Below are 57,671 nucleotides of genomic sequence, written 5' to 3'. Positions count from 1 at the left end.
TACCAGGACTTATTATCGGTGGTGTTTCATATCAAACTGCCAAAATAAATTTTGAACAACAAATTACAGGTAAAGCAAAGGAAAATATTTCAGTTTTAAATACTGTTATTTCTCAAAATATAGAAGAGAAATTTGTTGATGCGGCGTACTTTGCAGACATTTTAACAGAGGATACATATCCAAACGGACAAGAAGAAATAGTAAGAACGAAGTTAGCGCAATATATAAAACTTCATCCAGAAGTAGAAGGTATTTATATTGGAACACAGGCAGGAAAGTTTATAAGAGAACCATTTATCCAAATGGCTGATGGGTATAATCCAACAGATAGATCTTGGTATAAAGAAGCACATGAAAATAAAGGGAAAGTAATTGTTACTGCACCATATCAATCAGCATCTACTAAAAATATGGTAGTGACAATTGCTAAAGAAGTAAAAGATGGTAAAGGTGTTATAGGAATTAACTTAAATTTAGATAACATCTTAAAAATTTCCAAAATGATTAACATTGGTGAAAAAGGTTATGCAGTTATTCTAGATCAAAATAAGCAAATTGTTAGTCATCCCTCTAGAAAACCAGGTACAAAAGTTACTGATCCGTGGATTAAACCAATTTATGAAGAAAAACAAGGAAATGTGTCTTATACAGAACAAGGTGATAAAAAGAATTTAATCTTTGCAACAAATGAGAAAACAGGATGGAAAGTAGTCGGGGTTATGTTCGACGAAGAAATTACCCAAGCTGCGAATCCAGTGTTTTATAAGACTTTGATTGTCATTGCTATAGCTATTGTATTTGGTAGTGTATTAATTTATTTCATTACAAAGTCTATTACAAGACCATTAAGAAAAATAGCTGACTCGGCACATAAAATTAGTAAGGGAGATTTGACAGAGAAAATTACAATCCATTCCAAGGATGATATAGGGAAATTAGGGAATTCATTTAATGAAATGTCTGCCTCTTTACAAGATGTGATTACTCAAATTAGTTTTTCAGCAGAACATGTCGCTGCATCGGCTGAAGAGTTAACAGCGAGCGTACAGCAAGCAAATGATGCGACAGATCAAATTACAATTGCAATGGAACAAGTATCAGGTGGGGCTGAGTCACAAAGTCAAGGTGTTGAAGAAGGTGCGGCTACATTACAACAGGTAAATACAGCAATTCAAGATGTAACTGGAAGCGCGGAATCAATTTCTATCTCCTCATTACATGCGAGAGAAAGAGCTGAAGAAGGGGAAGAATTGGTTGAACAAACAGCAAAACAAATGCAGTCTATTTCTAGATCGGTATCCGAGTCAGATGCCATTATTAAACTTCTTGATGAGAAATCAAAGCAGGTAGGAGCTATTTCTGAAGCGATTCAAAACATCGCTACTCAAACGAACTTATTAGCTTTAAATGCGGCTATTGAAGCGGCAAGAGCAGGTGAACAGGGCCGAGGGTTTGCTATTGTAGCTGATGAGGTTAGAAAATTAGCGGAGCAATCAGGAGAATCATCTGGAGAGATTGCAAATTTAATTGCAGAAATTAAGGCGGATATTGAACATACTGTTAAGGCGATGGATAATGTGAATGGAGAAGTTCAACAAGGCCTTGATGTTGTAACAAAAACGAAAGCAAGTTTTACGGAAATTTTAATTTCTACTACACATATTGTTTCTCAAGTTAATCAAATGGTAGAAACAACGAAGAGAATTGCTGGAGATGCAAATGAAGTGACAAATGCTATTGATGAAATTGCAGCGGCTGCAGAAGAAAATACAGCTAGTATGCAAAGTGTTGCTGCTTCAACAGAAGAACAAGTGAATTCAATGGAAGAAATTAGTTCAGCTTCGCAAAACTTAGCTGGGATGGCCGAAGAACTACAAGTGATGACTAGTAAATTTAAAGTATAATAACAGCAGATAAGTAAGGTGATATTATTTTCACCTTACTTATTTTTCTATTCAGCAATTAGGGGAGTCATTAACGGGATGAAAAAAAGAAGAAGACTATGGAATTTATGGAAAACGATTACATTGTTAGTTTGTACAGTTGTAATTTTTTCTTTACTTGTGACAGATATATTAATTAGTCATAATGTAGAACGGACGACGGAGGATAGCCAAGCAGAGAAAGCAAAAACAATTGCACACATTGTGGCGAATGATTCAATTGTAATCGATGGTTTGATTGGAAAGGCAGATACTTCTGCAATCCAAACGTATACAAATAGAATATTAAAAAACACAGGTGTTCAATTTATTGTAGTTATGGACATGAATGGAATAAGAAAATCACATCCAAATCCTCAAAAAATAGGCCATCATTTTATTGGGGGAGATGAAGGGCCTGCATTGAAAGGAAAGGAACATGTATCGCTGGCAGAAGGAACTTTAGGTATTTCAATGCGAGTGTTTGTACCTGTATTTTCTGAAACAGGTGAACAACTTGGAGCGGTGGCCGTTGGTATTTCAGCAGATAATGTAAAAGAGAGAGTTAAGGAAAGTAGACATATCATTTACATTGGTGTCGGAGTTGGAGTACTAGTCGGAATCATAGGAGCAATATTGCTAGCTAGACATATAAAGAAAAGTTTATTTGGTCTTGAACCTCACAGGATAGCGAAAATTCTTGAAGAAAGAAATACGATGCTACAATCTGTAAAGGAAGGTATTATTGCTGTAGATAAAGAAGCCAATGTAACTTTAATAAATAATGAGGCAAAACGATTGTTTAAGAAAAGTGGACTTGAAGAAGATTTTATCGGTAAAGATGTTGAGTTGTATATGCCTAATTCACGTATAAAAGAAGTATTACAAACGGGAGAGATACAATTAAACGAAGAACAAAATATTTATGGAATTACGATTGTGACGAATCGTGTCCCTTTATATGTAAAAGGAGAAATAGTTGGTGCAATTGCAACATTTCGTGATAAAACAGAGATTAGAAAATTAGCAGAAGAATTAACTGGTATTAGGCTATATGCGGAAGCATTACGGGCACAATCGCATGAATTTATGAATAAAATGCATGTCGTATTAGGGCTTACACACATGAAGCAGTATGAAGAATTACAGAAGTATATAAGCGGTATGGTATCAGAGCATCAATATGAAATTGGTGGGGTTATGAAAAGAATAAAAAGTCCAGTATTTGCTGGCTTTTTACTTGGAAAGCTTAGCTATGCTAGAGAGAAAAATATAAAATTAATCATAAGTGAAGATTCTTACATGCCGGAAATGGATGATGAAAGTATTACTCATGAACTGATTACGATTGTCGGAAATTTAATTGATAATGCATTAGAGGCAGTGACGAATTGTGAAAAGAAGCAAGTTGAAGTTGAGATACAATATGGGGATACATTAACCATTACAGTACAAGATACGGGAAAAGGTATACAAGAAGAAATAGGGGTATTATTTACGAAAGGTTATTCCACAAAGGGAGATAACCGCGGTTATGGTTTGTATCTTGTAAAAGAAAGTATACAGCGAATAAATGGGGAAATTCATATGCATTCATTAGTAGGAAAGGGAACAACGATAACAATTGAAATACCTAAAGGTAGGGATGAGAGGCAAATATGATTAAAGTTTTAATTGTAGAAGATGACCCGATGGTAGCGATGTTAAATACGCATTATTTAGAGCAAGTAGGAGGGTTTGAACTTGTTCAAGCAGTTAACTCCGTTAAAGAAGCGATAGAAGTATTAGAGGAATCACGAGTAGATTTAGTATTACTTGATATTTTTATGCCTGAAGAAACTGGATTTGAGCTTTTAATGTATATTCGCAACCAAGAAAAAGAAATCGATATTATGATGATTTCAGCTGTACATGATATGGGGAGTATTAAAAAAGCATTACAATATGGTGTAGTAGATTATTTAATTAAACCATTTACATTTGAACGATTTAAAAAGGCGTTAACTATATATCGAGAAAAACTTACTTTCATGAAAGAACAACAAAAAATTAGTCAATCGGAATTAGATTCGTTAATTTTGCCAAAAGAAAAAAGAGAGCCTACTGTCACTAAAGAGCTTCCGAAAGGATTAACGAAGCAAACGATGCAATTAATTTGGCAGAAGATCGAGTCGCTGAATGGACGAGCGTTTACAACAGATGAAATGGCGCAATTAGTTGGAGTTTCAAGAGTTTCTATTCGAAAGTATGTAATGTTTTTGACTGAAATTGGAGTATTAGAAAACGAAATGGTGTATCAACACGTAGGAAGACCAGTGAGTAAATTAAGATGTATTGACAAAAATAAAATAGAGTTTTACGTATAAGCGACTTATTATAAGTCGCTTATACTTTTTTTAATTACAAAATCAATTACAAAACTTACAAAAACTATTTTTACTATTGAAAGCGTTTTAATATTGTTATTAAGAAAACAAGGGGGTGCCATATGGGAATTCAAAAGAATGTGGAAGCGGTATCATTTTCTGAAGGAAATGAAGTACAAAGAGAATCTTTAGCTTCTAAAATTATGAATGTAAAAATCGGTGTTATACCTTTACCGTTATATGTAGTATTGGCTGCTATTATTTATGGGGCATCTGTATATAATAAATTGCCAGCAGATATGATTGGTGGATTTGCAGTTATTATGATCATGGGTATTTTCTTAGGCGACATTGGAATGAGAATTCCAATTTTAAAAAATATCGGCGGTCCGGCAATACTTTCGTTATTTATTCCATCATTACTTGTATTTTTTAACTGGATGAATCCAGCTTCAATGGAAGCTGCGACTATGTTAATGAAAAAATCGAACTTTTTATATTTATATATTTCTTGTTTAGTAGTCGGAAGTATTTTAGGAATGAATCGTAAAGTATTAGTACAAGGTTTCGTTCGTATGTTTATACCTTTAGTAGTAGGGACGTTAGCTTCTGTAGCAGTAGGATTATTGGTCGGTTCACTATTTGGGTTTGAAATGAAGCAAACATTTTTCTTTATCATCGTACCAATTGTGAGTGGTGGTATTGGGGAAGGGATTTTACCATTGTCGCTAGCTTATAGTGATATTTTAAATGAATCATCAGCAACGTTTGTATCACAGCTTATTCCAGCGGCTATTATTGGAAATATGTTCGCAATCGTGAGTGCAGGGTATATGAAGCGTTTAGGTGAGAAGAAACCGGAACTTAGTGGTAACGGTGTATTAGTGAAAACAGACAATCAAGCCGAGTTATTAAAAGAACAAAATACAGAGAAGCCAATTGACTTCTCATTAATGGGAGCAGGTTTATTAATTGCGTGTACGTTCTTCATCTTCGGAGGATTTGCTTCTAAGTTCATCGGTATTCCTGGGGCAATCATTATGATTTTCTCAGCAGCACTTGTGAAATACTTTAAATTAATGCCAGCAAAAATGGAGCAAGGAGCATTCCATTTATATAAATTTATTTCAAAGAATTTAACTTGGCCGTTAATGGTTGGATTAGGATTGCTATATATTCCGCTAAAAGACGTAGCAGCAGTTCTTTCAGTAGGATATGTTGTTGTGTGCGCATCAGTTGTTCTTACAATGGTAGCATCAGGTTTTCTTGTAGGGAAAGTGATGAAAATGTATCCAGTTGAATCAGCAATTGTAACGGGATGTCATAGTGGTTTAGGTGGAACTGGAGATGTTGCTATTTTATCAGCTTCAAATCGTATGGAATTAATGCCGTTTGCGCAAATTTCAACACGTTTAGGCGGGGCAGCAATGGTTGTAACAGCGACAATTTTATTAAAAATGTTTTCATGATCAAACAAGCTAGCTATATTCATATAGCTAGCTTGTCAAATTAAGGGGAGAATATAAGTATGTTAGAAAATCAAATTAATGAAAGATCATTGTTATTGCATAAAGAATTAGTAGGGAAAATTGAAATTACAAGTAAAGTAGAAGTGAATTCAGCGGATGATTTAAGCCTGACATATACACCAGGTGTAGCGGAGTCTTGCAAAGCAATTGCAGCAGATGAAGAAACAGTGTATGACTATACAGCACGTGGTAATATGGTGGCAGTTGTCTCAGATGGAACAGCAGTACTTGGTTTAGGGAACATTGGACCGAAAGCAGCTATGCCTGTTATGGAAGGAAAGAGTATTTTATTTAAGAAATTTGCGAATGTAGATGCTTTCCCATTATGTTTAGGTACGACTGATGTGGATGAAATCGTTACCCTTGTGAAAAATTTAGAGCCTACGTTTGCAGGAATTAACTTAGAAGACATTGCGGCACCACGCTGTTTTGAAATTGAAAAGCGATTAAAAGCAGAAACGAATATTCCTGTATTCCATGATGATCAACATGGAACAGCTATTGTCGTCTTAGCAGCTGTTATTAATGCATTAAAAGTTGTTAGCAAACAAATGGATAATGTGAAAATTGTTATTAACGGTGCGGGTTCGGCAGGAATTGCAATTGGAAAATTATTATTAAAAGCTGGTGCAAAGCGCATTACGTTAGTTAGCTTAGAAGGTATTGTTTGTGAAGGTGAATCATGGATGAACGAAGCACAAATTGAAGTTTCCAAAAAGACAAATCGAGAATATGTGCGTGGAACGTTAAAAGAAGCGATTCATCAAGCTGATATTTTTATTGGCGTATCTGCTCCTAACGTATTAACGAAAGAACTTGTACAAACGATGAATGAGAAAGCAATTGTGTTTGCTATGGCGAATCCAATTCCAGAAATCTTCCCAGAGGATGCATTAAAGGCTGGGGCAGCTGTAGTAGGAACCGGGCGCTCAGATTATGCGAATCAAGTAAATAATGTATTGGCGTTCCCAGGGATATTCCGTGGTGCGTTAGATGTGCGCGCGACTGATATTACAGAAGAGATGAAATTAGCGGCAGCATATGGGATCGCTAACATCATTACGGACGAAGAACGTAATGCGAATTATGTAATCCCGAATCCGTTAGATAAAAGAGTTGTTCCAAGTGTTGCGGAAGCTGTAGCGAAAGCAGCCATTGATTCAGGTGTGGCGCAAATTATGAAAATACCAAGTTATTAATAGCTAAAAGCAGTGCCTAAAAAGGCACTGCTTTTTTGAGATAAGAAATCAAAATAATGAAGAAGTGTAAAATTATTTATTTGTGTTTCTTCACTATTTATTTAATTCCATTGCAACTTGTTTACCATTTACTAAAACCTCAGTTACTGCTACAATCACTTCTATCATTTTTTTCATCTCTCATCTCTCCTCGTGTCATTTCTTATTTTAAGTATAAGAGAAGAGAGATACTTCAACTATCGAAGTACATGACGTAGAAATTACATTGTTGTAAGAAAGTGTTTTAGTTTTGTCACTTTACTCAGCAGTAATTACAAACTGATCATAATATTTTTCATTCACATATATATTTAATACCCATAATCCAGGTGAAGGTAGTGACATAGTGAGAGGAAGTTCGTTTGTAGTGGAATCAATTGTATTTGAAGTAGTCCAAGTTGGTTTGGAAGTTTCTTGTTGAAAGAGTACTGGTGTTGGAGTTACTGATCCTTGTTTTAGTGCAATAATAGATAGTTTTCCAGTTGGCATTTCAGGATCTAAAAAGTACCACATTATTTCATTTTTTTTATTTACGATAATAGGGCTATCAGCCATTGCAATTTTTTCTTCGATGCCTTTTAAAGGTATTTTTTCTTGTATGAAGGAGGGGGTTTCTTCCCAATTTACATCTTTTAAAACGCTAAGATGAAAGAAGGAAGGTGCATTAACTTGAGTGGATGACGTGGCGATGGCTTCTTTTTTAGGTGCTTCTGAATCAGGTTGCACTTGTGTGCATCCAGCGATGAGAAAAGAGAAAAGTAGCATAGTTCCAATTTTTTTCATGGTGTCACACTCCTAATTTTTATTGTTAGTGTAATTGTATTTGCTAGAAAGCGGGACAATTCCTTTAAAACGTCAAAAGAGGTCGTAAGTTTTGTACGACCTCTTTTGACATTTTTTATATTTGTTCAGTTGAAAAGGTAGGTTCATTCTCTTTTTGCGGCATCGTTAAGAAAATAACAGAAAGAACGATACATACGCCGCCTAATAATTGATAGGCTCCAAAGGATTCATTCAGCCAAGCGATTGAAACGATGGCAGCTACAAGTGGTTCAATGCTAGATAAAATGCTTGTTTCTGTTGCTGCTAAATATTTCAGACTACCGATATAAAGGAGGAAAGAAAGAGTGCCACTTATGATGATAAGAATAAGCATAGAAAAAGTTTTTTGTGTAAAAGTTTGTGAAAGCTGATTCCATTCAAACGAGCGATTACAAATAAGCAGGGCAATGCCACCGATTAACATCCCCCAGCCAATTACTACAGTTGTTCCGCATTCTTTAATAAGAGAAGCTGGATGAAGGGTATAAAATGCAAAGCCAATTGCTGTTAATAGGCCGAAAATAATGGCTTCTTTCGATAAAACAATATTTTCAATTGAACCGTTTGTAATAATAAAGTACGTTCCTGTTAGGGCAGTTATAATTGCAAGTAGTTGCATAGAAGCAGGGAATTTTCTTTGTCCAAATGCGACATAAATGGTAATAAGAACAGGGCCAAGAAATTGAAATAATGTCGCTGTAACCGCGTTACTAATATGAACTGTTTCAATAAAGGCGTATTGCGCACCGAGCATGCCGAGAATAGAGAAAATAATAAGTTGTATAGAATGTCTAGGATGTTTCCAAATTTGAAATATGTTTTGTTTCTTTATAAGCAAGAAAGATAAAATAAATATTCCCGCAAGCAACAAGCGAATTGTTAAAAAATCAATTGATGATACGTTAGTATGTTGAAATAGCCACTGAATCATCGGGCCAGATAATCCCCATAAGGTAGCTCCTGTAATAATCATAATGAGTCCAATCCGTCTATTGTTGTTCATAATCATGCATCCCCTCTCGAGTATTTGATTTTTTATGTGTGACATGATACAAGGAATTATATATAACTTCTGGTACTGTAAAAAGTATCAGATTTTAGTTTTATTAAGGGGTCAGATATTATGTTAGAATTAACGCCTAATTTAAATACGAAAAGTAAAATAGCATTGTATGTGCAATTGTATGAGTATATAAAAAAAGAGATTAAAGATGGAACGATTCCGGCTTTTACAAAATTACCTGCTAAAAGAAAGCTGGCGAGCTATTTACAAGTGAGTAAGAATACAGTAGAAGCGGCTTACGAGCAATTACTTGCAGAAGGTTATATTGAATCGGCATCGAGAAAAGGTTATTTCGTATGTAAAATTGAACAAATGATTTATGTAGAAAGAAGCGAAGCGAAAGTAGAAGAAGTATCGTTTCGGGAGGAGAACTATAAATTTGATTTCACCCAAACAGGGGTTGATACGGATACTTTTCCGTTCACTACGTACCGCAAGCTTATAAATGATGTATGGCAGCCACATAATAATGAGTTACTTTTTCTTGGACACCCTCAAGGGGAATTGAGCTTAAGGGAGGAAATTGCGAACTATTTGTATGAATCTAGAGGTGTGCGTTGTTCAGCTAGCCAGATCGTATTAGGGGCGGGTACACAAATATTAGTAAAGCTACTGTTTCAATTGTTAAAGGGAAGCAATTATGCAGTTGAAAACCCAGGTTATCACAGGAAAATGGTTGTTTTTGAACAGGGAGAAAAGAAGGTTCAAATGTTGTCTTTAGATAGAGACGGAATTTGTATGGCAGAGTTAGAAAATAGCGATGCAAATGTTGTATTTGTAACTCCTTCTCATCAGTTCCCATATGGAATGATTATGCCTATTACGAGAAGGACGCAGCTTTTACAATGGGCAAAGAAAGAAGAAGACAGGTATATTATTGAAGATGATTACGATAGTGAATTCCGTTATTCAGGAAAGCCAATTCCGGCACTACAAGGATTAGATACAGATGGGAAAGTTATTTATATGGGGACGCTATCAAAAGCTTTGTTGCCCTCATTACGGATGAGTTATATCGTATTACCGAAGAATTTAATTAAAAAGTATCAAAAGGAATATTTATTTTATACGCAAAGTGTTTCAAGAATGGACCAAGAAGTGATAAGAAGGTTTTTAAATGAAGGCTATTGGGAAAAACATATTCATAAAATGCGTGTCGTTTACCGAAAAAAGAGGGATCGACTTGTTTTTGAAATAGAGAAGTATTTCTCTAATCGTGTTGAAGTGATAGGAGAAGATTCTGGATTACACATTTTATTACAAGTGCATAATGGAATGCGAGAAGAAGAGTTAATTAAAGAAGCTGCAAAATATAGTATTAAAATATATCCTGTTTCTACGTACTATAAAGACGGTACTGCGCCTGAAAATGTAGTTTTACTTGGGTTTGCAATTTTATCAGAAGACGAAATTGCGAAAGCGATTCAATTATTACATAAGGCATGGTATACAAGAAAGTAAAAAACATCCTCCAGGCATGAGGATGTTTTTTATTATTTATTTTCATCTAAGAATAAGACCATATGCTCTTCGTCCCAATACTGTCCGTTATATTTCAGTGAACGTTCTTGTACACCGAATGTTTTAAAACCTAATGATTCATAAAGTTTCTTCGCACCATCGTTGCCAACAACAACATCAAGCATAACTTGTTCCACCTCTAAAGATTTAGCAAGTTCAAGACATTCTTTAATAAGTGCTTTTCCTGCTCCAAGTCCGCGTGCTTTTGGAGAAACATATACAGAACCGATTTTAGCTTTATGTTCTTGTTTTACATATGGTTTCGTTTCCAGTGTTGCAACCCCGATTAATTGTCCATCTTTAAATGCACCTAGCGTATAGTTTTCATCTTGTGCTAATTTTTGTGCTTTATATTCAATCGCACACTCTTTATTAATAATATCTTCATAAGAAGAGCTGAAAGCTTCAGGGTTTTGCTTTAACCCTTCTACACGAAGTTCTAAGTAAATTTCCGCTTCGTCTTTTGTTAATACATGGATATCCAATTGTATCACCCTCCAAATCTTTGCAAATGTACCTTTATTTTATATTGAAATAAGAATAATTTCAAAAGCTTAGCTTATATGAGCTGATTTTATGAACAAAATAACACCAGTAGTGTTTACTACTACTGGTGTTTTCACACGCATCTTATTCAAAAGGTAGCTCGATTCTAAAGTTTGTTCCTACTCCTAATTGGCTTGTTACTAGAATGGAACCGTTATGCAATTCTACAATTTCTTTTGCAACAGCTAGCCCAATACCTTTTCCTCCAGTAGCTCTCGTTCTCGATTTATCAACACGATAAAAACGATCAAAAATATGCGGGATATCTTCTTCAGGAATACCTTCTCCCTCATCGTCTACATTTATTGTAAAATAATCTGTTTCCGTGAGTACACGTATCGTAATAGATGTGTTTTCTGGCGAATGTTGATAAGCATTGTGTAATAAATTTAACATAACTTGTTCCATACGTCTTTCGTCTATGCAAACTTCTAAATCATCTTTGCAATATACATGGAGTTGCATTTGTTTGTTAGTTAATGTTGTTTTTGTTTTTTCAACCATTCGTTCTAAAAATGGTTGAAGAATCACTTTTTGTTTTTTTATAACAAACTGATGTTGTTCTAATTGCACCAGCATAAATAAATCTTGGACGAGATCGGTTACACTATCTGTTTCATCCTCAATGATTTGTAAGTATTCTTCACGCTCTTCTTTCGTTAAAGAGTCTCTCTTTGCTACCTTCGCATAACCTTTCATATAGGTTAATGGAGTTAATAGTTCATGGGCAACACTAGCGAGAAATTCATTGCGTTCTTTTTTCATATAAGTCAGTTCACTAGATAAATCTTCAATCGTTTTTGCTAAACTTCCAAGTTCATCATTCCGTTTAATACCTAATTGAATTGGTGTATTTAATTTTGACATTTTTTCTGTTGCCCTCTTCATTTTTATAAGCGGTTCTGTAATAACACGAGAAAAAACAAAGACAGAAATAGTCGTTAAAATAATTGTCAAAACACTAATGATAAGAAATTGATTCATGAGTTTAAGTAACATATTTTCTAAGAAAGATGTCTTTAATAACATATACAACTTACCTTGAAATCCTTGAAGTTCCAGCGGGCTTACTGTTGAGATGAATTTTGATTTTTTCCAGTTTTTTTCATTGATTAATCCACCTTCTGGGATAGTCTCTGTTTTACAAGTAAGTTGTTTTTGCATTTCTTTTGTTACAGGTTCTGAGGTAGAAATAATTTTGCCGTTATTGTCCGTTATAATGATAGCTATATCAGAGTTAGCAATTAATTCTGATTCAACTAAGTGTTCAGCCGCAGTGTTGATATCAAACTCGGGGTACATAGCACGTTTAGGCCGTTTACTGTGTTCAGCGCTTTCCATGAGTTTCTTTTCTTTAGAATATACATCCCACTTCGCGCGTTTTTTAATAATTTTACTATAGCGATTTCCTTTCTCTAAAAGAGCAAGTGTTTCTTCCTCAATGCGCATTGTTGAAATGCTTTTGTAAAAAGATACAAAAGCAATTGTTTCAATACATAAAGCTAATATTAAAAAGTATGTCCCAACTTTAAGTGAAAGTTTACTCATTTTCTCACCATACCTTATTTCATATAAAGGGTCAGTGGTATACTATTGTCCACTGACCGAAGTAATTATTCACTTTTCCATTTATATCCGACTTTATAGACAGTTTCTAAGTAATCTTCAACAGGAAATCCTTTTTTGCGTAATTTATCGCGGATATTACGAATATGTGAATCGATTGTTCTATATTCAATGTCTGTTTCATAACCCCAAATTTTTTCGATTAAATCATCTCGGCTATAAGCACGGTTTGTGTTTTGTAAAAATAATCCAAGTAACGAAAACTCGATAGGTGTCAGGGAGATTTTTTCATTATAAACTGTGACAGTATGTTTCGTTTTATCCCACTCGATACCATTGAAGCTAACAAATCCATCTTTCTTTGTACGACGTAATATAGCTTCGATTCTTGCGACTAATACATGCTCATCAAATGGTTTTGTAATATAGTCATCTGCGCCCATAGTGAGACCTTTCACCATATCGTAACTTTGATTGCGGGCTGTTAGCATAATAATTGGAACGTTGGAAATTTGACGGATTTGATAGCAAGTATCCCATCCATCCATATTCGGCATCATAACATCTAACAAAATAATATCGAAGTCTTTTTGTTCTATTAACTTTAGTGCTTCAAGGCCAGAGGTAGCTTTCATACAAAAATAGCCACGAGGACTTAAGAACAAATCTAATAATCGTAACATGCGTTCTTCATCGTCTACTAATAAAATTTTAACCATAATATTGTGCACCCCAAACTGTTCATTCTACTTGTATAGTTTACATGAAAATAATAAAAAACTCTTTTTATGTGATTGAGTGGAAGAGTTATTTTTCGCTCAGAGTAATTGACATAAAAAATGCACTAGTTTTGCACAACTATTTCTTATAATAGAAAACGTAGCGACACAAAATACCCTATGTTGCGACATAACGTCATGTCATTTTATTTATAAAATGACAATTCCATTCTATTGTGTATGTGAGATAGAGAGGGTTTTCGTATTCACCTCGCATCGGATAAGAAAAATTTCCTATCTCACACTTTTTTTAAAAGGAGATCATACACATGAATCCAAAAGAAGAAATTTCAAAAAAAGAAAAGCAAGATCGTAATACGGTTGTCATGTGCATTGCCGTATCTATGGTTATTATTATAAGTTGTGTAAATAAAATTTTGGGGATTTTATAATATAAAAAAGCTTATTGCTTCTTAAGAAGCAATAAGCTTTTTTCGTTATTAGGGGAATAGTTCTATATAATAAACCAAGGTAAAATGGCTAACCCAGAAGTTACAATTGCTGTAGTAAATATTAAAAGCATAGCTCGTTTGTTTTGTTTCATGTCACATTCTCCTCTATCTATCAATTGAATGCTATACGTTCATTTCATAATTGGTGCCTCACTTTATACTTTTAGTATAATGAATGGAAAGGTTTGGTACGATCGATAAAGGTGACATGAAGATTACATTGTTGTAATGAAAAAAGCACCTTTTTTAATCAAAAGGTGCTTTTGGAAAACTATATTGAAGTATTAATCATTTAAGAACAGAACCATATGTTCCTCATCCCAATATTGACCGTTATGTTTTAAAGAACGTTCTTGTACGCCGTAAGTTTGGAAGCCTAATGACTCATATAATTTTTTTGCAGCATCGTTACCAACTACAACATCGAGCATAAGTTGTTCTACATGTAGTTTATCGGCATTTTCAATAATTGCTTTAATTAGAGCTCGTCCTGCTCCAAGGCCACGCGCTTTTGGGGAAACAAAAACGGAACCGATTTTTGCTTTATGTTCTTGTTTAATGAAAGGCTTTGTTTCTAAAGTAGAAATGCCGATTAAATCGTTATCTTTGAAGACCCCTAGAGTATACTTATCCGGATTGCTTAATCGTTTTGCCATAGCAGCTACAGGATCCTCATGTTTAAGAACATCTTCATAAGAAGAGCTAAAAGCTTCCGGGTTCTTCGTTAAACCTTCCATACAAACTTTTAAATATATTTCTGCGTCCTCTGTCGTTAATAAGCGAATTTCCATAGTTATAACCTCCTTGGTCGATTTCAAATAAAATAAATCCATTACTTCTATAAGATTGTGTATGCGTTTTGTTAGCAGTCTCTTTTAATTTGTAAAAGAATGAAAAGATATATGCTACAATGTTTTGTTTTTAATATGTAATGAAATTATATATTAACTTTATTAACTATTCAAGTCTTTAATATATTACATTTTTATAACTAAAATAACTCCTCAACCGAGGAGTTATTTTAGTTATTCGATTGATAACCATCAATTCGATGTGGATGTGTGTAAATATTGCAAGATTCGTTTCTAATAAATCCTACGACTGTAATGCCTAAATCATGAGCGAGTTGTAATGCTAATTTTGTTGGAGCGGATTTAGATAGAACCATTTCACATCCGATTTTTGAAACTTTGAGTAAAATTTCGGATGAAATACGCCCACTAAATGCAATGATTTTTCCTTTAACAGATATATCGTTGCGCAAACAATGGCCATATATTTTATCTAATGCATTATGTCTTCCGATATCCATTCTTGATAGGAGGATATTATTTCGATCACATAGCGCGGTATTGTGAACCCCGCCGGTTTGGCGAAAGGTAGTGGAAGATTGTTGTAAAGTATTCATTAAGTAAAAGCATTCTTCAGGAGTAATTTTTACATGTATATCATGTAAATCTTTTGCTTTTGCTGCATCGTTAACGAAAATGAAACCTTGTCTACCTTTTCCGCAGCAAGAAGTGATGTATCGTTTATTATATAAAGTTTGATAGAGTGGATTTACTTTTGATGATGTTACATGGACAATTCCGTTATCTTTTTGCACCCATAGTTCTTCAACATCTTTATAGGAAGCAATAATTCCTTCAGAAATTAAAAAACCAATTACCATATCTTCAATATAATTTGGTGTGCATACAACTGTTACATATTCTTCACCATTTAATTTAATAGTAATAGGAGATTCTGTAACAATCTCATCCAGTTGTTTTGAAAATGTACCAGATTGATAGCGTACAATTGTATAAGTCTCTTGCGTAGGCCCCATATTAAATTCCCCTTTTATATGTATTTCTCTCCCATATTTATCATAAAACAATGGGGAAATAAAAACACCTATTAGCAAGGAAATCACAGATTATTTTGGTTATTATTGTATATGTACGATATAATAGAACCGTAGAATAGTGATATTTTCAAGCTTTCGTAGTTATACCTTATAACATCTAGAATCGACTTCATAAGAAAAGTATTCGGGCAGAGCGTTTCAAAAATATGTACAGTAATGCGATTTTGAAAACGGATTCATAATTGTGTTGTACAGTTGGTTGTAAGGAGAGGGGAAACTATGGCAGAACAGACAGTCCGTGTAACCGTGGATGGTAAAGAATTTTCCACATCGGGTGAAAAGACGATACTACAATTATTTAACGAGAGTAATTTGGAACATCCTCAAATTTGTCATGTACCAGAAGTAGATCCAATTCAAACTTGTGATACGTGTATTGTAGAAGTAAATGGGAAGTTATTACGTGCTTGTTCAACGAAATTAGAGAACGGTATGCATATCGAAAGACAGTCCCAGCGTGCAAAAGAGGCACAGACTGAGGCAATGGATCGAATATTAGAGAATCATTTATTGTATTGTACCGTTTGTGATAACAATAATGGTAACTGTAAAGTCCATAACACGGTACATATGATGGGAATCGAAGAACAGAAATATCCGTATGAGCCGAAAGTAAGTGCTTGTGAAGTGGATATGTCACATCCGTTTTATCGGTATGATCCAAATCAATGCATTGCTTGTGGACAGTGTGTAGAAGTATGTCAAAACTTACAGGTTAATGAAACTATATCGATAGACTGGAACTTAGATCGTCCACGTGTTATATGGGATCATGGTGTAAGCATAAATGACTCATCTTGTGTGAGTTGTGGGCAATGTGTAACAGTATGTCCATGTAATGCGTTAATGGAAAAATCAATGTTAGGTGAAGCTGGATTCATGACAGGATTAAAGCCAGATGTGTTAGATCCGATGATTGATTTTGTAAAGGATGTAGAGCCTGGATATAGTAGTATTTTGGCAGTTTCAGAAGTAGAGGCTGCGATGCGTAAGACGAAAGTTAATAAAACAAAAACAGTTTGTACATTTTGTGGTGTCGGTTGTTCATTCGAAGTATGGACGAAAGATCGTCAAATTTTGAAAGTACAACCTGTTTCAGATGCACCTGTTAATGGTATTTCCACATGTGTAAAAGGTAAATTTGGATGGGACTTTGTAAATAGTGAAGATCGAATTACGAAGCCATTAATTCGCCAAGGAGATATGTTTGTTGAAGCTTCATGGGAAGAAGCATTAGAAGTTGTTGCTTCTAACATGCAGCATATTAAATCTGAATATGGCAGCGATGCATTTGGATTCATTTCTTCATCGAAAGTAACGAATGAAGAAAATTACCTTATGCAAAAACTAGCTCGACAAATATATGGAACGAATAATGTAGACAACTGTTCTCGTTACTGTCAGTCGCCAGCGACAGATGGTTTATTTAAAACTGTCGGTATGGGCGGGGATGCTGGAACAGTGAAAGATATAGCTGAAGCAGGACTTGTCATTATCGTTGGTGCGAATCCAACAGAAGGACATCCTGTACTTGCGACGCGTGTAAAACGTGCTCATAAATTACACGAGCAAAAACTAATTGTAGCAGACCTCCGTAAACATGAAATGGCAGAGCGTGCGGATTTATTTATTCATCCGAGCCAAGGAACGGATTACGTATGGCTTGCTGGTATTACGAAATATATTATTGATCAAGATTGGCACGATAAAAAGTTTTTAGCTGAAAACGTAAAGAATTTTGATGAATATAGCAAAATGGTAGAGAAATATACGCTGGACTATACAGAGAAAATTACAGGGATTTCGAAAGAAAATCTGAAAGAAATGGCTCGTATGGTATATGAAGCAGATGGTACTTGTATACTTTGGGGAATGGGTGTAACTCAAAATACAGGAGGAAGTACGACATCAGCAGCAATTTCAAATTTACTACTTGTTACGGGTAACTACCGTCGTCCTGGTGCAGGTGCATATCCATTAAGAGGACATAATAACGTACAAGGTGCTTGTGATATGGCAACATTACCAAACTGGCTTCCAGGTTATCAAGCAGTATCAGATGATACGCTTCGTGCTAAGTTTGAAAAAGCATATGGTACAACTATTCCGAAAGCGCCAGGATTAAATAATATTGCAATGTTACTTGCAGCGGAAGAAGGAAAACTACGCGGTATGTATGTCATGGGTGAGGAAATGGCTTTAGTCGATTCAAATGCGAACCATGTGCAACATATTTTAGCGAATTTAGATTTTCTTGTCGTTCAAGATATGTTCTTATCAAAAACAGCTCGTTTTGCTGATGTTATTTTACCGGCAGCACCAAGCTTAGAAAAAGAAGGAACGTTTACGAATACAGAGCGCCGTATTCAAAGATTATATGAAGTATTGAAACCGCTTGGTGATTCCAAACCAGATTGGTGGATTTTGCAAAAAGTTGCTCGTGCACTGGGCGGGGATTGGAATTACGAAAGTCCAAGTGAAATTATGGACGAAATCGCATCACTTGCACCGTTATACTCTCAAGCGACGTATGACCGTCTAGAAGGATGGAATAGTTTATGTTGGGGTAGTCATGATGGTAGCGATACACCGCTATTATATGTAGACGGATTTAACTTCCCAGATAAACTTGCTCGTTTATCATTAGATGAATGGGTACCACCGGTTGTAGCACCAGATGAGTATGATTTACTTTTAAATAATGGACGCATGCTCGAGCATTTCCATGAAGGGAATATGACGAATAAGTCGGCTGGTATTTTATCTAAAGTATCTGAAGTATTCGTTGAAATTTCACCGGAACTTGCTATAGAGCGCAATGTGAAAGATGGTGGTCTTGTGGAATTAGCATCACCATTTGGGAAAATTAAAGTACAAGCGCTTATTACAGATCGTGTAACGGGGAAAGAGCTATATTTACCGATGCATGCAACAGTAAATGAAGAAGCGATTAATATTTTAACTGGGACGGCAACAGACATTTATACGTGTACACCGGCGTATAAACAAACGATGGTGAAAATGCGTGTGTTACGTGAAAAAGGAGACCGCCCGTTACCATCTTCGAACCCGCGAGATAAAAAGCGTAATCCGCAAAATGGTGTTGAAATCGAGCAAAAGTGGCAAAGAAAACAATACGTATCACTTGTGGACTAGGGGGCGGAGATAGTGGCGAAAGAAATTACGTTAATTAAAAAGAAAGTTGTAACAGAGGAAGAACAGAAGCAGCAATTAGCAGATGAACTTCTAAATGAGCTATCTAATAATCGTGAAGCAGTAGAAGAAACAATGCAGCTTTTAGCACAGTTGCAAAAGGCTGGTATATTAGATGCGGCGATTAGTTTACTTGCTGCGAAGGAAGATGTTTCAAAGATCGCTGTGGAGCAATTAAATCGTGAACCAGTTAAAAATGCACTTAACAATATGATGGGAGCGGGGGAAGCACTATCCTCAGTTGACCCAGAAGTAACGAAGCAAATCACATCGAGTTTAGTCACTGGATTACAATTTGCAACAGATGAATTAAATAGTGGCAAAAAAACAAAAGTGATGGATTTCTTTAAAGTGTTAAAAGATCCAGATATCAATAGAGCCATTACATTCGGTTTTAGCTTCTTGAAAGCATTTGGACAAGGGTTAGAGAAAAAATAGAGTAGATGAAAAAAGTGATGGGGAGTAACCATCACTTTTTTCATTGTATGTATAAGAGTGTTCATGTTAAGCGGAATATATTATTATTAAAAAGATGGATTAGAAATGGAAATGTGGAATCCATCTCAAATATCGTTTTAGAATGTGGAGGAATATATGCAACACCGTAAAAGACTATCTATACCAGGAGTAATTGGACATTCCTTTCAAACAGTTAGATTTGCTTTTTGGAATGTATTAACCTTTCAACTTGCTTATAAATTATTAGCAGCGATTGTATTTGTCCCGCTATTTGGGATCATTTTTAATAAGTTATTGTATTTTGGTGGTTATGCAAATGCGACGAATGATGAATTATTAGCGTTTTTAAAGACGCCATACGGCATAATGGCAATCGTAATTTTATCATTGTTAGCACTGTTTCTTATCTTTACGGAATTTGCGGTGCTTATTATTATTTCGTACTTTGCTCATAAAAGGCAAAAGGTGAGATTACGTCCGATTTTGTATAAAACAGTAACGTATTTACCTTCCCTTTTTACATATTGCTTACCAGGATTTGTTTTGTACGCAGTTGTGTTATTACCACTATTAAGTACGGGGTATAAATCTGCATTGATTCCTGAGATTCAAATTCCTAATTTTATTACAGGTGAACTATTTAAGACAACAATGGGTCAAGTTGGATATTATACTTTCTTTGCTGTAGTTGCCTATTTAAATCTTCGTTGGATCTTTGTTTTACCTATTATTGTTTTAGAGGAAAAGCCGTTCCGCACCGCAGCACGAAAAAGTGCAAACTTAGTAAAAGAAAGCTTTTTTAAAGTATTATTCTTTTTAGTAGGTTTTTTCATATCTGTAGGAATTGTCTTTCTTTTATTTATAGGAATTTATTTACTTTGTCTGTGGGGAGTATATGAATTTACAAACCCAGCAGGGACATTTGCATTATTAGCGGAATCAACAATGTCTGTGTTTTTAACGAGTACATTGTATTTATTTAGCTTTATCGTGACACCATTTTATATTATGGCGATTACGCGATTGTACTTACAAAAGGTTCCAGTTGAAGATGTTTTATTAGAAGAAGGATTAGATTATTCGAAAACGAAAGCAGATAAATGTTTCTTCCAAAAACATCGTTGGAAATTTATTGGCGTATATATTGTAGGAATTATTACTGCGGGAATGGTTGTTGCCTTCATTGTGACCTTTATTACAAACACATATAAAGAACCAATTATTATGGCTCATCGTGGTTATATTTCAAAAGGTGTAGAGAATACGAAAGAAGCTGTGCAGGGGGCTATTGATGCGAAAGCAGACTATGCTGAAATTGATGTACTGCAAACGAAAGACGGTGAACTAGCAGTTATACATGATTTGAAGCTAAAACGTCTTGCTAATGCTAATGTTCATGTGTCAGATTTAACGATGGACGAGTTAAGACAGCTTACTCTTAGTCAAGATGGGTTTTCAGGACAAATAAGTACACTTGATGAGATTATTAAGCTGTCAAAGGACAAAATCAAACTTAATATTGAAGTGAAGCTTCATGGTGGCGAAAAAGATTTCGTAAACAAAGTATTAAAAGTGATTAAAGATAATGAATTTGAGAAGCAATGTGTCATTCAAACGTTACACTATCCGCTTATTAAAGAGTTTAAACGTGCAAATCCCAATATAAAAGTGGGATATATACTGTATGCAAGTAGAGCTAACTTAAAGAATGTGAAAGCTGATTTTTATGTAGCAGAAGAATACATGTTAAATAAGAAATTAGTAAAAGAAGCAAGAAAGTTAAACAAGCCGATTTACGTATGGACGGTAAATGATATGGAAAGTTTAAAGGGATATTATAAATTAAACGTAGATGGTATCATTACCGATTATCCTGAAGATGCACGTGAAACAATTAAGATGTTAAAAGAGCAAGAAGCGGAAGAAAGTGATTTGTTTGATAAAATTACTGAAACAACAGATGATTTATTTTCCAAGTTATTTATAAGTTACCCAGCTGCTGGCTAAATGCCTGCAGCTGTTTTTTTAGGAAAAGAATATATCTCTAAAGTATTGTGTACAGTAATAAGTGTATATGTATACGTCGATACTTAGGTTTCTTACATTGTTACATTATTGTCGAATAATAAATGATTGCTTCTTATTTTTAGGGCGTATAATAAAAATAGAGTGATAGATAATGAAATGGCACGAAGATGCTAATAGAATCAATGTTCCATATATTTACACTATTCTAAATATATAAACTTTAAAAAAATGGTATGTTAGCGTTTTCATAACTTTTAAGTTATGCTAGAATAAGGACATAAGTTATTAATTATTACAAAAAGAAAAAAGAATCTCTTTTTTCTGTTAATTATAAGGGGGCATTTCATTATGCGTATTGGGGTACCAGCAGAAATTAAAAACAACGAAAACCGTGTGGCAATGACACCAGCAGGTGTTGTACATTTAATTCGTAACAATCACGAAGTATTCATTCAAAAGGGTGCAGGTTTAGGATCTGGTTTCACAGATGCTCAGTATGTTGAAGCGGGAGCAAAAATTGTTGATACAGCTGAAGAAGCTTGGAATATGGAAATGGTTATGAAAGTTAAGGAACCAGTTGAAAGCGAATACAAACACTTCAGCGAAGGTTTAATCTTATTCACATACTTACACTTAGCTCCAGAACCAGAATTAACAAAAGCATTAATCGAAAAGAAAGTTGTTTCTATTGCATATGAAACAGTACAATTAGAAAACCGTTCTCTACCATTACTTGCACCTATGAGTGAAGTAGCTGGTCGTATGGCTGCACAAATTGGTGCACAATTCCTTGAGAAAAACAAAGGCGGTAAAGGTATTTTACTTGCAGGTGTTCCAGGGGTTAAACGTGGTAAAGTAACAATCATCGGTGGTGGACAAGCTGGTACAAATGCTGCTAAAATTGCAGTTGGACTAGGTGCGGATGTAACAATCATCGACTTAAGTGCAGAACGTCTTCGTCAATTAGATGACATTTTCGGAAACCAAGTAAAAACTTTAATGTCTAATCCTTACAATATTGCAGAAGCTGTAAAAGAGTCTGATCTTGTAATCGGTGCAGTATTAATCCCAGGTGCAAAAGCGCCAAAACTTGTAACAGAAGAAATGATTCAATCAATGGAACCAGGTTCTGTTGTTGTAGATATCGCGATTGACCAAGGTGGTATTTTCGAAACAACTGACCGTATTACAACTCATGATAACCCAACTTACGAAAAACACGGCGTTGTTCATTATGCAGTTGCAAACATGCCAGGTGCGGTTCCACGTACATCAACTCTTGCATTAACAAACGTAACAGTACCATATGCAGTACAAATTGCTAACAAAGGCTACAAAGAAGCTTGCCTAGGAAACGCTGCATTACTAAAAGGTATTAACACATTAGACGGCTATGTAACATTCGAAGCAGTTGCAGAAGCTCACGGTGTAGAGTACAAAGGTGCTAAAGAATTATTAGAAGCAGAAACAGTATCTTGCTAATAGCAGCATTATACAAAATAAAATCGAACAATATATAAACCAACATGATAAGAGCTAAGAGTGAAGATCTCTTAGCTCTTCTTGGCAAAAGGGGGCATACATCGTGGCCAACCTATTTAAAAAGAAATCCGTTACGCAATTGTTAGGGGAAAGTAAAAGTAAAACTTTAACGAAAACGCTAGGGGCATTTGACCTAACAATGCTAGGGATTGGTGCGATAATTGGTACAGGAGTTCTAGTATTAACTGGATTAGTAGCAGCAAGAGATGCTGGTCCAGCAGTTATTTTCTCATTCATGATTGCAGCAATTGTTTGTGGATTTGCAGCTTTATGTTACGCAGAAGTTGCATCTACACTTCCTGTGTCAGGTAGTGTGTACACATATTCATATGCAACAATTGGTGAGTTTGTTGCCCATTTAATGGGATGGACATTGTTATCCGTATATGTCGTAACGACTGCCGCAGTAGCCGGAGGATGGACGGGTTATTTCCATAATTTAGTGAGCGGATTAGGACTTGAAATTCCTAAAGCCTTGTTAACGATTCCATCGCAAGGTGGTATGGTAAACTTACCAGCAGTTATCGTTACGTTAGTGATAACTTGGTTATTATCACGAGGTACAAAAGAAAGTAAGCGTGTGAATAACATAATGGTATTAATTAAAATTGGTATTGTTGTTTTATTCATTGCAGTTGGTGTATTCTACGTGAAACCAGAAAACTGGATACCATTTGCACCGTACGGTTTAAGTGGAGTGTTCGCAGGGGGAGCAGCAGTATTCTTTGCTTTCTTAGGATTTGATGCATTAGCAACTTCTGCTGAAGAAGTAAAAAATCCGCAACGTGATCTACCGATTGGTATTATTGCTTCGTTAGTTATTTGTACAATCATTTATGTTGTAGTTTGTCTCGTTATGACAGGTATGGTTTCTTATAAAGAATTAGATGTACCAGAAGCTATGGCATATGTGTTAGAAGTTGTAGGACAAGACAAAGTAGCAGGTATAATCGCAATTGGAGCTGTAATTGGTATTATGGCTGTAATTTTCGCTTACATTTATGCAACAACTCGTGTATTCTTCGCAATGAGCCGTGACGGTTTATTGCCAAAATCTTTCGCGAAAATTAACAAGAAGACTGAAGCGCCAACATTTTCAGTTTGGTTAACAGGAGTTGGTAGTGCTTTAATTGCTGGATTTATCGATTTAAAAGAATTGTCGAATTTAGCGAATATTGGAGCGTTATTAACATTCGCCATGGTTGGTGTAACTGTTATCATTCTTCGTAAAACGCATCCGAAATTACAACGTGGATTTATGGTACCACTTGTACCGATCTTACCGATTATTTCAGTTGCATGTTGTCTATTCTTAATGGTAAATTTACCATTAAAAACATGGATATACTTCGGTGTTTGGTTAGCAATCGGAGTAGTTGTATACTTTGTTTATTCGAAAAAACATAGTCATTTAAAAGACGATGGAAGTTCGCAGGATAATTTAGAACAAGCTAATTAAAAGGGATATAAGTATAGTAAGCCTTGTGCGTCTAGGGAGCGCGCAAGGCTTTTTTCTTTTGGGCAAAATGTACATCCTTTTTTGTATGAGAATGTAATGGATGCGGAAAATATGTGTACGCCTTATTAAAATGTGAACAAAATGTTCGGAAAAATGTATGAGATTTCATTGACACATATGAATGGACGCTCATATAATAAGAGTATAAGATATATGAATAATTGTTCATATGTTCAAATGAAGAGGTGAGCTATAATGGCTGTAAATAAAGTAGAAACACCACAAGAGACATGTTCTCAAACGATAATTCATGAAGAAGTTGTTGATCAAGTAAAACAAACAATTCCAACTGATGAAAGTTTAAGTAAAGTAGCAGAATTATTTAAAGTATTAGGTGATCGTACACGGACGAGAATATTACATGCATTATTTGAAGCTGAAATGTGTGTTTGTGATTTAGCTTATTTATTAGGAATGACACAATCATCTATTTCGCATCAGCTTCGTGTGTTAAAGCAAGCGAAACTTGTAAAGAATCGTAAAGAAGGAAAGGTCGTTTATTATTCGTTAGCTGACCAGCACGTAATTCATATCTTCGAGCAAGCGTTTGAACACGTAAACGAGGAAGAATAAAAAGAACGCGAGGAGGGAGAACGATGGCTGAAGCATTAGTGAAAAAGAAACTGGTGTTAGAAGGTTTAGATTGTGCGAACTGTGCAATGAAAATTGAAAAAGGCGTTGGGAATATAGAAGGAGTAAATTCTTGCTCTGTAAATTTCGCGACAAAAACAATGGTTTTAGAAACAGCACAAAATACAGAAAGCGAAGTTGTTACAGAAGCAAAACAACTCGTTACAAAATTAGAACCGCACATTAAAGTGCAAGAAGAAAACAACACAAAAGTAGCAAAAGAAGTGTTTATATTAGAAGGTTTAGATTGCGCGAACTGTGCGATGAAGATTGAAAATAAAGTGAAGGAAATGCCGTCTATTTCAGCAGCAACTGTTGATTTCGTATCAAAGAAATTAAGAGTTGAAGTAGCGAATAAAAGAGAATTAGAAGCGACTGTAGCAAATATAACAAATATCGTTCAAAAGTTAGAACCAGATGTGAAAGTTGTTCGTGAAGAAAAAGGTGGGCATGACCACGGACATAGTCACGACCATGGTGAAGCAAATGTGAAAAAGATGGTAGGACGATTAGTGGTCGGCGGAATTTTGACAGCAATTGCTGCATTAGCGGGCTTACCACAAATGATAACAATTCCGTTATTCGTCCTTGCGTATTTATTAATAGGCGGAGATATCGTTTGGAGAGCGGTAAGAAACATAACTCGCGGCCAAGTGTTCGATGAGAACTTCTTAATGGCAATTGCAACACTAGGAGCTTTTGCGATTCAACAATATTCAGAAGCTGTTGCGGTAATGCTATTCTATCAAGTAGGGGAACTATTCCAAAGTATTGCGGTCAATCGCTCCCGAAAGTCAATTACTTCATTAATGGATATCCGTCCTGATTATGCGAATGTGAAGGTTGGAAATGAAACGAAACAAGTATCACCAGAAGATGTACAAATCGGCGATTATATTATCGTGAAGCCTGGTGAGAAAGTACCATTAGACGGAAAAGTAGTTGAAGGAACATCAATGGTAGATACTTCAGCATTGACCGGTGAATCTGTACCACGTGAAGTCGAAGTTGGAAATGATGTATTAAGTGGTTTTGTGAACCAAAATGGTGTATTAACAATTGAAGTGACAAAAGAATTTGGTGAATCAACTGTATCAAAAATTTTAGATTTAGTTCAAAATGCAAGCAGTAAAAAAGCGCCAACAGAAAACTTTATTACGAAGTTCGCGCGTTACTACACTCCAGTTGTAGTTATTACAGCAGCGATCATGGCGTTTATTCCACCACTTATTTTAGAAGGAGCTACATTCTCAGAATGGATTTATAGAGCTTTAGTGTTCTTAGTAATCTCTTGTCCATGTGCGTTAGTTGTATCAATTCCTCTTGGATTCTTTGGAGGAATTGGTGGTGCATCTAAAAGTGGTGTGTTAATAAAAGGAAGTAACTATTTAGAAGCTTTAAATGATGTGAAATATATTGTTTTTGATAAAACAGGAACATTAACAAAAGGTGTCTTCAAAGTTACAAAAATGGAACCAAGCGAAGGTATTACAAATGAAGAATTATTAGAGTATGCAACATTTGCTGAAGTGTATTCTAATCATCCAATTGCACAATCTATTCGAAAGGCATACGGAAAATCAATTGATGAAAAAATAATCGATGAGTATAGCGAAATTTCTGGTCACGGTACAGTCGTAAAAGTACAAGGAAAAGAAATTTTTGCAGGTAATGCTAAATTAATGAAAAAAGAAAATATTACATTTAAGCAACCAGAAACGGTAGGTACATTAGTTCACGTTGCTGTAGATGGGGAATATGCAGGTTATATCGTTATCTCTGATGAGGTAAAAGAAGATTCAAAACAAGCAATTCAAAAATTAAAAGAACTAGGTATTAAGAAGACAGTCATGTTAACGGGTGATGCAAAATCCGTTGGTGAAGCTGTTGGTAAAGAATTAGGTTTAGATGAAGTTCACGCAGAACTATTACCGCAACAAAAAGTCGAAGAGATTGAAAAAATTGATGCGGCGAAGAACGGAAAAGAAAAAGTTGCTTTCGTTGGTGATGGTATTAATGACACACCGGTATTAGCAAGAGCAGATGTTGGTATTGCGATGGGTGGTTTAGGATCAGATGCAGCGATTGAGGCGGCAGACATCGTTATTATGACTGATGAGCCTTCAAAAATTGCAACAGCCTTAAATATTGCAAAACGCACACGACGCATTGTATGGCAGAATATCATCTTTGCATTAGGGGTAAAAGGATTAGTTTTATTACTTGGTGCTTTTGGTATTGCAACAATGTGGGAAGCTGTCTTCTCAGATGTTGGTGTGACACTACTTGCAGTGTTAAATGCAATGCGTGTACTACGAGTGAAAGATTTATAAAAAAGAGGACGCAACCTGCGTCCTCTTTTTTAGGTTATTTTGTTGAAATTGACTCAATAAAATAATAACAAATATTATTTTATAAATAAATAACGCAATATTAAAATTTACAAATAAAAAATATTTGTCGTACTATTTTAATATATTTTCCACAAAGATACATATCGTATTGAAAAAACAGAGAAGGAAAAGCTTCTCTGTTTTATTTTTGTATATTTTTTTCAACTTGTTCTCGAACAGTTTGAATGTAATTCATTTTATGATCCCAACATTCTTGACTTAAATCGACAGGGTACTCTTCGGGATTTAAAGTTCGCATATATTCTTCCCAAAATAGTGCGAGACTCTGTTCGTTATATTTTTGAATATCTAATATATCTGGTAATTCATATGTTCTTTCGCCGTTAATGAAAATGTCTTTATGCAGTTCGCGTGCTTCAAAGTTTGTTACAAATTTACTTATATACGTGTGAACAGGATGAAACATTTTTAAACGTTCTTCTTTTCCTGGCTCTTCAGAATCTAATGCAATATAATCGCCTTCTGCATGATCGTTAACTCGATTGATAATGCGATAAATTCGTTTCAGTCCTGGAGTGGTAATTTTTTCAGGGTTAGATGAAATTTTAATTGTATCATTTAACTTTCCATCAGTATCTTCAATCGCAACTAGTTTATAGACAGCCCCTAACGCTGGTTGTTCAAAGGACGTAATTAATTTTGTTCCAACACCCCATACATCAATTTTTGCGCCTTGAGATTTCAAGTGCATAATTGTGTATTCATCTAAATCGCTAGAAGCAATAATTTTTGTATTTGTAAACCCAGCTTCATCTAGTAGTTTTCTTGCCTTTTTAGATAAATAAGCCATATCACCACTATCAAGGCGAATTCCATAAAAATCGATACGATCCCCAAACTCTTTCGCGACGCGAATCGCATTTGGAACACCTGATTTTAAAGTGTCGTATGTATCAACGAGAAAGACACATTTTTTATGAGTTTCAGCGTATTTTTTAAACGCGACATATTCATCGCGATATGCTTGAACGAAAGAGTGAGCGTGTGTGCCTGCTACAGGTATTCCGAAGCGCTTCCCAGCCCGTACGTTACTCGTAGATGAGAAACCACCAATAAAGGCAGCGCGTGTGCCCCAAAGAGCAGCATCAAACTCGTGGGCACGTCTTGTGCCGAATTCTAAAAGTTCATCGTTATTTGCAGCATGCTTCATACGAGCAGCTTTTGTTGCAATTAATGTTTGGTAATTCACAATGTTTAACAGGGCAGTTTCAATAATTTGTGCTTCGCCGAGCGGTGCATCAACACGTAATAAAGGCTCGTTATTAAATACAACTTCACCTTCTTGCATACTTCGAACGGTCCCAGTGAATTTCATATTTTGTAAATACTGAAGGAATTCTTCTTCAAATTGTAATTCTGCTAAATAAGCGATATCGCTTTCGGTAAAGCTGAAGTTTTCTATGTACTCTACAATCTTTTCAAGGCCAGCAAAAACAGCATAACCGTTCTCGAATGGAAGCTTTCGAAAGTATAAATCAAACACCGAGCGGCGATTATGAATACCATCTTTCCAATATGTATAAGCCATATTAATTTGATATAAATCTGTATGTAAGGCATAGCTATCGTCTTTATAATAAGTCATCGCGAAAACACCTCCATAATTTGGTTATAGTATACCAATTTTTAATCGTTCGTAGCAAAGAATGGATATGGAAGTAGAGTCAAGAGGGAAAAAAATGAAATATTGCATATTTTTTAGAAAATTAACATTTATCAATTTATATTTCTCAAGATTTTATGTATTATTAGAGTAATGGGGGTAATGAGAATGGAGGAGGACAATGCAACAAACATTAGAAAAAATAGGCAAACAAGTCTTTTATAAACGGCTACAGCAAAAAATGACACAAGAAGAATTATGTCAGGGCATTTGTTCTGTCTCATACTTAAGTAAAATCGAAAATGGAAAGATCGAGGCATCAGAAGAAATTCTACAATTGCTCTGCACAAGGTTAGAAATTGCCGTGACGGATTTGAGAGATGTAGAAGAAGATGTGAAGGGGAAGCTAGATGAATGGTTGAATGCACTAATCCGTTTGGATAAGGCACAGATTGAACGCATACGTAACGAACTGGAAGAGGATATGCAAAGTGTTCAAGATTTTGAAATCATAAATTATTATAAATTACTTAATATACGCTATTTACTGATGAAAAGAGAATTGCCGGCAATCGCAGAAGAATTAGAGAAGCTTAAGAAGGCATATAAGAAATTTTCACCTTTTCAGAAGTTATTATATACGTATAGTAAGGGATTATTATGCTGTTTACAATATAAGTGGAAAAAAGGATTAGAGGATTTACTTGAGACAGAGATCATGGCTAAAGAACTTGGATATCATGAGACAGGAATTTATTATAATATTGCACTTACTTATAGTCATTTGGAAATTCAGCATCTTACTTTACATTTTGCGAATATCGCATTAGAGGCATTTAGGAGTGAGTATAAATTTCGAAATGTGATAAATTGTCAAATTCTCATTGCATTGAGTTATGCAGAACAAGGGCAATATGAAGAAGCTTTAACAATGTATGAGAATATATTGAGGGAAGCGGAGGCTTTTGCAGATAAAGATGTTCTTATGTCTATTACTCTAAGTAATATGGGGAATATATATTACAAAAAGAAAAAATATCAGCAAGCAAAAGAGCACTATTTAGAGAGTTTACAACTTCAAAAACAAGTAGATTTAAATTATATAGATACAGTATATGAAATGGCACTATCTTGTATTAAATTAGAGCAGTTTGAAGAAGCGAAAGAATGGATTAATAAAGGCGTTACTGCTGCTAAACGTGAAGAGCGTTTTAATACAAAATTGTATTTGATCCTTATGCTTCAATATAAGTATTTTGGAGAAGCGAAAGAATATAAAGAATTTTTAGAATTAGAAGCGATACCTTTTTATAAATCAGCAGGAAATAAAATTGAATTAAAGAAAGTATATATAGAACTTGCAGAATATTTTGCTCAATCATTAAAATTTGAACAAAGTAATCAATATTATAAATTAGTTATTGAAATGTTAGAAAATCATAAGGAGGATGGAAAATGAAAAAAGTAATAGCTGGAATTTTAACATTGGCAGTAGTGCTTACAATTGTTGGTGGAGTACAATATACGAATAAACCAGATACTTATGCATTAGATGCTAATGCATCGCAAGAAGTAAATTTATAATATTGAGAAACCCCTTTCCAATTGGAAAGGGGTTTTTTCAATATTTGTTCCTCAAAATTCTACAAAACTTGAGAAAATAATTATTTGAATTTTTAGTATATTAATAGTGGAAACATAGTGCTACGATAAAACTACTCTTTTTCAAAAAATAATTTATTAGGGGGAAGATTCATGAAAAAGAAAAGTTTAGCGTTAGTGTTAGCGGCAGGAATGGCAGTTACAACGTTTGGAGGGACAGGCTCTGCATTTGCGGATTCTAAAAATGTGCTCTCTACGAAGAAGTACAATGAAACGGTGCAATCACCTGAGTTTATTTCTGGTGATTTAACTGGAGCGACTGGTAAGAAAGCAGAATCTGTTGTGTTTGATTACTTAAACGCGGCAAAAGGTGATTACAAACTAGGGGAAAAGAGTGCGCAAGATTCTTTCAAAGTGAAACAAGTGAAAAAAGATGCTGTAACTGATGCAACAGTAGTACGTATGCAACAAGTATATGAAGGAGTACCTGTATGGGGATCTACTCAAGTAGCTCACGTAAGTAAAGATGGTTCTTTAAAAGTATTGTCTGGAACAGTTGCGCCTGATTTAGACAAAAAGGAAAAGTTGAAGAATAAAAATAAGATCGAAGGCGCAAAAGCAATTGAAATCGCGCAGCAAGATTTAGGTGTAAAACCGAAATATGAGGTAGAACCAAAAGCGGACTTATATGTATATCAAAATGGTGAAGAAACAACATATGCATACGTTGTGAATCTAAACTTCTTAGATCCAAGCCCAGGAAACTACTACTATTTCATTGAAGCAGAAAGCGGTAAAGTATTAAATAAATATAATAAACTTGATCATGTAGCAAATGAAGATAAGTCACCGGTTAAGCAAGAAGCTCCTAAACAAGAAGCAAAGGCGGTTGTAAAGCCTGTAACAGGAACGAATAAAGTAGGAACTGGTAAAGGTGTATTAGGAGATACAAAGTCGCTTAATACAACGTTATCTGGATCGTCTTACTACTTACAAGATAATACGCGCGGAGCAACGATTTTCACATATGATGCGAAAAACCGCTCAACATTACCAGGAACATTATGGGCAGATGCGGATAATGTTTTCAATGCAGCTTATGATGCAGCGGCAGTAGATGCTCATTACTATGCGGGTAGAACATATGATTATTATAAAGCTACATTTAATAGAAACTCTATTAATGATGCAGGAGCTCCGTTAAAATCGACAGTTCATTACGGAAGTAAGTATAATAATGCGTTCTGGAATGGCTCACAAATGGTATACGGAGATGGTGATGGTGTAACGTTTACTTCATTATCTGGTGGAATTGATGTAATTGGTCACGAATTAACGCATGCTGTTACGGAAAACAGCTCAGATTTAATTTATCAAAATGAATCAGGAGCGCTAAATGAAGCAATTTCTGATATTTTTGGTACTTTAGTAGAATTCTATGATAACCGAAACCCAGATTGGGAGATTGGTGAAGATATTTATACGCCTGGTAAAGCAGGAGATGCGCTTCGTTCTATGAGTGATCCAGCGAAATATGGTGACCCAGACCATTATTCTAAGCGTTACACTGGTTCAAGTGATAACGGTGGAGTTCATACGAACAGTGGTATCATTAACAAACAAGCTTATTTATTAGCAAATGGCGGTACACATTCTGGTGTAACTGTAACTGGTATTGGTAAAGATAAGTTAGGTGCAATTTATTACCGCGCAAACACACAATATTTCACGCAATCTACTACATTTAGCCAAGCTCGTGCTGGTGCAGTACAAGCTGCAGCTGATTTATATGGTGCGACTTCTGCGGAAGTAGCAGCAGTGAAGCAATCATTTAGTGCTGTTGGTGTAAACTAAGGGTTTAAGAGAGTATTATTAATAAAATACTTCAAAAATAAAGAAGGAGCCTATGCTCCTTCTTTATTTTTTTCTCCATTTTTTCCACAAATAAAACAATCCAATAGCGCCCGCAATTGTTACAATCCACTTCGCTTCATTCGTTCCATTCATGACATGATAGGCAGAATATACTTCGATTAACAAAGCCGGTATTTTACCTATTGTGCTGGCAATACTGAAAGAGAGTAATGACATTTTGCCTAGAGCGGCAAATAAAGTAACGATACTAGATGGGATGAAGGGTATGAATCGAAACGATAGAACGAGTAGAAAGGCCTCTCTACCTTCTACATAAAGTAGGCGTTCTACCTTTGGATACTTATTTACTTTGTTGTGAGTGAATTTCTGAAGGCCTATACGATAAATATAAAACGAGATAATAGCCCCTAATGCCTCACCAGTGATCGAAATAATAGTTCCATTCGTTACACCAAATAGCTGTATGTTAATAGCGGTCAAAAAAATACTAGGGATAAAACCTAAAAGACTGATGATGACGTTAATTAAGATACTAAGTGGAATTGCGATTGAATAATAGTCTGTTAAGAAGTTTTGAATTGTTTCAGCCATTGTTTAAAATCCTTTATCTTTTTTTGCATTACACCATATTTCTATTGTGTAGGCAAGTGCAAATTTACATAATGTAGGAAACTGTTGATAAAATACCGTGTGTATACCTTATATGGGTATTGGGTATATAAAATAAGGGGTATATTATTCTAGTTTGGAAAACACCGAACAAATCCTTTATTTAAAAGGTTTTTTCGGTGTTTTTAAGTGGTGATTAAAGTCGGGAAATAATTAAAAAAACATAGGGGTATATTTCAGAGAGGGTCCAAAATAGTAGTTTAATGAAATTAGGGTGGTAATATGGCAAAATTGATGAGGAATTTTAAAAATGTATATGTTTTTTCGTTGTGAAATTGACTTTTAGTGAAGTTACGATAATAATCATGGAAGAGGTGATATGATGAAACGAATAAGTAGTCTTTTCTTGAGTAGTTTATTGGCATTAATGCTGATCTTAAGTGGATGTGCAGGAAAAGAACAAAAAACAGAGAAACAAACAGGGAATCAATCGACATCAGTAGAAAAAATTAGTGATAATATTTTAGATGAAATGGAAGGGCCACCTAAAAATGGTCATACAATTGAAAGACATGTAGGAAAATCAGAAGAGGATTTGAAGAATCGCTTGAAGACAGATAAAGTATCAGCGGCAAGTACATACTATGATAAGGAAACAGCGACGAAAGCTGTAAAAGATAGTTTGAAGCAGCATGATAAGGAAATTCAAGATTGGTTAAAAAATTCTAAAGAGGCTCGTCTCGTATTAAATACAACTCATTCATTCCCAGTTGGAAAAACGGTAATAAAGAAAAATATGAATGTAAAAGACAAGTTAGTAAAAACTGTTACTGTTTTGGCGAGAGATAAGTCAGGAGATTTAGGATATAAGATCATTACTTCTTATCCATCTGATAAATAAGAAGGGGGAGTAAATATGTATACGACATTACAATATTTTCTCAAATCGTATTGTACGTTAAGTATCCATGAGGATGAAATAGTAGGCGTGATGGAAGAGTTTATAGAGCAAGAAGATGAAGAAATTGTTTTGAAATTACGCGATGAATTATTATATATGAAGAAAAAGAACGCTTGGGAAGAGGCGTGCGTATTAGCTGCGAAGCAAGGAAATCGCATGTGGTCTTTAGAAGAAACGAAAGACCATCTTGAAGCTTTTTTACTATTATTGCAAAAGAAAAAGGCGTGAGTAGATCACGCCTTTTTTGTTTTTTAAATTTATTCGTTTGATAGTGTCTTATTGTTTTGGAGCGCTTTTATATACGCTTTTTGAAATTTGTCCATTAGATAGTACTTCACCGTTTTGTGTTACTTTTTTATATGTAACTGCTGTTATTTTATCATTAGTCCTGCTAATTACTTGAGAAGACACTTCAACATTTTTACCAGTATTTGTTCCGAAAATACGAGTAGTAATACTGCCTCCATTTGAAAATGCTTGAATATAAATATGATTGCCTGTATTGTTTTTAAATTTTAAATCCGGACCATAATCTGCCACTGCTGCATCTTGCCCAAGTGGTAAATAATTTACGGGCATAGAATGATTGCTTCGAGAAACAATTCCTAAATCTGCCCTTAAAGCTGCGCTATATAATGTGCTACTAACTTGGCAAACGCCTCCGCCTGCACTTTGTATAACCTTACCTTGTGAATATACGGCTGCGGATTTATAACCATGTGCAGCATCCGTTACACCAACGCGGCCATTAAAACTAAACGTTTCATCAGGTGCGACAATCACTCCACTTAAAGTATTAGCTGACTTATTTACGTTATAGGATTGATTTCCATTACGGCCAGCCATAGGAGTTGAATATTCAGCAATTACTTCTTTAATCCCCATTTTCTGTATATCTTCTGTAGAACGCTCAGGTTTTAATAGTGTAACTGGTAATGTAACGTCCGATGAGCCAGAAGTGATGGCCTGTTTCGTTAAATCAGTTAACTTTCCTTTATCAATTTTTTCTCCATTTTGACTTTGGCTAATATTTACTGTAGAGCCTTCAACACTTAATTCGGCATTAACAGGATTTTTTAATGTGTCATTATATTTATCCTTCATAAAGCTTTCATAAGCAGTTGTATTTAATTGAGCTGTTAATTTATAGTCACGTTTTAATTCACCGTTTTCGGCCTGCTTCCGCATTTGGTAACGATTTATTGCATTTCCTTCTTGTTCTTTAAAGATTTTGTCGATAATATCTTTTTCTTTATAATTTATACCTAAATCTTTCCATGTGTAAGTTTGTTTATCATTTTGGAATATGTAGGTAAGAGATTTTTGATCTAATTCAGTTACCTTTTGATTAATAATTTTTTGAATATCTTTTTTATTTTTTCCATCGAGAGAAATACCTTCAAATGTAGTATTTGGTAATGCAGTAGTATTTAATTGATTATTTAGTTTGGATACATATTGATATCCACCAACACCGCCTACACAAAGTAATATGCCTCCAGTAATTGCAGAACCAATCAGTATTTTACTTAGCTTCATTTATTTCCCCCCAGAAATTTTTGTATAAATATATGTATTACATTTTTTGTATAAAAATGATGAAAATAACATTATGTACGTACTAGTATACTATTATTTCCACTATGTGTGTAATGTTTTTATAAAAAACGTTACACTGTTGTAACAATTGTCTCTTTTTGTCACAATATGTACGAGAAATATGTTGAAAATTATAACTATATATTCTATCAGTACCTTCTACTTGCATTTTGTCCATTTTTAGATTGGAATCCATTGAATTTTTGGCAATTGTCATCATATCATCAAAAGTTAAATTTGTTTTTAAGTCTTTATCGACAGCGTCTAGTAGACCACCGATTTTATTAATGGAATTAAGAGATAGTGCTTTTTCAGCAATAGCTTCTAAAACAAGCTGTTGTCGTTGGCCGCGCATGTAATCACTATCGATATGACGAGTTCTAGCTAGTGCTAATGCCTCTTCTCCATTTAAATGTTGGCGTCCTTTTTTGAGGTGAATTGCATCTGCTTCGTCTTTACTATTTTGTTCTGTAAACTCAACTGGAACATCGACAGTAATACCACCAAGAGAATCGACAATTTTGATAAATGATTTAAAGTTAAATTTTACATAGTAATCAACTGGAACATCTAAAAATTTCTCCACGGTATCAATTGTGCTGTCCACACCACCGAATACGTGCGCATGTGTAATTTTATCGTATTTATCACGTGATTTAATGTAGACACGTGAGTCACGTGGAATACTCACAAGTTTAACAGATTTATCGTTTTTATTAATTGTTGCAAGTAATAGCGCATCCGTACGAGTTGCTTTTCCGTAATTCTTGTCCCTAATATCACTTTCATCAACACCCATAATAAGTACAGAAATGTTGTCAGTCATAGGTTTCACGGCTTTTTCACGTTTGCTGGATTTATCCCCGCGGCCCAGTTCAGAGTAGGCATTACTTAACACAGATTTCGCTTTACTGTATATATGGAAGGAATAGCCTCCTGCTCCAAGTGCTATAATCAGTAATGGAATAAGAAGGAACCAGAGTAGGCGTTTTTTCTTTGAGCGTCCTTTTTTGGATCGGGTGTCTTTGTTCATATCATCGGATTTCATCATTTTTCTCCTTTAAAACTATCAAAGTGTATACATCTAGAAGCGCATTCAAACACATAAAAAATATTGTACGCTAAATAAAAGCGATTGTACATGTATAAAAAATAGATGTCTTGATTATTTATCCTGCATTAACGGGCAGTAAAACTCCCACCTCAAAGTCCAGCGAATGCAAGGAAGTTAGGTGGGAGTTAACTGCCCGTAAAAGCCCGATTGGTTCAACTAATACTCAGAGGGGGATAGCCCCCTCTGAGTAAAGTTTCACTTTATAAGACATCTATTCGTTATTGTATACAAAAGATAGGGATAAGAAAATGATAAAATTTTACCTAATTACAACATAATGCTTACGATAATTGCAGATAAAATGCTAACGAGAGTAGCTCCATATAGTAATTTAAGGCCAAATCTGGCAACGACGTTTCCTTGTTCTTCGTTTAATCCTTTTACCGCACCTGAAATAATACCGATAGAAGAGAAGTTGGCAAAAGAGACGAGGAAAACAGAAATAATACCAACTGTACGAGGAGAAAGGCTATTAGAAATTTTATTAAGGTCCATCATTGCTACAAACTCATTCGTTACAAGCTTCGTTGCCATAATGCTACCAGCTGTGACAATTTCAGAACTAGGTACACCGATAAGGAATGCAACAGGCGCAAATACGTAGCCGATTAATTGCTGGAAAGTAATGCCGAATATAATGAGGAATAGGTCATTAATGCAACTAATTAATGCGACGAATCCGATAAGCATAGCGCTGACAACGATGGCTACGCGAAAGCCATCTAGAATGTATTCTCCAAGCATTTCAAAAAAGCTTTGCTTTTCGCCTTTAATTTCTAAAATATCTTCTTCATCTTTCACGTCGTAAGGGTTAATGATGAGTACGATAATAAAACCACTAAATAAATTGAGAACGAGTGCGGTTACTACATATTTAGGTTCAATCATCGTCATATAGGCACCTACGATGGACATAGATACGGTTGACATGGCAGATGCACAAAGTGTATAAAGACGGTGTTTTGGAATTTGAGCTAATTGTTTTTTAACCGTGATAAAAACTTCTGATTGGCCTACAATGGCAGATGCGATAGCGTTATAAGATTCTAATTTCCCAAGACCATTTATTTTACTAAGGAAGTAACCGATCCAATGAATAAAGAATGGTAATATTTTAAAATGCTGTAATATACCAATTAAAACAGAAATGAAGACAATTGGTAATAAGACAGTAAGGAAAAATGACATTTCACCTTTATTGGCAAGACCGCCAAATACGAAGTTTATACCATCAGCAGCATACTCGAGTAGTTTTGTAAACAGACTGGAAATGACCCGAATAAGTATGAGACCGATTTCTGTATTTAATAATAAATAGGTTAAAATCAACTGTATAATAAGCATGATGAAAATTGGTTTAAATTTAATATGTTTCTTATTGTTGCTAGCAATATAAGCAAGGAAGAAAACAACGATAAGTCCCACGAAAAAAGTAATAAATTTCATAGTAAGCCCCCTAAAAGAGATATTCTGCTATATATGTTTTTCATTTCAAGGGAGAATATGCATCTTTGGTAAAGAAAGGAATAGAGAAGTCATGAATATAAGTAGAGTGCATCACGTTGCAATTATTTGTTCGAATTATGAAGTGTCAAAAGATTTTTATACTCGGATATTGGGGTTTAAAGCGATAAATGAAGTATATAGAAAGGAACGAGATTCTTATAAGTTAGATTTATGTGTAGGGGAAGAGTATCAAATTGAATTATTTTCATTTCCAAATCCACCTGAGCGCCCAAGTTTCCCAGAAGCGGCTGGACTTAGACATTTAGCATTTGCTGTTACAAATATAGGAGAGGCTGTAAACCATTTAAAACAATGCGGTGTGGAGACTGAAGCGATACGTATGGATGAAATAACCGGAAAAAAATTCGTCTTTTTTCAAGACCCTGACGGCCTACCTTTAGAATTGTATGAGGTTTGAAATTGGTGAATTTTATATAGGGTTGCTTTTGCGTAAATGAAGAAACTAAAGTGAAACTTCTTTTTAAAAGGAGGTGTAACTTTAGCTAAGAAAGCTAAAGGGTATATGTGGATATTATAAAATTATTGATGGTAGCCATCCTTATTGCATTAACAGGTTTTTTTGTAGCTGTTGAGTTTGCAATTATTAAGGTGCGTAGCAGTCGTATTGATCAACTCGTTAGTGAAAAACGACGAGGAGCATTGGCAGCTAAAAAAGTAACTTCGAATTTAGATGAGTATTTATCAGCGTGTCAGTTAGGTATTACAATTACTGCTTTAGGGCTTGGGTGGTTAGGAGAGCCAACTATAAAACATTTACTCGAGCCGTTGTTTTTAAAACTACATTTATCTCCTGCAATTGCAAGTACAGTTTCATTTATTATTGCCTTTGCAGTGATTACATTTTTACATGTTGTCATTGGTGAACTTGCTCCGAAGACGCTCGCTATACAAAGGGCAGAGCAAGTTAGCTTATTATTATCGAAGCCAATTATTTACTTTTATCGAGTAATGTATCCGTTTATTTGGGCTTTAAATGGTTCTGCAAGGCTTGTGACAGGGTTATTCGGATTACATCCGGCTTCTGAACATGAAGTTGCTCATTCGGAGGAAGAATTACGATTAATCTTATCCGAGAGTTATGAGAGCGGAGAGATTAATCAAAGGGAATTTAAATATGTAAATAATATTTTTGAATTCGATAATAGAGTCGCAAAGGAAATTATGGTACCTCGTACGGAAGTTGTAGGTTTATATGAGGACGAACCATTTGAAACACATATTAAAATAATCGCACAAGAGAAGTACACGAGATATCCCGTATTTGGTGAAGATAAAGATGAAATCATTGGGATGGTTAATGTAAAGGATTTATTTATTCGTTATATGGACGGTAATCGAGATGAGGAGTGCTCAATTACGCCATATACAAGGCCAGTTATTGAAGTGCTAGAAAATATTCCTATACATGATTTGTTATTACAAATGCAAAGAAAACGAATTCCATTAGCTGTATTATATGATGAATATGGCGGTACAGCGGGTATTGTTACACTAGAGGATATTTTAGAAGAAATTGTTGGAGAAATCCGAGATGAATACGATGAAGATGAACACCCGCCTATAGAGCATATAAGTGAAGGGTGTAAGATCGTAGAGGGAAAGGTGCTTATTAGTGAAGTAAATGATTTATTTGGTATACACTTGATCGCTGATGATGTAGATACAATTGGTGGCTGGATTATGGTACAAAAGCAAATCGTTGCTGAAGGAGATATTATTGAAAAACACGGCTTTTCTTTTAAAGTCCTTGAAAAGGATATGCATCAAATTAAACGAGTGGAAATAAAGAAGGTAGAAGAATGATTTTCTATAAATTTTTATAAAAAGTATATATAGAAAAATAAATGTTTGCGCTTTCAAAAAAGGTGCTATATAGTGAAGGTGGATACTGAAAAATTCTTCTGAATGATACTCGTATTTTTAGAGGGCGAATTTTTTAGATAGGGATTTAGAATGAAAAGTATAGGTGATGAAAATGATAGCAACGAAGGATATACGGATAGAAAAAGATTTTTTAGGTGAAAAGGAAGTACCGAGTGTAGCTTATTATGGGGTACAAACATTACGTGCTGTAGAAAACTTCCCGATTACAGGATATCGCATTCATCCGTCACTCATTACGGCAATGGCAATTGTGAAAAAAGCGGCGGCTCTTGCAAATATGGATACTGGTTACTTAGCGAAAGACATTGGACATGAAATTGCAGAAGCAGCGCAAGAAATTGTTGATGGAAAATACCACGATCAATTTATCGTGGATCCAATCCAAGGCGGTGCTGGAACTTCTATTAATATGAATACAAATGAAGTAATCGCTAATCGAGCGTTAGAACGTATGGGATATGAAAAAGGCGAGTATGCAAAAATTAGCCCAAACACTCATGTAAACATGGCTCAATCAACAAATGATGCGTTTCCGACGGGAATTCATATTGCAACTCTTATGATGTTAGAAGAACTTCTTATTACAATGGAAGAACTTCATTCTGCTTTCCGTGCAAAAGCAAAAGAGTTCGATCACGTCATTAAAATGGGACGTACACATTTACAAGATGCTGTTCCGATTCGTCTTGGACAAGAATTTGAAGCGTATAGCCGAGTGCTTGCGCGTGATATAAAAAGAATTAAACAGTCTCGCCAACATTTATATGAAGTGAACATGGGGGCGACAGCTGTTGGTACGGGATTAAATGCAAACCCTACCTACATTGAACAAGTGGTTAAACACTTGCGAACATTTAGCGGATTCCCACTTGTTGGTGCAGAGCATTTAGTTGATGCAACGCAAAACACAGATGCATACACAGAAGTATCTGCGGCATTAAAAGTATGTATGATGAACATGTCTAAAATTGCAAACGATCTTCGCATTATGGCATCTGGTCCACGTGTTGGATTGGCGGAAATTCAATTACCAGCTCGTCAACCAGGTTCATCTATTATGCCAGGTAAAGTAAATCCTGTTATGGCAGAAGTAATTAATCAAGTTGCTTTCCAAGTAATTGGTAATGATCATACAATTTGTTTAGCATCAGAAGCAGGACAATTAGAGTTAAATGTAATGGAGCCTGTACTCGTATTTAATTTAATTCAATCTATAAGTATTATGAATAACGGATTCCGTGTATTCCGTGAATATTGTATTGAAGGAATTACAGCAAATGAAGAATTGCTGAAGCAATATGTTGAGAAAAGTGTTGGAATTATTACGGCAGTTAACCCTCATATTGGTTACGAAGCAGCATCTCGTATTGCGCGTGAAGCAATTGAAACAGGGAAATCTGTTAGGGAGTTATGTTTAGAACATGGTGTACTGACAGAAGAAGAATTGGATATTATTTTGGATCCATTCGAAATGACGCATCCTGAAATTGCTGGTGCTTCTTTATTAAAGAATAAGAAGATGTAATGTGAAAAAACACCGATCCATTTGGATCGGTGTTTTATTTTTAAAAGATATTAAATACAGCGTTTAATTGAAGTAAGCTAATGATAGCTAAGAAGATTAAACTGTATTTCATTGCTGTTTTAAATAGGACAGATTCTTTACCAACTAGTCCAACTGCGGCACAAGCAACTGCTACAGATTGTGGTGAAACCATTTTTGCCATTGTACCACCTACTACGTTTAATGCAACAAGAGTAGAAGGAACGATGTTTAATTGATCTGCAGTTACTGCTTGAAGCGGTGCAAATAATGAACCACTTGATACTACTGAACCTGTAATGAATACGCCAATCCATCCTAAGATCGGAGAAAGAACAGGGAATGCATTACCAGTAGAAGAGAATGCAAGTCCAAGTGTAGATGACATACCAGAGTAGTTCTCTACGTAAGCTAAAGCGATAACGCTACAGATTGTATATACTGGAGCTTTTAGTTCTTGTATTGTTTCAATCATTAATTCTTTAACCATTTTACCTTTTACACGGTATACGATAAGTGAAACGATAATTGCTAATACGATTGCAGTAGTTGTAGATGAGAATACATCAAATTTGAAAACAGCTGCGAAAGGTGTATCAGCTTTTGTAATAGGTGTAGTTTTCATAACAGCGTTATGAAGACCAGGGAATTGAATGTTAAATACTAAGTTTGCTAGTGCGCCATCCGGAGCAAATAAAGCTTTAATTGGTTTTAAATTAAAGATTGTTACGAATGCAGTTAAGAATACGAATGGAGACCAAGCATATAAAATTTGATTAAATGTATGAGATACTTTTTCTTCTTGTTTTTCTTCTTGAGTAGAAGATTTTGGCTGCCAAACACGTAAGAATAATGCAAGAGAGATCATACTTACAACGGCTGCGAAAATATTAGTAAGTTCTGCACCTAAGAAGTAAGTTACAAGGAACTGAGTAACCGCGAAAGAAACACCACTTACAAGAATACCTTGCCAAGTCTCTTTAATACCTTTAATTCCATCAACCATTGATACAAGTAAGAAAGGTAAAACAATACTAATGAATGGTAAAATAAGAACAGTTTGACGACCGATAGTTAATGCGTCTAACTCAGTTAATTGTGCTGGTACTGTGACTGGGATACCCATAGCACCCATAGCACCACCAGCGATGTTAGCTACTAAACAAATACCTGCTGCTTTTAATGGATTAAAGCCCATACCTACAAGTAATGCAGCTGTAATAGCAACTGGAACCCCTAAACCAGCTGCGCCTTCTAAGAAAGCACCGAAAGAATAAGCGATTAATAATACTTGTAAACGTTGATCATTTGTAATGCTTGAAATACTATCACGAATGATGTTGAATTGCTCTGTTTTAACAGTTAATTTGTAAAGGAAAATTGCTGCGATAACGATAGTACAAATTGGATAAAATCCAGATAAAACACCGAATCCGGCAGATGCTACAGCTACGGTTGCTGGCATTTTATAAACGAATATAGCAAGAATAATAGCGACAATCACACTGTAAAGACCAGCCATGTAACTTTTCATTTTTAGTCCCATTAAACAAATGATGAAGCAGAAAATTGGAAGTGCTGCGATTAGTGCAGATAACCAAATATTGTTTAATGGGTCATAAATTTGTGTCCAAGTACTCATAATAATGACAACTCCTATCTATTTTATGTGAAGAAATTCACATTATTTGTGAAACAATTCACAATCAACTTACATGCTTAGTATATTCTCCTTCAACACTATTGTCAACGTAAAAAAGTATAATTATTCCATAATAGTATTAAAAGAAATGCTTTGTTCATAAAGTAGACAAAAAACAAACTCAAATCTATTTGAGTTTGCTTTTTGAAGTTATTTCTATATTGTTTTCTTTGTTCGTATATCATTAATCTTATATGTTAGATGACGTCTTTGCATTAAGTATATATGATGTTGAAATTTGATAGGGGTCACATGCTGGTCTGAGTTGATCTAGTAAGAAAGAGAAGGCAAATGCATTTAATAGGAAGTTTTGAATAACAGTCTGAGCAAGTACAATACGAATTAAAACAACAATAAGTCAATTTTTAATATTACATTATCTTTTTTACTGAAAATTCCTTTTAGCATAACAAAGAGGTTAAATATAACCCAAATACGTTACGATAGGTTATCAATTATAGACGGTATTTTACAATATCATTACTGTACGTTGCAGTGAGGTGAAAATATAACAAAAAGCTTGATAAAACAACGTTTGTAAGCAAAGTATTCATAGCCCTTACTTTTGCTTTTTCATTATATCATATAGTATAATATTCAAAATCAGTAAGGAATTTTTCCTGAATTTTTTGCTGATAAAGGTGGAAAAAATTTTCAGCTTTATAGGTTGATAAAGTTATGTCGTAACAGGAAATATAAGAACAGATATATAAATAAATAAAAAGAAAATAAAAACGAAAATGAGGGGAACTTTATGAGCCAAAATCAATTCGAATGTCGTATTTCAGAAGAAGATGTACAAATGTTAAGAGCGTTAGCGCATCCGTTGCGTCTACGTCTAGTAATGGAACTAATGCAACGTGGCACTTGTAATGTAACACAATTACAGGAAGTGTTAGAAATTCCACAATCAACGGTTTCGCAACATTTAACGAAATTAAAACAAAATAAAGTAGTACGCTTTGAAAGACGAGGACTAGAAGTGTATTATCAAATTCATAATGATAAAGTAAGTGAAGTTGTAAAAACATTATTTTCTTAAAATTTGAATATTATGGAAAAAGACGTGTGGAATATACGTCTTTTTTTATTTGTCAGAAAGGTAATACGAGAGTAAATATTAGCATGTAAGGAAGAAAAGGCTACCAATTAACATGCTACTGTATGGAATATATTCTAAAGGGAAAAGAAAAGATAGAAAGGAGTGTAGTAAGTAAAAGGAGGAATAGTAGTATGGATGTAAAACGTGTGAAACAAATCTTATCTTCTTCAAGTAGCATTGACGTTACATATGAGGGCGTACCAGTATGGATTGAGAGCTGTGACGAGCAGAGTGGAGTTGCTCAAGTGTATGATGTATCTAATCCTGGAGAAAGCGTTCACGTGAACGTGACGGCTTTAGAGGAGAAGTAATAGAAAAGACGCTTCTAAATGTTTAGAAGCGTCTTTTTTGTGTTATTCCATCATACTTGCAACTTTTTTAGAGCAGAGAAGAAGTACAACTCCTAGGACGATAACGATAATACCGATACTTGCAAATACTTCAAGATAACCTAATGATTGTGTAAAGGAAGCAAGCTTACCAGCTAACCAGTTAGCCATACCTGAACCAGCTAACCATACACCCATTAGTAATGATGCTAATTTAACAGGTGCAATTGCACTTACCATTGATAGACCGATTGGTGATAAGAATAGTTCGCCAATTGTATGGAACATATAAGTGATAACGATGAATAATAAGTTTGCTTTAACAGTTATATCAGCTTCAGTACTTCCAGTTTTTAGAACCGCTAATGTTAAAACAAGGTAACCTATACCTAGTAAAATCATACCAAATGCCATTTTTGTTGGTACTTTTAAATCGCCACGTTTTGATTTAGAAAGTTTTAACCATAGCATAGATACGAATGGTGCAAGTAGTACGATGAATGCTGGATTAACGGATTGGAACCAAGATGTTGGAACTTCCCATCCGAAAATTGTACGATCAACAAATTTATCTGTATAAAGTGTTAAAGAACTACCAGCTTGTTCAAAGCCTGCCCAGAAGAATACAACGAAACAAGTTAAAATTACAATTGCCCAAGTGCGATTTTTTTCTTGTTTTGTTAAAGGTTTCTTTTCGATTGCAGGTTGATTTTTTGTTTTTTTACCAACAACTGTTGTTCCTGCTGTACCAAGGTAGCGAGGAGCTAATAAGTTGAAAACAATTTGTCCAATAATCATACCGATACAAGCTGCTAAGAATCCATATTTATATCCCATAACCATAACGCCATCAACGCTTGTTTTAAAGAAATCTTCTGCTAAAAATCCACAAATAAGTGGAGCGAAGAAAGCACCTACGTTAATACCCATATAGAAGATAGTAAATGCACTGTCACGACGTGAATCATTTTCTTCATACAATTCACCTAACAGTGTAGAAATATTTGGTTTGAAGAATCCATTACCAATAACTAATAGTACTAATCCAAGGAATAGTCCTGTTTTTGTATTCATGGAGAATAGTACAAAGTTACCAATCGCCATAATAATTCCGCCGAGAGTAATGGCATGACGTCTTGTAATATAATGATCAGTTAGCCATCCGCCTATAATTGGCATGAAATATACTGCTGCTGTAAAAGTACCATATAATTGCACTGCGACTGCCTTATCAAATCCTAATCCGCCACTAACGGCAGCAGTTGTTAAATAAAGAACTAAAAGGCCACGCATTCCATAATAACTAAATCTTTCCCACATTTCTGTTAAGAACAACAAATATAATCCTGGTGGATGTTTTTTTGGTGATTGTTGTTCTCCAGCTTTTTCTAATTTTAAAGCTGCATCCATTTTTGTTTCCCCCTAATCCTGTATAACGGATATTTATGTAATTATTTTAATTCACAAAATATTTAGAAGTCAATAGAATTATATGGAAATAGAAAGAAAATTTCTAGAAAAGTTCTATTTTTCTTCAACCGTTACTGTATTTTGCCCTGAAAACGAGATGATAAGCGTTTTCAAATGTAATAATTGAATTCTAAAAGAAAATAAAATAATGATTAATCAGAAAATTTAGATTAAAACATTTATTCTGATATAGAGAAAATATATTCTATTTACTTTTATAATATAACATATTGGGAATAAAAATACAAAATGAAATAATGTGACACTTCAGTGAAATGAAAAAACCAGCTCCGTAGAAGGGAGCTGGTTAGAGGTGTATTATTTAACAAAGCGTTTTTCAATGTCATCTAGTAGTAGGTTAGCAGCCATTACACCACCAGCTGTATTCCAAATAACGTCGTCAACTTTGTATGCTTTTTCATTCTTTACTGCATTTAAGTTTTTAAATAGAGGATCATTGATATATTCTTTTTCTAATTCAGAGCCTTTTTTCTCGTTGCCTTTATCGAATGTGAAGTAGAATAATACATCACCATCCATTGCAGAAATACGCTCTTTAGATACATTGCGTTCTGCGAAATCATCTTTGTTTTGATCTCCAGGACGTTTAAATCCAAGTTCTTTTAAAATAACACCAGAGAATGTATCGCCATGATAAATACGAACATCACCAGGCATGAAGCGAACCATAGAGATTTCTTGATTTACTTTATCACCTAGTTTGGCTTTTAAATCTTTCATACTTTTATTGTAATCAGCTAAAACCTTTTGACCTTCTTTTTCTTTATTTAATGCTTTCGCATAAAATTTGAAGTTGTCTTTCCATTCACCACGTAGCGTCTCAGAGAACACAGTAGGTGCAATCGCTGTTAGTTGCTCATACACTTTTTCGTGACGCATTTTGTTACCGATAATTAAGTCTGGTTTTAAAGAAGCGATTGTTTCCACATTCACTTGTCCTTCATCACCAACAACTTTTACATCTTTCATTTTATCTTTAATATGTGGATACCATGGATCACCAGTCCAAGATTTTACAGCCCCAACTGGTTTCACACCTAGTTCAAGTAAAGCTTCAGTTCCTTCATTTGTTAAAATAACTACACGTTTTGGATTCGCAGGAACTTCTGTTTTACCCATTGCATGTTCAACCGTAATCATTTCTTTTTTCGTATCTTCTTTTGTTTCTTCTTTCGTATTTGATTTTCCACAAGCACTTAAAAGTAGTGAAAAGGCTAGTAAAAATACAAATACTGTAAACGATTTCTTTTGCACGAATTTCATTATGTACCCCCTACATACTGAGAAGTTTTTTCAATAGCAAGCATGATATTAAGCTTTTATCTTTTGATTGTCAATACATATCAATGAAAATAGTTCTCATTATCGTTGACAATGAGAATTAAGTTGAAATACACTTACAACGTATCATTATACATTGAAGGGGAAACGCTGCATGTTATTAAAAACAAATCAAGCAAAATGGATTGGGTTATTTGTTGGAATCATTGCAGTAATTACTTGTATTTGGGGAAGTATTATTTTCGGATATACAAATACGAGTTGGAAATTAGCGTTAGATGCTTTTTTTCATTTTAATGGTTCCAATGAACATATTATTATTCAAAATGTGCGTCTACCAAGGGCATTAATTGCAGCTAGTGTTGGTGCTAGTTTAGCCATTGCAGGTTGTCTTATGCAAACTTTAACGAAGAATCCACTTGCTTCTCCAGATTTTATTGGATTAAATTCAGGTGCTGCTTTCTTCATAGTTGTAGCAATTGTTATTTTTTCCGTAACATCATTATCAGCTTTCACGTGGATTGCCTTTTTAGGGGCAGCAGTTGCAGCTGTACTTGTATTTGCTTCTAGTTCTTTAGGAAAAGAGGGGACGACGCCTCTTAAGTTAACTTTAGCAGGGGTGGCAATTAGTGCATTATTTTCATCATTAACACAAGGATTACTTGTTTTAAATGAAAAGGCGCTTGAAGAAGTATTATTTTGGCTTGCCGGATCTGTGCAAGGGAGAAAGTTAGAAATTTTACAATCTGTATTCCCGTATTTATTAATAGGCTGGATTGCATCTCTTATGATGGCGGGGAAAGTAAATACGTTAATGATGGGGGAAGATGTTGCGAAAGGACTTGGACAACGAACAATTTTAATGAAATCATTCGTGTTACTTATTATTGTACTGTTGTCTGGTGGTTCAGTTGCGGTTGCTGGTCCCATTGGGTTTATAGGAATTGTTACTCCGCACTTTGCTAGATTTCTTGTTGGAGTCGACCACAGATGGAGAGTGCCGTATAGCGGATTATTAGGGGCAATATTATTAATCTTGGCTGATATAGCAGCAAGATATGTCATTATGCCACAAGAAGTACCAGTAGGGGTTATGACAGCATTTATCGGGGCTCCATTCTTTATTTATATTGCACGTAAGAGAGGGCTTAGCAAATGAAGAAGTATATCCCGTTTCGAATAGGAAAAGACGGATTCTCATTTTTAATGTATAAACGAGCTTGTATCGTCTTAGTAAGTTTATTAGTTGTTTTAATAGGATTGTTTTTTGCGAGTGCAGGCATGGGGGATATGAAGATCGCTCCTTATGACGTATGGCAAGCGATTATCGGAAATGGCGACGCAATGTCAAATATGGTTGTAAATAAGTTTCGTATGCCACGTATTTTAATTGCCATTCTTGTAGGAATTGCGCTTGCTATAGCAGGCTGTATTTTACAAGGGCTCGTTCGAAATCCACTTGCTTCTCCAGATATCATCGGAATTACAGGTGGTGCAAGTGTCGCAGTTGTACTCTTTTTAGCTATATTTAGTGATAAAAACAATGCGCTAACCGTAAGCATTCATTATATGCCGCTCGCAGCCTTTGCTGGGGCAACGATTGTAGCGCTTTTTGTATATTTATTTGCATGGAGAAATGACGGATTATCACCGATTAGTCTTGTTTTAATTGGAGTTGGTTTTTGGGCGTTAACGAAAGCGGCAACGACTTTGTTTATGTTGTTAGCGCCTATTTATCAAGCGAGTCAAGCGAATGTATGGATTACAGGTACTGTTTACGGTTCTTCATGGCAAAATGTTATGGTACTTGCGCCGTGGGTTCTCATCTTAACGGTAATATCATTTATAGCTGCTAGGCATTTAAATGCGCAAGAGCTAGGGGATGATATTGCGGTAGGACTTGGTGTTCCTTTAACGAAGTCACGCGTATTCATGTTATTACTTAGTACAGCTTTAATTGGCGGAGCAGTTGCCTTTGCCGGAGGAATTGGATTTGTCGGTTTAATGGCACCTCATATTTCACGAAGACTAGTTGGTTCTTTATACGGTGCATTACTCCCAGTTGCGGCTATTGTTGGTGCAATTTTAGTACTTGCTGCAGATTTAATCGGGCGTACAGTTTTTACCCCACTTGAAATTCCAGCAGGGGTATTTACATCAGCAATTGGTGCACCTTATTTTATTTATTTACTTTATAAAAGTCGGAATTCATAAAGGGAGATGAATATGCAAAAAGCATTGGAGACGAAACGTTTGACGCTGTCTTATGGTGAAGCAATTATTATTGATGAGTTGAATTTAGAAATTCCAAAAGGCGAAATTACAATCTTTATCGGTTCTAACGGTTGTGGAAAATCAACTTTATTACGTTCACTAGCTAGATTATTAAAGCCAACAACTGGTGACATTTTGCTAGATAATCAAGCCATTCAAAGTATGCAAACGAAGCAAATTGCTCGTCAAATGGCAATTTTGCCGCAAGGACCGCAAGCGCCAGAAGGACTTACAGTATTGCAGCTTGTAAAGCAAGGGCGTTATCCATATCAAACATGGCTGAAGCAATGGTCAGAAAAAGATGAAGAAATGGTACAAAAAGCACTTGCAGCAACAGGTATGACAGAATTTGCTGAGCGTGATGTGCATGCTCTTTCAGGTGGACAACGTCAACGTGCTTGGATTGCAATGACGCTTGCACAAGATACAGATATTATTTTACTGGATGAGCCTACTACATATTTAGATATGACTCACCAAATTGAAGTGCTAGATTTATTATTCGAATTAAATGAAATAGAACAAAGAACAATTGTTATGGTATTACACGATTTAAATTTAGCATGCCGCTATGCAGACAATATTGTAGCCATTCAAGATAAACAAATATATGCACAAGGTAAGCCGGAAGAAGTAGTAGATGAGAAGCTAGTACGTGATGTATTCCGAATGGAGTGTCAAATCAGTACGGATCCATTATTTGGGACACCACTTTGTATTCCGCATGGAAAAGGAAGACGTGTACGTAAAGAGGTTGCTCAGGCAATGAGTTAATGAAAAAAGACGATGAGGATTCATCGTCTTTTTTATTTTTCGCAAGAGAATAAGAGGAAGAGGGGAATTCGTAAACGTCGTTCATATTCTTCTTCGCTCTGAAAATAAGTTTGATTTGGTGTAGCTTCTTTTAAGGATGTAATTGTAAATCCGGCTTGTTGTAACAATGTGAAATACTCTTCTGTTGTGCGATGATATTTAATAACATCCTGGTCAATCCATGGTTCAACCCGTTTGCCTAGTTTAAAATAATCATCGACGAGCCAGCTAGTTCTTTTACCACTCATTTGTAAGCTTTCAAATGAAGAGGTAATAACGGGATGTTGAACGCTAAAGGTAAAGGTTCCATTTGTTTTTAAAGTTTGAAACACATTTTGAAAAATGATATCAAGATGTTCAATATAATGTAAAGCGAGTCTAGATGTTACTAAATCAAAAGTGGAAGAGGGATAGGTATAATCTTTGAGGTTTATAAAATGAACAGATCCATTTTTATTTTCTAGTTGTTTTTTAGCTTTTTCATACATAAGCTGAGAGCCTTCAATACCGGTGTAAGAGGAGCATCCGTTTTCTAATAATTCCTCGCCAAACTTAGCATCACCATAGCCTAAATCGAGGATTTGCTTTCCTTTAACATCACCAATGAGTTGAAAGAAGGCTGGTTTTTCAAGTGATTCATTTGGGCTATTTTCTCGGTATCTTCGTTTCATATATTGTTCAAAAAATGCTTCGTTATTATATACATCAGATTCAGTAAATGCCATGATTGAAGCCCACCTTAAATATTTTTTTATTCTACCAAATATGAAAAGTAAATGATAGATTTCTTGTAATGAATCATATATAATCTAGAATTGTAAGCGGTTACTTTAAACTATTTTTCTATAATAAATTCTGAAAACGTGTTAAGCTAGTAGAGGGATTATTAGAACTATTAAGACAATAATCCGCTTACATGAACGATGGGAGGCTTCACAATGTCTAGTAAAACACTTGCGAAATTTTTAGAAGAAAATTTAGAGGATTTAAAAGCAAAGGGGCTTTATAACGTAATTGATCCGCTTGAGAGTTCAAATGGACCGATCATTACAATTGGCGGAAAAGAATATATTAACTTATCTTCAAACAACTATCTTGGGTTAGCAACAGATAGCCGTTTGCAAGAAGCAGCAATTGGTGCAATTCATAAGTACGGTGTTGGAGCAGGAGCTGTTCGTACAATTAACGGTACTTTAGATTTGCATATTAAATTAGAAGAGACAATTGCAAAGTTTAAACATACAGAAGCAGCAATTGCTTACCAATCAGGATTTAACTGTAATATGGCAGCGATTTCAGCCGTTATGGATAAAAATGATGCGATTCTTTCAGACGAATTAAACCATGCTTCTATCATTGATGGTAGTCGTCTATCAAAGGCAAAAATTATTGTTTACAAACATTCTGATATGGAAGATTTACGCCAAAAAGCAATCGCGGCGAAAGAATCAGGTCTTTACAATAAATTAATGGTAATTACAGACGGTGTCTTCTCAATGGATGGAGATGTTGCAAAATTACCAGAGATTGTTGAGATTGCAGAAGAATTAGATTTAATGACATATGTAGATGATGCACACGGTTCAGGTGTACTTGGAAAAGGTGCAGGAACTGTAAAGCATTTCGGTCTATCTGATAAAGTTGATTTCCAAATTGGTACATTATCAAAAGCAATTGGGGTAATTGGTGGATATGTAGCAGGGAAACAAAACTTAATTGACTGGTTAAAAGTTCGTTCACGTCCATTCTTATTCTCTACAGCATTAACACCAGCTGATGCAGCTGCATGTATGCGATCAATTGAAATTTTAATGGAAAGCACAGAGTTACATGATCGTTTATGGGAAAATGGCCGCTATTTAAAACAAGGGTTAAAAGAACTTGGCTTTAACATTGGAGAAAGTGAAACGCCAATTACACCTTGTATTATTGGTGACGAAGTATTAACACAAGAATTTAGTAAACGTCTAAATGAAGAAGGCGTATATGCAAAATCTATCGTGTTCCCAACTGTAGCTAAAGGAACAGGACGCGTTCGTAATATGCCTACAGCAGCTCATACGAAAGAAATGTTAGATGAAGCAATTCGTAAGTATGAAAAAGTAGGGAAAGAAATGGGCATTATTTAAGTAACGACATCTTTTGAATAGCTTGCAAATGAGGAGTGGGGAAAATGAAAAAAATTCTAGTAACCGGTTCTTTAGGGCAAATTGGTTCTGAACTAGTAATGAAACTTCGTGATGTATACGGTGCATCAAATGTTATTGCAACAGATATTCGTGAAACAGATAGTGAAGTAGTAACGTCTGGTCCATTTGAAACGTTAGATGTAACAGATGGACAAAAACTACATGATATCGCAAAGCGTAATGAAGTAGATACAATTATTCATTTAGCAGCTTTACTTTCAGCAACGGCAGAAAAAAATCCGTTATTTGCTTGGAATTTAAATATGGGTGGACTTGTAAATGCATTAGAAGCAGCTCGTGAATTAAACTGTAAGTTTTTTACGCCAAGTTCTATCGGTGCATTCGGTCCATCAACACCGAAAGATAATACGCCACAAGATACAATTCAGCGTCCTACTACGATGTATGGGGTAAACAAAGTAGCAGGAGAATTACTATGTGATTATTATCATCAAAAGTTTGGCGTTGATACGCGCGGTGTACGTTTCCCAGGTTTAATTTCTTACGTAGCTCCTCCAGGAGGCGGAACAACTGATTATGCAGTTGAAATTTATTATGAGGCGATTAAAAAAGGCACATACACCTCATACATTGCAGAAGGAACATACATGGATATGATGTATATGCCAGATGCTTTACAAGCGATCATTTCATTAATGGAAGCTGATCCAAGTAAACTTGTGCATAGAAACGCGTTCAATATTACAGCAATGAGCTTTGAGCCAGAGCAAATCGCAGCATCAATTCGTAAACACATTCCGACGTTTACAATGGATTACGCTGTAGATCCTGCTCGTCAAACAATCGCTGATAGCTGGCCAAACTCTATTGATGCAACAGCAGCAATGAAAGAGTGGGGCTTTAAAGCAGAATACGATTTAGACAAAATGACAACGGACATGTTGGCTAAGTTAAAAAAAAAGCTCACAGCTGAGTTAGTGATGAATTAATAGAAAAGGTCGATTCTTAGGAATCGACCTTTTTTATTCGTATTTTAGGAATATGCAAAAAAATACAAATATGATAGAATGAGTTAATTTGTGTGTAAAGGGGAGACAGAGAATAGAGAAATGGGAGTTAGCAAAGGGAATTTACAATACGTCGCGTTTAACGGGAACATTTAAGCTTCGATCAGGACAAGTATCAAATCAATACTTTGATAAGTACTTATTTGAATCTAATCCAGTACTGTTATTAGAAATTGCTAAACAATTGAAAGAGCTCATTCCTCCTGAGACAGAAGTACTCGCAGGTTTAGAGATGGGCGGAATTCCAGTAGCAACAGCATTATCTTTACAAACAGGTATACCTGTTGTATTTGAAAGGAAAGAAGCGAAGAAGTATGGCACATGTAAGTTGGCAGAGGGTGTTGATATTACTGGGAAGAATGTTTGTGTTATTGAAGATGTTATCACGACAGGTGGTCAAATATTATTAAGTACGAAAGATTTAAGAGAACTAGGTGCGAAAGTCCATCATGTTCTAGGCGTGATTGAACGAACGAAAGAGGGAAAAGTAAACTTATTAAAAGATGGCTTACAGCTACATTCTTTATTTACAATGGATGAGTTAATTGAAGGAGAAAAGGAACATGCAAAGAGTTGACGTCGTATACGCACTAATACATGATGAAGAAACAGATAAAATATTAATGGTACATAATGTAGAACAAAACGTTTGGTCATTGCCAGGCGGGGCTGTTGAAAAGGGTGAAACGTTAGAGGAAGCTCTAGTAAGGGAAGTAAAAGAAGAGACAGGTTTAACGGTTCTGGCAAGTGGACTTGTTGCGATCAATGAAAAATTCTTTGAAGAATCAGGGAATCATGCGATACTTTTTACATTCCGAGCAAATGTAGTAAAAGGTGAACTGATTGCGGAAGATGAAGAAGAAATTTCTGCAATAGAGTGGGTGAATCGAACGATCGCAAATGAACGATTCCCATTCTACGATGGCGGATTCGAGGCATTATTAGAAGTAGCCATTCCATATAAGTTTCAATCAGAAACAAAGTGATTGAAAGAAAAAAACAGGAGCGAAAACGCTCCTGTTTTTCTATTCAATCGTCTTCAGTAGTAACTTTTTCAATAGTGGTTTAATCTTCAGACGTAAATCTTCAGCATGATTTGCAACTAAGAAGTGATGGTTATAAATGTTCTTCATTAATTGATAAGTGGCTTCTTTCGCTTCGCCTTCTTCGATGAAGATTCCGATTACTTCCATACCACTTTTACGAGCAAGTTTGACAGCTTCATGCGTATCTAAAATACCGTCTTGTTGATAGTCTAGCGCAGAAGGCTCACCGTCTGTAAAGACAAGTAAGAATTTATGTTTTTCTGGTCTTTTTGCAAGTTTTTCAGAAACGATACGAATAATATATCCGTCGCGGTTATCTTCTTCTTCGCGAAGCTGCATAATTTCTGGACCGACGTTTGGTAACGTTGAGTTTTTATACGTTACAACTTCATGGATAACGTTCGGCTTATCTTCAGGCTTAGCACTAGAAGCATCTTCCCAAAATCCGCTAATAGCGTGCGGGATTTTTAAAGATTTCAACGCTTCATGGAATAGGACCACACTCTTTTTCGTTTCTTCCATCTTGTTATACATAGAACCAGAGCAGTCCACTAGTAATTGGAATGCAACGTCAAGTTCTTGTGATTCTTGTCCTTTTTTATAAAACATGCGCGGCTGCTTTTCAGTATAAATACGAAGGAATTTCTTACGAAGTCTTCCGTAATATTTATCACTATTTGCATTCGTTTTATTTTCAATCGTTTTTTCGATAATTTTCTTTAATTCTTTTACATCTTTATTAACGACTGATTTGATAGCTTGGTAATCCTTTTTTTCATCAGGATTTGATTTGCGAGCTTCTTTAAATGTATGAGAAGCACCAACGTTATACTTACCGTATGCACCCTCGTTTTGGCTAGAAGCGTGTGAAGCTCTTGCTTCTTCTGTATCAGCGCCATCAAAGTTGGATTGTGTACTCTTTTGAGAAGTACCTTGTACAGAACCAAGTGCTTGGTCGCCATCTTCTGATTCACGAGCAGTATCGCCCATCATGTTTGTTTTTGTTCCGCTTTCTAATTCAAAGCGTAAAAAGTTCTCGTTTTCGTTATTTTTATTTTCACGATGCCATGTGGAGAAACTTTCATCCATTTTGTTCTTATTTTCATCGTCATCTATGAGCTGCGTATCATCATTTGCTAAATCTTCGACGCGACAGTTCTTTTCGTCTGCAATGACAGATAAATAAAGCGGAGCATGTCCGAAATAATTATTAAGCATATCACTTTCAAGAAGTCCTTCTAAACGATAGCGAATTTTTTCAACGATATACATAATGTCTTCTGTATTACGAGCTTGGAATGTTTCATGCAAAATTGCTTCAATTTGCTCGAAATATTCATTATTAAACATTTCATATTTATCGCTCGTTATTGAAAGATAGCAGAGACAAAATAGACGATCACCGTGATAGTTACGAACACGATTGATTTCATTTTGTGAACCAAAGTAATTGCGATACATTTCTTTTCTTCTTTTAAAAACATGCTTTGTGCCAGGGCGTAAGTTTTTTACGATTTCCTCAACACGTAAATCTTCTAATAGAACAAATAATTGTGTTAAAAACTTTTTTAAGGGTGATTCTTGTAATTCAATCGCATAAGAACGAATTAAAGTCATGTCCGAGTAATGTTTATTACCAAGTGCTTTTAAAAACACTTCGCTTTTTAATCCGATTACTGTATCCTCTTCTTTTCGATCATCCCAAAAGTGACTAATGACAACCTTTTTTTCAATTTCGTCGTAGTATGCTTTATAGCCATACTCAAGGTAGGCATCGTCTTCTTTTAGAAGAGCATACATTAAGTTTTCCATTTGTAGAAACAGCGACGCATCAATTTTTTTGTCACTAAAAATTTGTCTCATGAATTATCCCTCAAAGAAATAACTTTCTGCTAATTCACGGACAGTCATTTGTTCTGTTTCATCGTTTAATTTTGCGATAATACTACGTTCAATTGCACGCATAACAGGAATATATACACCTAAATCACATGCGTCGATAATGCCACGAATACTTGCTGCTTCTTCACTTACACGTCCATCACGAGCTAATGGCATAAGGTCGCTTGCAAATGCAACGAACTTTTCAATTGTTGCAACATCATTTAATTTTGATTCAGATAGTAATAGTTCTTTTAATGTGTCACCTTGAATGTATGGAACTTCAATAATAACGAAACGGTTTTTTAATGCTTCGTTTAGTTCACTTGTTCCAACGTAACCTTCATTAATTGCTGCAATTACACGATACTCGTCATCGCCATATACAACCTCTTGTGTAAATGGATTTGTAATCATTTTGCGGTAATCTAATGCACCGTGAAGAAGTGGTAACGTTTCAGGTTTTGCCATATTGATTTCATCAATATATAGGAAATGACCGTTCTTCATTGCTTTCATAAGAGGGCCGTTAACGAATGTAACTTCAGATGCGCCATCTTTCGTTTGTAGTGTGTTGTATCCTAAAATACCTTCTACATCTAGGTCAACAGAACAGTTAATGCTATGCATTGGTTTTTGGAATAAAGAAGAAAGAGTTTCAGCTAGTACTGTTTTACCACTACCAGTCGGCCCTTTTAAT

48 protein-coding genes and 2 pseudogenes (2 of these 50 running past the window's edge) are annotated in these 57,671 nt (G+C 35.2%); 32 read left to right on the top strand and 18 right to left on the bottom strand.

From position 1 onward, the window contains the following. The 6 genes and pseudogenes from DN392_RS31360 to DN392_RS08635 all read left to right on the top strand — a co-directional run. A pseudogene (locus DN392_RS31360) lies at positions 1–965 on the top strand (HAMP domain-containing protein); its annotated part reaches 79 nt to the left of the window's first position; the annotation flags it as partial. Continuing rightward, positions 957–1,904, top strand: a complete 948-nt coding sequence (locus tag DN392_RS31355) for a methyl-accepting chemotaxis protein (protein ID WP_435555053.1) — start codon at positions 957–959, stop codon at positions 1,902–1,904. The pseudogene DN392_RS31360 and the gene DN392_RS31355, both read left to right, overlap by 9 nt. A gap of 78 nt (positions 1,905–1,982) precedes the next feature. Next, complete coding sequence (locus tag DN392_RS08650) at positions 1,983–3,584, top strand: sensor histidine kinase (RefSeq protein ID WP_000747343.1); 1,602 nt, start codon at positions 1,983–1,985, stop codon at positions 3,582–3,584. Continuing rightward, positions 3,581–4,288 carry a response regulator gene (locus DN392_RS08645; protein WP_000598660.1) on the top strand — a complete coding sequence of 236 codons (708 nt, stop codon included), beginning with the start codon at positions 3,581–3,583 and terminating at the stop codon, positions 4,286–4,288. Before DN392_RS08650 ends, DN392_RS08645 begins: the two co-directional genes overlap by 4 nt. A gap of 122 nt (positions 4,289–4,410) precedes the next feature. Next, entirely contained in the window at positions 4,411–5,757 is a 1,347-nt protein-coding gene (locus DN392_RS08640) for a 2-hydroxycarboxylate transporter family protein (protein WP_000512727.1), read from the top strand. Between the two features lie 59 nt (positions 5,758–5,816). Continuing rightward, a complete protein-coding gene (locus DN392_RS08635; RefSeq protein WP_000892416.1) occupies positions 5,817–7,016 on the top strand; it encodes an NAD(P)-dependent malic enzyme in 1,200 nt (399 codons plus the stop codon). Between the two features lie 297 nt (positions 7,017–7,313). Here the strand turns inward: DN392_RS08635 and DN392_RS08630 are convergent, their stop codons facing one another. Together DN392_RS08630 and DN392_RS08625 are read right to left on the bottom strand one after the other, a co-directional pair. Beyond that, positions 7,314–7,838 carry a DUF4871 domain-containing protein gene (locus DN392_RS08630; protein ID WP_071743356.1) on the bottom strand — a complete coding sequence of 175 codons (525 nt, stop codon included), beginning with the start codon at positions 7,836–7,838 and terminating at the stop codon, positions 7,314–7,316. Between the two features lie 115 nt (positions 7,839–7,953). Then, on the bottom strand, positions 7,954–8,880 hold the full coding sequence (locus tag DN392_RS08625) for a DMT family transporter (protein ID WP_001063914.1): 927 nt from the start codon (positions 8,878–8,880) through the stop codon (positions 7,954–7,956). Between the two features lie 120 nt (positions 8,881–9,000). Here DN392_RS08625 and pdxR point away from each other — a divergent pair, with 120 nt between their 5' ends. Continuing rightward, entirely contained in the window at positions 9,001–10,401 is a 1,401-nt protein-coding gene (pdxR, locus tag DN392_RS08620; RefSeq protein ID WP_064057375.1) for a MocR-like pyridoxine biosynthesis transcription factor PdxR, read from the top strand. Positions 10,402–10,433: 32 nt separating this feature from the next. Here pdxR and DN392_RS08615 read toward each other — a convergent pair whose 3' ends face one another. From DN392_RS08615 to DN392_RS08605, 3 genes are all read right to left on the bottom strand, one after another. Beyond that, positions 10,434–10,946 carry a GNAT family N-acetyltransferase gene (locus DN392_RS08615; RefSeq protein WP_000351216.1) on the bottom strand — a complete coding sequence of 171 codons (513 nt, stop codon included), beginning with the start codon at positions 10,944–10,946 and terminating at the stop codon, positions 10,434–10,436. A gap of 145 nt (positions 10,947–11,091) precedes the next feature. Further along, on the bottom strand, positions 11,092–12,555 hold the full coding sequence (locus tag DN392_RS08610; protein WP_000041034.1) for a sensor histidine kinase: 1,464 nt from the start codon (positions 12,553–12,555) through the stop codon (positions 11,092–11,094). Between the two features lie 65 nt (positions 12,556–12,620). Then, positions 12,621–13,292, bottom strand: a complete 672-nt coding sequence (locus DN392_RS08605; protein WP_000238952.1) for a response regulator transcription factor — start codon at positions 13,290–13,292, stop codon at positions 12,621–12,623. Positions 13,293–13,621: 329 nt separating this feature from the next. On the opposite strand from DN392_RS08605, the gene DN392_RS30715 reads away from it, so the two are divergent. Continuing rightward, on the top strand, positions 13,622–13,744 hold the full coding sequence (locus DN392_RS30715) for a hypothetical protein (RefSeq protein ID WP_001068388.1): 123 nt from the start codon (positions 13,622–13,624) through the stop codon (positions 13,742–13,744). Between the two features lie 344 nt (positions 13,745–14,088). Here DN392_RS30715 and DN392_RS08600 read toward each other — a convergent pair whose 3' ends face one another. Then, entirely contained in the window at positions 14,089–14,595 is a 507-nt protein-coding gene (locus DN392_RS08600) for a GNAT family N-acetyltransferase (protein WP_000405878.1), read from the bottom strand. Positions 14,596–14,825: 230 nt separating this feature from the next. Then, a complete protein-coding gene (gene fdhD / locus DN392_RS08595) occupies positions 14,826–15,632 on the bottom strand; it encodes a formate dehydrogenase accessory sulfurtransferase FdhD (protein WP_000529227.1) in 807 nt (268 codons plus the stop codon). A 300-nt stretch (positions 15,633–15,932) separates the two neighbouring features. On the opposite strand from fdhD, the gene fdhF reads away from it, so the two are divergent. From fdhF to DN392_RS08560, 7 genes are all read left to right on the top strand, one after another. Continuing rightward, positions 15,933–18,869, top strand: a complete 2,937-nt coding sequence (gene fdhF / locus DN392_RS08590; RefSeq protein ID WP_088321547.1) for a formate dehydrogenase subunit alpha — start codon at positions 15,933–15,935, stop codon at positions 18,867–18,869. A 12-nt stretch (positions 18,870–18,881) separates the two neighbouring features. Continuing rightward, positions 18,882–19,364 carry a helical membrane plugin domain-containing protein gene (locus tag DN392_RS08585; protein ID WP_001040518.1) on the top strand — a complete coding sequence of 161 codons (483 nt, stop codon included), beginning with the start codon at positions 18,882–18,884 and terminating at the stop codon, positions 19,362–19,364. Between the two features lie 156 nt (positions 19,365–19,520). Continuing rightward, positions 19,521–21,392 (top strand): glycerophosphoryl diester phosphodiesterase membrane domain-containing protein, encoded by a 1,872-nt coding sequence (locus DN392_RS08580; RefSeq protein WP_001164728.1) that lies wholly within the window; start codon positions 19,521–19,523, stop codon positions 21,390–21,392. Between the two features lie 369 nt (positions 21,393–21,761). Next, complete coding sequence (ald, locus tag DN392_RS08575; RefSeq protein WP_001219752.1) at positions 21,762–22,895, top strand: alanine dehydrogenase; 1,134 nt, start codon at positions 21,762–21,764, stop codon at positions 22,893–22,895. Positions 22,896–22,998: 103 nt separating this feature from the next. Next, on the top strand, positions 22,999–24,414 hold the full coding sequence (locus DN392_RS08570) for an amino acid permease (RefSeq protein WP_088321546.1): 1,416 nt from the start codon (positions 22,999–23,001) through the stop codon (positions 24,412–24,414). Between the two features lie 255 nt (positions 24,415–24,669). Then, complete coding sequence (locus tag DN392_RS08565; protein WP_000290207.1) at positions 24,670–25,047, top strand: ArsR/SmtB family transcription factor; 378 nt, start codon at positions 24,670–24,672, stop codon at positions 25,045–25,047. 23 nt (positions 25,048–25,070) lie between these two features. Beyond that, positions 25,071–27,437 carry a heavy metal translocating P-type ATPase gene (locus DN392_RS08560; RefSeq protein ID WP_048567114.1) on the top strand — a complete coding sequence of 789 codons (2,367 nt, stop codon included), beginning with the start codon at positions 25,071–25,073 and terminating at the stop codon, positions 27,435–27,437. A 202-nt stretch (positions 27,438–27,639) separates the two neighbouring features. On the opposite strand, the gene DN392_RS08555 is transcribed toward DN392_RS08560, so the two are convergent. Further along, positions 27,640–29,103 carry a nicotinate phosphoribosyltransferase gene (locus DN392_RS08555; RefSeq protein WP_000222903.1) on the bottom strand — a complete coding sequence of 488 codons (1,464 nt, stop codon included), beginning with the start codon at positions 29,101–29,103 and terminating at the stop codon, positions 27,640–27,642. A 199-nt stretch (positions 29,104–29,302) separates the two neighbouring features. Here DN392_RS08555 and DN392_RS08550 point away from each other — a divergent pair, with 199 nt between their 5' ends. From DN392_RS08550 to DN392_RS08540, 3 genes are all read left to right on the top strand, one after another. Next, positions 29,303–30,580: a helix-turn-helix domain-containing protein gene (locus tag DN392_RS08550; RefSeq protein WP_001187950.1), complete on the top strand. Its 1,278-nt coding sequence runs from the start codon at positions 29,303–29,305 to the stop codon at positions 30,578–30,580. Then, positions 30,577–30,705, top strand: a complete 129-nt coding sequence (locus DN392_RS08545) for an NprX family peptide pheromone (RefSeq protein WP_000755493.1) — start codon at positions 30,577–30,579, stop codon at positions 30,703–30,705. Before DN392_RS08550 ends, DN392_RS08545 begins: the two co-directional genes overlap by 4 nt. Before the next feature lie 171 nt (positions 30,706–30,876). Next, positions 30,877–32,577 carry a M4 family metallopeptidase gene (locus tag DN392_RS08540; protein WP_000730359.1) on the top strand — a complete coding sequence of 567 codons (1,701 nt, stop codon included), beginning with the start codon at positions 30,877–30,879 and terminating at the stop codon, positions 32,575–32,577. Between the two features lie 63 nt (positions 32,578–32,640). On the opposite strand, the gene DN392_RS08535 is transcribed toward DN392_RS08540, so the two are convergent. Next, a complete protein-coding gene (locus tag DN392_RS08535; RefSeq protein ID WP_000852213.1) occupies positions 32,641–33,189 on the bottom strand; it encodes a TVP38/TMEM64 family protein in 549 nt (182 codons plus the stop codon). 400 nt (positions 33,190–33,589) lie between these two features. Here DN392_RS08535 and DN392_RS08530 point away from each other — a divergent pair, with 400 nt between their 5' ends. Both DN392_RS08530 and DN392_RS08525 read left to right on the top strand, forming a co-directional pair. Continuing rightward, positions 33,590–34,108, top strand: coding sequence for an RNase A-like domain-containing lipoprotein (locus tag DN392_RS08530; RefSeq protein ID WP_000822712.1), 519 nt, complete (start codon positions 33,590–33,592; stop codon positions 34,106–34,108). A 15-nt stretch (positions 34,109–34,123) separates the two neighbouring features. Next, positions 34,124–34,396, top strand: coding sequence for a hypothetical protein (locus DN392_RS08525; RefSeq protein ID WP_000288799.1), 273 nt, complete (start codon positions 34,124–34,126; stop codon positions 34,394–34,396). Between the two features lie 48 nt (positions 34,397–34,444). On the opposite strand, the gene DN392_RS08520 is transcribed toward DN392_RS08525, so the two are convergent. From DN392_RS08520 to DN392_RS08510, 3 genes and pseudogenes are all read right to left on the bottom strand, one after another. Beyond that, positions 34,445–35,707, bottom strand: coding sequence for a VanW family protein (locus DN392_RS08520; protein WP_000777385.1), 1,263 nt, complete (start codon positions 35,705–35,707; stop codon positions 34,445–34,447). A gap of 193 nt (positions 35,708–35,900) precedes the next feature. Continuing rightward, positions 35,901–36,818, bottom strand: a pseudogene (locus tag DN392_RS08515) (LCP family protein); the annotation flags it as partial. A 330-nt stretch (positions 36,819–37,148) separates the two neighbouring features. After that, entirely contained in the window at positions 37,149–38,327 is a 1,179-nt protein-coding gene (locus DN392_RS08510) for a NupC/NupG family nucleoside CNT transporter (protein WP_071743365.1), read from the bottom strand. Between the two features lie 91 nt (positions 38,328–38,418). Here DN392_RS08510 and gloA2 point away from each other — a divergent pair, with 91 nt between their 5' ends. The 3 genes from gloA2 to aspA all read left to right on the top strand — a co-directional run bounded on the left by gloA2 (position 38,419) and on the right by aspA (position 41,817). Further along, a complete protein-coding gene (gene gloA2, locus DN392_RS08505; RefSeq protein WP_048567112.1) occupies positions 38,419–38,805 on the top strand; it encodes an SMU1112c/YaeR family gloxylase I-like metalloprotein in 387 nt (128 codons plus the stop codon). Positions 38,806–38,912: 107 nt separating this feature from the next. After that, positions 38,913–40,211 (top strand): hemolysin family protein, encoded by a 1,299-nt coding sequence (locus tag DN392_RS08500; RefSeq protein ID WP_000351385.1) that lies wholly within the window; start codon positions 38,913–38,915, stop codon positions 40,209–40,211. A 172-nt stretch (positions 40,212–40,383) separates the two neighbouring features. Then, a complete protein-coding gene (gene aspA, locus DN392_RS08495; RefSeq protein WP_000562162.1) occupies positions 40,384–41,817 on the top strand; it encodes an aspartate ammonia-lyase in 1,434 nt (477 codons plus the stop codon). A gap of 40 nt (positions 41,818–41,857) precedes the next feature. On the opposite strand, the gene DN392_RS08490 is transcribed toward aspA, so the two are convergent. Then, a complete protein-coding gene (locus DN392_RS08490; RefSeq protein WP_071743367.1) occupies positions 41,858–43,477 on the bottom strand; it encodes an L-lactate permease in 1,620 nt (539 codons plus the stop codon). 814 nt (positions 43,478–44,291) lie between these two features. Here DN392_RS08490 and DN392_RS08485 point away from each other — a divergent pair. Continuing rightward, on the top strand, positions 44,292–44,579 hold the full coding sequence (locus DN392_RS08485) for an ArsR/SmtB family transcription factor (protein WP_000081429.1): 288 nt from the start codon (positions 44,292–44,294) through the stop codon (positions 44,577–44,579). A 191-nt stretch (positions 44,580–44,770) separates the two neighbouring features. After that, a complete protein-coding gene (locus DN392_RS08480) occupies positions 44,771–44,950 on the top strand; it encodes an acid-soluble spore protein H (RefSeq protein WP_000382688.1) in 180 nt (59 codons plus the stop codon). Positions 44,951–44,992: 42 nt separating this feature from the next. Here the strand turns inward: DN392_RS08480 and DN392_RS08475 are convergent, their stop codons facing one another. Together DN392_RS08475 and DN392_RS08470 are read right to left on the bottom strand one after the other, a co-directional pair. Then, complete coding sequence (locus DN392_RS08475; RefSeq protein WP_088321545.1) at positions 44,993–46,378, bottom strand: peptide MFS transporter; 1,386 nt, start codon at positions 46,376–46,378, stop codon at positions 44,993–44,995. A 378-nt stretch (positions 46,379–46,756) separates the two neighbouring features. Next, positions 46,757–47,722: an ABC transporter substrate-binding protein gene (locus DN392_RS08470; RefSeq protein ID WP_000673898.1), complete on the bottom strand. Its 966-nt coding sequence runs from the start codon at positions 47,720–47,722 to the stop codon at positions 46,757–46,759. A gap of 172 nt (positions 47,723–47,894) precedes the next feature. On the opposite strand from DN392_RS08470, the gene DN392_RS08465 reads away from it, so the two are divergent. From DN392_RS08465 to DN392_RS08455, 3 genes are read left to right on the top strand one after another with little or no spacing between them, the layout of a single operon-like run. After that, on the top strand, positions 47,895–48,899 hold the full coding sequence (locus tag DN392_RS08465; RefSeq protein ID WP_000925209.1) for a FecCD family ABC transporter permease: 1,005 nt from the start codon (positions 47,895–47,897) through the stop codon (positions 48,897–48,899). Further along, complete coding sequence (locus DN392_RS08460) at positions 48,896–49,954, top strand: FecCD family ABC transporter permease (protein WP_000760037.1); 1,059 nt, start codon at positions 48,896–48,898, stop codon at positions 49,952–49,954. Before DN392_RS08465 ends, DN392_RS08460 begins: the two co-directional genes overlap by 4 nt. Positions 49,955–49,966: 12 nt before the next feature. Continuing rightward, complete coding sequence (locus DN392_RS08455) at positions 49,967–50,788, top strand: ABC transporter ATP-binding protein (protein WP_064449793.1); 822 nt, start codon at positions 49,967–49,969, stop codon at positions 50,786–50,788. 32 nt (positions 50,789–50,820) lie between these two features. Here DN392_RS08455 and DN392_RS08450 read toward each other — a convergent pair whose 3' ends face one another. After that, on the bottom strand, positions 50,821–51,552 hold the full coding sequence (locus DN392_RS08450; RefSeq protein WP_064449792.1) for a class I SAM-dependent methyltransferase: 732 nt from the start codon (positions 51,550–51,552) through the stop codon (positions 50,821–50,823). Between the two features lie 213 nt (positions 51,553–51,765). Between DN392_RS08450 and DN392_RS08445 the strand changes: the two genes are divergently transcribed. The 4 genes from DN392_RS08445 to DN392_RS08430 all read left to right on the top strand — a co-directional run bounded on the left by DN392_RS08445 (position 51,766) and on the right by DN392_RS08430 (position 55,030). Continuing rightward, entirely contained in the window at positions 51,766–52,956 is a 1,191-nt protein-coding gene (locus tag DN392_RS08445) for a glycine C-acetyltransferase (protein WP_048567109.1), read from the top strand. Positions 52,957–53,000: 44 nt separating this feature from the next. Then, positions 53,001–53,966, top strand: a complete 966-nt coding sequence (locus tag DN392_RS08440) for an L-threonine 3-dehydrogenase (protein WP_000723139.1) — start codon at positions 53,001–53,003, stop codon at positions 53,964–53,966. Positions 53,967–54,078: 112 nt separating this feature from the next. Next, positions 54,079–54,621 carry an orotate phosphoribosyltransferase gene (gene pyrE / locus DN392_RS08435; protein ID WP_033658910.1) on the top strand — a complete coding sequence of 181 codons (543 nt, stop codon included), beginning with the start codon at positions 54,079–54,081 and terminating at the stop codon, positions 54,619–54,621. Continuing rightward, positions 54,608–55,030 (top strand): NUDIX hydrolase, encoded by a 423-nt coding sequence (locus DN392_RS08430; protein WP_064469989.1) that lies wholly within the window; start codon positions 54,608–54,610, stop codon positions 55,028–55,030. The genes pyrE and DN392_RS08430 overlap by 14 nt, the downstream gene beginning before the upstream one ends. A gap of 39 nt (positions 55,031–55,069) precedes the next feature. Here the strand turns inward: DN392_RS08430 and DN392_RS08425 are convergent, their stop codons facing one another. Further along, positions 55,070–56,953, bottom strand: coding sequence for a vWA domain-containing protein (locus DN392_RS08425; RefSeq protein ID WP_064057367.1), 1,884 nt, complete (start codon positions 56,951–56,953; stop codon positions 55,070–55,072). A gap of 3 nt (positions 56,954–56,956) precedes the next feature. Next, positions 56,957–57,671 carry the 3' portion of an ATP-binding protein gene (locus tag DN392_RS08420; protein ID WP_000892965.1) on the bottom strand. Its footprint extends 179 nt past the window's final position, so the window shows 715 of its 894 coding nt (coding positions 180–894); the start codon falls outside the window, past its right edge; the stop codon is at positions 56,957–56,959.

The sequence above is a fragment of the Bacillus sp. BB51/4 genome, assembly GCF_008368845.1.
Taxonomy (GTDB): domain Bacteria; phylum Bacillota; class Bacilli; order Bacillales; family Bacillaceae_G; genus Bacillus_A; species Bacillus_A wiedmannii.
This window is presented reverse-complemented; position numbering and strand designations above follow the sequence as displayed.

Excerpts from the sequence above, each read along its gene's own strand:
- DN392_RS31355 (WP_435555053.1), top strand. The coding sequence starts at position 957 with ATGTCTGCCTCTTTACAAGATGTGATTACTCAAATTAGTTTTTCAGCA.
- DN392_RS08650 (WP_000747343.1), top strand. The coding sequence starts at position 1,983 with ATGAAAAAAAGAAGAAGACTATGGAATTTATGGAAAACGATTACATTG.
- DN392_RS08645 (WP_000598660.1), top strand. The coding sequence starts at position 3,581 with ATGATTAAAGTTTTAATTGTAGAAGATGACCCGATGGTAGCGATGTTA.
- DN392_RS08640 (WP_000512727.1), top strand. The coding sequence starts at position 4,411 with ATGGGAATTCAAAAGAATGTGGAAGCGGTATCATTTTCTGAAGGAAAT.
- DN392_RS08635 (WP_000892416.1), top strand. The coding sequence starts at position 5,817 with ATGTTAGAAAATCAAATTAATGAAAGATCATTGTTATTGCATAAAGAA.
- DN392_RS08630 (WP_071743356.1), bottom strand. The coding sequence starts at position 7,838 with ATGAAAAAAATTGGAACTATGCTACTTTTCTCTTTTCTCATCGCTGGA.
- DN392_RS08625 (WP_001063914.1), bottom strand. The coding sequence starts at position 8,880 with ATGAACAACAATAGACGGATTGGACTCATTATGATTATTACAGGAGCT.
- pdxR (WP_064057375.1), top strand. The coding sequence starts at position 9,001 with ATGTTAGAATTAACGCCTAATTTAAATACGAAAAGTAAAATAGCATTG.
- DN392_RS08610 (WP_000041034.1), bottom strand. The coding sequence starts at position 12,555 with ATGAGTAAACTTTCACTTAAAGTTGGGACATACTTTTTAATATTAGCT.
- DN392_RS08605 (WP_000238952.1), bottom strand. The coding sequence starts at position 13,292 with ATGGTTAAAATTTTATTAGTAGACGATGAAGAACGCATGTTACGATTA.
- DN392_RS30715 (WP_001068388.1), top strand. The coding sequence starts at position 13,622 with ATGAATCCAAAAGAAGAAATTTCAAAAAAAGAAAAGCAAGATCGTAAT.
- DN392_RS08600 (WP_000405878.1), bottom strand. The coding sequence starts at position 14,595 with ATGGAAATTCGCTTATTAACGACAGAGGACGCAGAAATATATTTAAAA.
- fdhD (WP_000529227.1), bottom strand. The coding sequence starts at position 15,632 with ATGGGGCCTACGCAAGAGACTTATACAATTGTACGCTATCAATCTGGT.
- fdhF (WP_088321547.1), top strand. The coding sequence starts at position 15,933 with ATGGCAGAACAGACAGTCCGTGTAACCGTGGATGGTAAAGAATTTTCC.
- DN392_RS08580 (WP_001164728.1), top strand. The coding sequence starts at position 19,521 with ATGCAACACCGTAAAAGACTATCTATACCAGGAGTAATTGGACATTCC.
- ald (WP_001219752.1), top strand. The coding sequence starts at position 21,762 with ATGCGTATTGGGGTACCAGCAGAAATTAAAAACAACGAAAACCGTGTG.
- DN392_RS08565 (WP_000290207.1), top strand. The coding sequence starts at position 24,670 with ATGGCTGTAAATAAAGTAGAAACACCACAAGAGACATGTTCTCAAACG.
- DN392_RS08560 (WP_048567114.1), top strand. The coding sequence starts at position 25,071 with ATGGCTGAAGCATTAGTGAAAAAGAAACTGGTGTTAGAAGGTTTAGAT.
- DN392_RS08555 (WP_000222903.1), bottom strand. The coding sequence starts at position 29,103 with ATGACTTATTATAAAGACGATAGCTATGCCTTACATACAGATTTATAT.
- DN392_RS08550 (WP_001187950.1), top strand. The coding sequence starts at position 29,303 with ATGCAACAAACATTAGAAAAAATAGGCAAACAAGTCTTTTATAAACGG.
- DN392_RS08545 (WP_000755493.1), top strand. The coding sequence starts at position 30,577 with ATGAAAAAAGTAATAGCTGGAATTTTAACATTGGCAGTAGTGCTTACA.
- DN392_RS08540 (WP_000730359.1), top strand. The coding sequence starts at position 30,877 with ATGAAAAAGAAAAGTTTAGCGTTAGTGTTAGCGGCAGGAATGGCAGTT.
- DN392_RS08535 (WP_000852213.1), bottom strand. The coding sequence starts at position 33,189 with ATGGCTGAAACAATTCAAAACTTCTTAACAGACTATTATTCAATCGCA.
- DN392_RS08530 (WP_000822712.1), top strand. The coding sequence starts at position 33,590 with ATGAAACGAATAAGTAGTCTTTTCTTGAGTAGTTTATTGGCATTAATG.
- DN392_RS08525 (WP_000288799.1), top strand. The coding sequence starts at position 34,124 with ATGTATACGACATTACAATATTTTCTCAAATCGTATTGTACGTTAAGT.
- DN392_RS08520 (WP_000777385.1), bottom strand. The coding sequence starts at position 35,707 with ATGAAGCTAAGTAAAATACTGATTGGTTCTGCAATTACTGGAGGCATA.
- DN392_RS08510 (WP_071743365.1), bottom strand. The coding sequence starts at position 38,327 with ATGAAATTTATTACTTTTTTCGTGGGACTTATCGTTGTTTTCTTCCTT.
- gloA2 (WP_048567112.1), top strand. The coding sequence starts at position 38,419 with ATGAATATAAGTAGAGTGCATCACGTTGCAATTATTTGTTCGAATTAT.
- aspA (WP_000562162.1), top strand. The coding sequence starts at position 40,384 with ATGATAGCAACGAAGGATATACGGATAGAAAAAGATTTTTTAGGTGAA.
- DN392_RS08490 (WP_071743367.1), bottom strand. The coding sequence starts at position 43,477 with ATGAGTACTTGGACACAAATTTATGACCCATTAAACAATATTTGGTTA.
- DN392_RS08485 (WP_000081429.1), top strand. The coding sequence starts at position 44,292 with ATGAGCCAAAATCAATTCGAATGTCGTATTTCAGAAGAAGATGTACAA.
- DN392_RS08480 (WP_000382688.1), top strand. The coding sequence starts at position 44,771 with ATGGATGTAAAACGTGTGAAACAAATCTTATCTTCTTCAAGTAGCATT.
- DN392_RS08475 (WP_088321545.1), bottom strand. The coding sequence starts at position 46,378 with ATGGATGCAGCTTTAAAATTAGAAAAAGCTGGAGAACAACAATCACCA.
- DN392_RS08470 (WP_000673898.1), bottom strand. The coding sequence starts at position 47,722 with ATGAAATTCGTGCAAAAGAAATCGTTTACAGTATTTGTATTTTTACTA.
- DN392_RS08465 (WP_000925209.1), top strand. The coding sequence starts at position 47,895 with ATGTTATTAAAAACAAATCAAGCAAAATGGATTGGGTTATTTGTTGGA.
- DN392_RS08460 (WP_000760037.1), top strand. The coding sequence starts at position 48,896 with ATGAAGAAGTATATCCCGTTTCGAATAGGAAAAGACGGATTCTCATTT.
- DN392_RS08455 (WP_064449793.1), top strand. The coding sequence starts at position 49,967 with ATGCAAAAAGCATTGGAGACGAAACGTTTGACGCTGTCTTATGGTGAA.
- DN392_RS08450 (WP_064449792.1), bottom strand. The coding sequence starts at position 51,552 with ATGGCATTTACTGAATCTGATGTATATAATAACGAAGCATTTTTTGAA.
- DN392_RS08445 (WP_048567109.1), top strand. The coding sequence starts at position 51,766 with ATGTCTAGTAAAACACTTGCGAAATTTTTAGAAGAAAATTTAGAGGAT.
- DN392_RS08440 (WP_000723139.1), top strand. The coding sequence starts at position 53,001 with ATGAAAAAAATTCTAGTAACCGGTTCTTTAGGGCAAATTGGTTCTGAA.
- DN392_RS08430 (WP_064469989.1), top strand. The coding sequence starts at position 54,608 with ATGCAAAGAGTTGACGTCGTATACGCACTAATACATGATGAAGAAACA.
- DN392_RS08425 (WP_064057367.1), bottom strand. The coding sequence starts at position 56,953 with ATGAGACAAATTTTTAGTGACAAAAAAATTGATGCGTCGCTGTTTCTA.